Genomic DNA, 57,671 nt, shown 5'->3' with positions numbered 1-57,671 from the left:
CTTGATCTACAACAAAATTAGAGTTAATCGCCACAATATCGCCTTCTTCGTTATTGTATGCTGTCATCAAATAACCCGCATCCACGTCATATTTGAACTTAATGTTTTTTGGATTCTCCACGATATCATCAAACGTCACATCTTGACGCTTCACACCGTCTTTCAATTTAATTACACCATTATCAGCCAAAATTCCTAAAACACGCGGCCAATCAGACTTACTATTGGACATAATTACTTGCGCATTTTTCGGTAAATCGTCTAGTGACTTAATTTTCTTAGAATACAGACCCATTGGCTCGATATGAATGCCACCCATGTTCACGAATTCATAACCTTTTTCCTTCATTTCAAGCTCCATGTATGGAATCGTTTGGAAATAGTTCGCATCCAAGTCGCCTTCATCTAACGCCACATTTGGCATTACGTAGTCCGTGTACTTTTTAATATCAAGATTAATACCTTTCTTTGCCAAGATAGGTTTCGCTTTTTCTAAAATAACAGCATGCGGTGAGTTAGAAGCACCGATAACGAGCGTTGTTCCTTTATCGCCACTCGCGTCATCTTTCGAACCTCCGCCACAAGCCGCTAAAACTAATACCAATGTCAGTGTAAATAATCCTAATAAAACTTTTTTCATCTATTAACTCCCCTTTTCTTATCGTTTGTCGACCCATTTGGTCAAGATGTCTCCAATGAATTGGAAAACAAATACTATAATTAAAATAATAATAGTTGCAACTAATGTGACTGCCGGCTGCGCTCGTTGGAAACCTTCTAAATAAGCCGCGTTCCCAAGCCCTCCTGCACCGATAACGCCGGCCATAGCCGTAAAGCCAACCAGTGAAATCGCCGTCACCGTAATACCTGAAATAATCGCCGGCAAAGCTTCTGGAATCAAAACCTTACCAATGATCGTGAATAAATTGGCTCCCATTGCTTTTGCTGCCTCGATAACGCCCTTATCTACCTCGCGAAACGCAATTTCAACCATGCGCGCATAAAATGGAGCCGCCGAAATAATCAAGGCTGGTAGCGCCGCCTTTGGTCCAATAATCGTACCGACAAGTGTTTTTGTCATCGGAAGTAATAACACAATTAAAATAATAAATGGAATCGAGCGGAACACATTGACCAAAATGGCCGTTATCCAATACGCCGTCCTTGATCCAGCGTCCTTTTTTCGGTTCGTCAAGAATAAAACAAGCCCCAAAGCAAGCCCTAAAATAAAAACTGCTACCAGAGAAACTAGCGTCATATAGAGCGTTTCTTCTGTGGCCGTTTTCATCATGTCCCAATCAACCTTTGCGAAATATCCTGTAGAATCGTTCATCCTTCAATCACTTCCGTTTCTATCTCAAGCTTGCGTAACCGAGTGATTGTGGCGTCTACTTGCGACGCTTCACCTTGAATTTGAATATATAAAGTCCCGTACGCGCCATTTTGCGTTTGCGTCAGGTTCCCATGTAAAATATTGAGTAACACTTTATTATCTTGCGCCACTTGCGAAATAATTGGTTGTGTCGCTGTCCCGCCAACAAAAAGTAACTTCACAAGCTTACCTTCTGAATAGTTTTCTAGCAACAGATGAATCAATTCTTCCGTTTCATCTGACTCCGTTACTTGACGTACAAAACGCTTCGTCACGGACTCTTTCGGATGTTGGAAAACTTCAATTACATCGCCAAGTTCAACCACGCGCCCGGCTTCCATGACCGCTACACGATTGCAAATTTTGCGGATAACGTGCATTTCATGTGTAATCACGATAATCGTTAAATTCAGACGACGATTAATATCTAGCAATAGTTCCAGTACTTCGTCAGTCGTTTGAGGGTCAAGTGCTGATGTTGCCTCATCACAAAGCAAGACTTTCGGGTTATTTGCAAGCGCACGTGCAATCCCAACACGCTGCTTCTGTCCACCACTTAATTCTGACGGATACGCATTTTCTTTTCCTTCCAAGCCGACAAGCCGAATCAGCTCATTCACTCGAGAACGGCGTTGCTCGCCACGAACTCCCGCAATCTCCAAAGGAAAAGCGATATTATCGTATACCGTGCGTGACCAGAGTAAATTAAAATGTTGGAAAATCATTCCAATTTGCTGACGTGCCTTACGCAATTTACTCCCTCTAATTTTGGAAATAAATAAATCATCCACTTCCACTGTGCCTTCTGTTGGCAACTCTAAACCATTAAACATTCGAATTAGTGTACTTTTGCCTGCACCCGAATATCCAACAACTCCGAAAATTTCACCCTTCTCAATATCTAGACTTACATCGTTTACAGCTCTGACATTATTTTTCCGAACCTTATAATCCTTCGCAACATTTTTAAGCCTTATCAAAGTAAACTCCACCCTCAATCTTTTTCTAAAAACAAAAAACCTCTCTTGCTACTTTGAGCGAAGAAAGGTGTAATTACATAATTTACGCTTTTCTCTCATCTCTCAGAACATAACGCTCTGTATGAATTAGCACCTTGCAATGAATGCATTGAACATCCACTTAGGTTGCTGGGTTTCTTTGGGCATATCCCTCCACCACTCTTGATAAGATTATTTTTTAAGGCGTCCACATTTTGCCCGCCTTGTGTTTATTAATATTACATGTTTTTAGTCGGATTTGTCAAGATTCAATTGAGAATTTATTTTGAAAAACCAAAATCTATTAATGTTTGGGCATCACTCATTCGTTCTTTTTCATTTTTACTACCCAATGAAATCGAAATAATTCGTTTGCCATTCTGAACTGCCGTTGCAATAAGGCAATAACCGGCTTGATCTGTATATCCTGTCTTTAAGCCATCCATACCTTGCACAAGACCATCTGCCAGTACTTTATTGGTCGTCTGGATAGAATCTCCTTTTTGCATCACATATTCCGAACGCGATGTCGTTTCCAGCACCTCTGGATAATCTTTTAGTAATCGCTTCGTCAAAATCATTAAATCAGCCGCCGTGGATACGGATATATCTCCTGCCTCATCTAGCCCACTTGCACTACTAAAATGAGTTTTATCTGACATCCCGAACTCGTGCGCCTTTGCATTCATTTTGTCTACAAAGTTCTTCTCATCTACCTGACTTGCGAGCGCTTCTGCAGCATCATTTGCCGACATAATCAACATCGCTGCAAATAAATCCTGTGCCGTGTAGTATTTCACTCCCGTTTTAGCGTAAAGGCTCACCGCCTGGGGATCATCCAAATAACGTAAGGAGAGCATCTCATCCCAAGCGAGCTTTTTTGTGTGTACCGCCTCTAAAACCAAATAAGTCGTCATTAATTTTGTCAAACTAGCAATTGGGACAGCTTTATTCTCGTTTTGTGACAAAAGCGTTTTATCCTCTTTCGCATCGAGAACAAGCGCACTCGTTGCCTCAAATAATGGCTTAGCACGTGTATCCTTCATAAAAAATATAAAAACTAAAATAGCAACTATCGTCAAGCAAGCCAACATTAGAACAAGCGTCTGTTTTTTCATCATTTCCCCTCCTCCTAATACATCTTATCTGAAAATAATAAAATGGAAGGCAAGAAATTAGAAAGAAAAACTAAAGATTCAGCGCCTAAAATAACAGTTTTGTAAGAAAACAAATTATTTTATACGCTGAATCTCAAAAACTAACGCTCACTAATCGGCAATTTCACTGTAAAAGTTGTTTTTCCTTTTCTACTCGTTGCAAAAACATGTCCACCATGGCGCTCAACAATCGACTTTGCAATTGCCAGTCCAAGTCCAGTTCCTACCGTTGTACGATTCTTATCCACCTTATAAAAGCGCTCGAACAATTGCGGCAAGTCACTGGCCGGTATCTCTGTCCCATAATTCGAAACTTCGATAATTGCCATTCCAGCTTCTTTTTTCGCACTAATATCGATTTTCTTCCCAGAAGCACCATATCGAAGCGCATTGGAAAACAAATTCTCGAATAGACGCATAATTTGCATTCCGTCACCCTTGACCTTCAAATTATCCACAGCATACATCTCAACGATGCGCACTTCTTTCTCCACAGCAGAGCGCTCATACTCAGAAACCAATTGGCGCAGTAATTCCACCATATCCAACATATCTTCCTTAATATGAAATTCTGTGCTTTCAAGTCGTGTATAATCAAACAAGTCATCAATCAATTTATGCAACCTTTGCGCCTTGCCATATACGAGTTCCGTATAATGACGTAACTCCACCTCATCCCGATACCTATCCTCGTGAATATAACTTAAATAACCCAAGATCGATGTTAGCGGCGTACGTAAATCATGCGACACATTTGTGATTAAGTCATTTTTAGCTTGTTGCGCCTCTTGCTCTTGCTCAATCAACTTTGCCTGATGTTCTCTCATTTTCTCGACGCTTTCCTCCAACTGTATAATCTCTGGAATCAAACTCTCCTGCTCCATTGGCTGATCTTGAAGAATGGCTATATTAATTTGTCGCAACTGTTTTCTGAGTAAATTCTGCTTAAAAAGCCAATAGAAAAAATTGAAAAAGATGAACGCAACAGCCAGAATGCCAAGATATTTAACCGTGATGAGCCATGGTGAATTAAGCAATCTATCATACCGACCATAACCAAATAAATCAATAAACCGCGTTGTAGTTCCAGTCAACACTATTGAATCACTCGTCACAGAAACCAGCCATAAGCCAATCGTCCGCAATGTAATAACACTAGCCCACCAAGATAAAAATGCTAAAACAACAATTTGCAGTAAGGACATTTGCTGCCAAATTCGCCATATGAACTGCTTAAACTTCAATTTTATAACCTACTCCCCAGATGGTTTTAATCACATTCTCCCCATCCATTGCGTCTCTCAATTTATCGCGCAGATTACTGATATGAACCATCACCGTCTTGCTCGCACCAAGCGCTTTCTCTTGCCAAATTCGCTCAAAAATCAACTCTGAACTAAAAACACGACCAGGCTCATTCGCAAGCAAAAATAAAATATCAAATTCCGAGGTCGTCAAATGTAAGTCCTTCTCATGTACCATCACCGTATGCAATTCCCGATCAATCACAATTGGCCCTAAAACCAGCTGATTAAGCGGTGTACTTCCCAAATGTCCTTGCCTCATCAACTGCACCCGTCGCAAAATCGCCTTCACGCGAACCGACAGCTCTAACGGGTTAAACGGCTTTACCATATAATCATCCGCCCCAGTCAAGAGACCCATAATTTTATCATTATCCTCCGCCTTCGCGCTCAACATCAAAATTGGTGTCGTAATCCCCTCTTGACGCATCAGACGGCAAACTTCTAGACCGTCCATTTTCGGCATCATAATATCTAAAACAACCAAATCCAGCTGCTCTTTCTGTACTACATCCCATACTTGGGCGCCGTCATACGCATCAAAAATCGTATAACCTTCATTTTGAAGATATAATTTCACTAAATCCACAATTTCTTTATCATCATCCGCAATTAAAATTGATGTCATTCTATTGCCACCTCACTTTTTATCTCGCTTACAAGTATTGTAACATAAGGCACCCATCATTTCGTCAAAATTTTTTCCTCTTCCGGCTCCAAATGAATCAACACTTGCGCCTTCGCATAAAAATCGTAAATTTCCTTTTCAATTACATCACACAGCGAATGCGCCTGCTCAATCGTTTGGTTATTCGCGACTACTAAATGAAAATCAATGTATTCCTGCGCACCAGCACGACGCGAACGGAAATCATGAAACTCAATAAAATCAGCCTGATGCGTCATAATAATCCGCTTAATTTCTGCTTCCTCGCTCGGTGACAAACGCTTATCCATTAACGGTGGAAACGACTCCTTCAACAATTTCCAAGCCTCATACATGATATAAAACGCCGTCAAAATCGCAATCAATGGATCAAGCCATAACCATCCCGTCAAATGAACGAGCAGCAAACTAAATGCAATCCCCAGCGATGTGAACACATCCGTATATAAATGTAGCGCATTCGACTTCATCGCTACCGAATTCTCTCGATCCGCTGCCCTTTTAATGATCCGCGAAATGACAATATTCACAGCAGCTCCAAACAACATCACCGCAATACCAAGCGCTGGAAACCTAATCTCATGCGGATTAAAAAAACTTATTCAGCGACTCATAAATAATCCAAATACCAGCTACAAAAATAAGTAATGTCTCAATCGTCCCCGCAATATTCTCCGCCTTACCATGCCCGTAAGGATGATCATCATCCGCCGGCCTGCTCGAAATCCGAATCGAGAAGAATGTAATTACCGACGCAAACAAATCCATTGATGAATGCACAGCCTCTGAAATAACTGCCACTGATCCCGTCAAAAAACCCACAATAAATTTCAAAACAACGATAACAAAGTTACTTATTACCGATAGAATAGTCAAATTAGAATTGCTCATTTCTTACCCCCGTCAACATAAATAACTACCTAAAACATAGTACCATAACCCTTTCATGTGGGTCTATAGCAATCTTGTTTAGGTAGTGCATTTCTATATCAGATACGAAATTTTGTTGGTCTAACTAAAAATATAATCCTTTTATATCCAATTAGACCCAAAAATCGAAATAAAAACAGAGAATCATCTCATCCCTGCGTTCACTCATCCTTTCAAAAAATCATAAACCTCCATCATATTCCCGGTCCGATAGCTCGTTGCAGCCAACTCACCTTGCTTAAAAATAAGCAAAACAGGCACATTCGTAATCGCCCAACGCTCGGCCAATTCCGGAACATAATTCAAATCCATTTTTCCGATTTTAAGTTCAGGCATAGCATCATCTGCCATATCCACCAACTTCATCGCTTGCTGACAGCCCAGACACATTGGCGTATAAAAATAAACTGCAAAATCCTCATTATCCTCAATCCGTGCCATCAACTGCTGCTTATTCCACAAATCTACCAAATCAAGCCCCTCCAAAAGAAGAAAACCCCGTCGCATCCATGCAAGCAGGGTCTTCTATGTATCCTTATTAATCTAATGTTTTTTCGTAATCTTCCGCTGAAAGCAATGCTGCAACTTGAGCCTCGTCCGCATCTTCCACTTTCAATAACCAACCCGCATCATATGGTGCGGAGTTAAGTAATTCTGGGGCATCTTCCAATTCCTCATTCACAGCAACTACTTTACCAGTAATTGGAGCATAAAAATCGGATACCGTCTTAACAGATTCAATACTTCCAATGGAATCACCTTGTGTAATCGTATCGCCAACTTCTGGCAACTCCACGAAAACAATGTCACCCAATTGATCTTGCGCAAAATCTGTAATCCCGATAACAAAATTTCCCGAGTCATCTTTCACCCATTCGTGTTCTTCTGAATAACGTAAATCCTTTGGTAAACTCATCTTAATAAATCCCCCTTCAAGTCAGTATTTACTTCCAGTTTTCTACAAATTCGCTTTCCTTGAAACCAAGAGTCACTTTTTTGCCATCTGTAACGATTGGCCTCTTAATTAGTTTACCATCTGTAGCGAGTAATGTAAACGCTTCATCCTCTGTCATTTGGTCCACTTTATCTTTTAAGCCCATTTCGCGATACAAAATGCCACTTGTATTGAAGAAACGGCGAATTCCTAAATCACTAGCTGCAAACCATTTTTGCAATTCCTCTTTTTTCGGCGGTGTTTCAATCATGTCTACTTGATTATAAGCCACTTTGTTCTCATCTAGCCACTGTTTTGCTTTCTTGCACGTCGAACATTTCGGATACCAGTAAAAAGTTATCATATTGGTTATTCCCCTCCCAAAATTGTAATGCTAACTCTATCATAATGGATTTTGGTGACAATAACAAATAGTTCCCTGAAAAATGCATAAAAAATGACCTTATCCATCATTTTAGATAAGGCCAGTGTGCCGACTAACGCTCCATTTCGTTGTTTAGTGGAAAATCATGCGAAATAGTTTTTCTACAGTCTGAGAGTAAATAACTTATACTTATTCAGCGAGCTTCTCTTCTTTCACTGTAAACATCGATTTCTGGTAATTGTACCTGATTCCAAGCACAAGTCCTATCGCCATCATATTTCCGAGGAGCGCACTGCCTCCGTAACTGATAAATGGCAATGGAATACCTGTAATTGGTAGTAAGCCGATATTCATACCAACATTCTCAAAAACATGGAACATAATCATCATGACAACACCCGTGCAAATATACGAATAAAACGGAATCCCGATATCAAGTGCCACACGAATAATTTGGTAAATCAACAAGAAATAAATCGCAAGCAAAATACTCGCACCGACAAATCCAAAATCACCACCAATAACCGTGAAGATAAAGTCATTGTGATTTTCGGGGATTGCGATGGCATTGTACCCAGCACCATTTCCGCCAATTTGCCCAGAACCAATTGCCGTCATTGCGCGCAACACTTGATAACCACCGCCTTGAGGATCCGATTCAGGATTAATCCACGTATGAATCCGCTCAAATTGGTAGGATTTAAAACCTAATTTTACAAGCCAGCTTTCATGATAGAGTACTAAGTATAGTAATGTTCCCCCAATAGCAACAATTGAGCCATAAATGGGTACAATGAGTTTCCAAGTAATTCCTGATACTAAAATCATACCTGACATAATCGCGATGAAAACAAGTCCAGTCCCTAAGTCGGGCTGTAACATGATTAAACCAATTGGAATAACTGTAATGATTCCCATTTTAACTAGTAGCAGGAAATCAAATTTAACAGTATGCATTTTGTGCTTCCGATTGTGATCCCAAATCACTTTTGCGAGAACAATGATAAGGATAACTTTCACGACCTCAGATGGTTGGAGGCTTCCTAGAAACGGAATAATAATCCAACTTTTCGCACCGTTTACTTCTTTCCCGAAAAATAATACGAAAACCAACATTAATAAACCTAGGCCGTAAAAATAGTAAGCCCATTTGGTCAATCGTTCATAATCTAATTGCATAATAACGAAAATTGCAAAGCCACTGACAACAAACCAAACAGCTTGCTTCATAACAAAATTGGCATTGTATTGCTCATTTGTTAACTGTGCACTGTAAATCGAAACCATACTAATCACACTTAATAACATCAGGGACAACACGAGACCGTAATCAATTCTCGCAGACATTTTGTTTTGCGAATTCATTCTTAGCGCTCCTTACTGGATGGAATAAGTTACTTTTCCAAACCGCTGTTACTCTTTTCCATACAGTTTTTAAAAATTTATAGATCCATTGCTTTTGGGGCATTGTAACGTGCAGATAACACAAGGCCTATCGCCATTAAGCTACCGAGCATCGCGCTGCCACCATAGCTAATAAATAACAGTGGAATACCCGTAATCGGCAACATACCGATCGTCATACCAACATTTTGTAATACATGGAAGAAAATCATCGCCACAACGCCCGTACAAATATAGGAATAAAAAGGAATCCCAATATCCAAGGCTACACGAATAATTTGGTAAACTAATAAGAAGTATAACACAATTAGGACACATGCACCAACAAAGCCGAAGTCCCCACCGATAATTGTGAAGATAAAATCGTTATGATTCTCTGGGATTTCGATAGCCTCATATCCGATGCCACTTCCATGTATTTCTCCAGAACCAATTGCACGAATCGACTTCAACAGTTGCATTCCTGCGCCTAATGGATCTTGTTCTGGTTCTAGCCAAGAGGTGATACGGTTGAATTGATATTTCTCAAAACCAAGTGCCGTTAGTGTGGCCGGACTTTTTATCACGAGTATAATTAGCGTTGTGCCAATTGCTGCGATACCTCCGAAGACTGGTAACAATAAGCGCCACGTAATTCCGGATATGAACATCATCCCCACCATGATAGAAATGAGGACAAGCGAAGTGCCTAAATCCGATTGTAGCATAATAAGTGCAATCGGAACCAAGGTCATGAGACTGATTTTTACAAAAAGATGGAAGTCCGTTTTGATTGTTCGCGTTTGTGTTTTTTTCGTGTGGTCCCAGATGAGTTTGGCAAGCGCGACAATAAGGAAACTTTTCATTAACTCAGAAGGCTGGATGTTAATCGCTTCTGTTCCAACCCAACTTTGTGCACCTTTTCGTTCAATGCCGATAACTGGTGCAAAAACGAGTAGCAATAAAAAAAAGACCGAAACTGTATAAATAATACGCGGTTTGTTGCAGTCTGTCATAATCGAAATATTTTACGATAATTATAATAATAATGGTCCCCACGACAAGCCAAACAAGTTGCCTAATGAGGAAATCGATTGCGTATTGATTATTCGTCAAACTTGCGATATAGATAGCCGCAATCCCGATAAGGCACAGGCACATTACGATTAAAATGATGGAATAATCTAACTTGGTGCTACTTTCTCGACTCTGTTTCATGTGCTTATCCTCCATTTATTTTATACTATGCCAACCCATCTATTATATAAAATTTCAAGCAAGATAGGAAGCTTTCTCATTGAATTCTAATGCATCAAAAATGGTCCTAGAGAACAAAACAGGCTACTCAGCGTGTCGACAAACACTCATTTTCGTCGTTAAAAACTCCGTTCCAGTGCTCACGTACCCAAGTAGGCTCCACGCTGGTACTCGCTTTTGCCTAGAAACTAAGCACTTGTCGACACGCTGTACTGTCTCGTTTCCTAGAACCAGGCTTTCTAAATCTTTAAATTATCTTTACCTTTTGGTTTGAAATGCCGTTGATGCAATTGGGAGTACTCGCAAACCGCGCTCGGTTGGGTGAATCTCTGCTTCAATTTTGAAAATATCGCGTAATAAAGGTTTGGTGAAAATTTCTTCTGGTGAGCCTGCTTTCTTGATGGTTCCTTCTTCACAAACAATGACGTGATCGCTATATCCTGCGGCTTGATTTAAATCGTGTAATACAAGAATAATCGACATGCCAAAATCTTGATTGAATTGTTTTAAAAGATCAAGTAATTCGAGTTGATGCGAAATATCAAGATAGGTTGTTGGTTCGTCAAGTAGCAGGATTGGTGTTTTTTGTGCCAAAGCCATTGCGAGCCAAGCACGTTGTTTTTCTCCGCCTGAGAGCGTGTGTAGTGGACGATACGCTAGCTCTTCTAAGTTACAAACATTCATCGCCCAATCAACAGCTAATTCGTCGTCTTTTTCCATCGTGCCAAGCCATGACTTGTACGGTATCCGGCCATAACTAACAAGGTCACGAACAACGACATCGATTAAGCCGTCTGGTGATTGTGATAGCATCGTCATTTCGCGCGCTAATTTCTTTGCGCTAATGGCGTTTATATCTGTGCCATGAAGCATTATCCTACCTTCGTTTGGTGCGAGTAAACGCATGATGAGACGCAGAATGGTTGATTTTCCAGAGCCATTTGGACCGATAATAGTGGTTATCTTACCTTCTGGAATCTCAAGTTCAAGGTTTTTCATCTCAAAGGAACGCCTGCGCGTGAAAGTGACGTTTTGTAATGTTGTGATGGCTGTCATGATGCAACCCTCCCTCTTTGTAGTAGGAATAGGAAGAATGGTGCGCCGATCATAGCTAGCAGAATACCAACTGGTAACTCAATTGAACCAAACCAACTGCGTGCAGCCGTGTCTGCAAATCCAACAAGCAAGGCACCACCGATTGCCGACATTGGAAGTAGGTATCGGTAGTCATTTCCGATAATAAGTCGGAAAATGTGCGGGACAACGAGGCCGACAAAGCCAATAAGTCCAGCAACGCTCACCGCAACACCACTTAAAAAGGCTGCCAACATGATGATGAAAAAGCGATGTTTCTCAACAGAATATCCGAGGAGTTTTGCTGCATCGTCACCGAGCAGTAAAACGTTTGATGAACGAATCGCGAAAATGCTAAGCACGAATCCAACGAGCATGTATGGCAAAATAAGGTTGAGATGATACCAACTTTTCCCAGAAAGCGTTCCTGTCATCCAGGAAATGATGCTTTGAACGCGGTTACTGTAAAGAACCATAATTCCTGATGTCATCGCGCCAATGAAAGCATTGATAGCAACACCAGATAAAATAACACGTAATGGTGCGACTCCTTTATCCCATGCAACAGCATAAATAAGTAATGCGGTACCAAATGCCCCTAGAAACGCGCCTAGTGGGACGAATTGGCTCAAAGTTGGTAATACAATCGTCAAGACAATCGCCACAAGTCCGCCGCCGGCTGAGACGCCAATCACGCCTGGATCAGCAAGTGGATTTCGCATCACGCCCTGTAATAAACAGCCAGCAATCGCGAGTGCAGATCCGACAAGAAATGCTAAGAACATCCGTGGTAAGCGTAGATTCCAAATAAGCTGAGTAGAAAGGTCATCGCCGTGTCCCATCAACGTTTGCCAAACTTCGGAGTAGCTCACCTTCACTGAGCCTGTCGTCAAGCCATAAAAGAACACAACAACGAGTAGCAAAATCGTGATAATAAATGTAATGATTCTTCTTTTTTTTACGTGGATCATGCATTATTTGCTAACCTGATTCAGTTCGTTTGCCATGTAGTCAAGCGCTTTTGTAATACGGATGCCAGGGTTTGTACCAAAAAGATCTGCAGGAAGCACAACGATATTGTTGTTTTTTACAGCCGTCGTGGAATTCCACGCATCGTTTTGCTTCATTTCTTTTTGGAACGCGATTTCAGTTTCCTTCTCATCGCCACCGTGAATCATTAAGAAAACAACCTCTGGATCTGACTCGACGATTTTTTCGATATTAAGCGATGCATATTGTGGGAAATTCTCGACCCCTTTAAAATCCTTTGCTACATTGATGCCACCTGCTTTTTCGAGGATATCCCCGCTTAGCGAATTCGGCAATGCTGCGTAATTACTACCCGGCGCGCCAAGTATGAGCAACGCGCGAACTGCCTTTCCTGTTTGTTCTTGCTTTATTTCAGCGACTTTTTGGTCAATCTCCTTTTGTAAATCGGTCGCATCTTTGCCTAATAATTGGGCCAAAATTACTTCTTGTTTCTTAATCTCGGCAATGGAATTAGCACCTGTCAAAATGACTTTCGCACCAATGCCTTCTAGTGCTGGCACATCTTTCAAATTCTGCTCGGAACTTGCGACAATAACGTCAGGCGTCAAGGATGCGATTTTTTCCAAGTTTAAGTCATGTGTATTACCGACTTCGGTAGCTTTTAATGCAGCACTTGGCTCCACACCGCTAGCATCCATCGTTTGGCGACCAACAACCGAGCCACCAAGTGCATAAACAATCCCCATGTCAGAATTAGTCAGCGTGATAATTCGTTCTGGTTTTTTTGAAAAATTGATCGTTCTTCCTGCCATATCAGTAATCGTTAAAACAGCAGCCTCCCCAGATATCTTTTGTTTGCTAGTTTTTTCACTAGTGTCTCCAGAAGAATTAACATCTTTAGGACCGCATGCCGCCATTAAAACGAGAAGTAATGAAATGAGACTCATACATAATATTTTTTTCATGCTTTCCTCCTTCTTCACACTTTCTTCTATTGTACTAAAAATCGGGAGTAATGTCTCGCTCTTCTTTTAGTAGTACAAATAATGCGGCATCTGCATCCCTTTGTAATATTTCACGTACTGCTTATGCCTCGTCATACCGATACGTTCTGCGACTTTCTGAGAAGCCAAATTCGTGTCTCGGATCGTGCATGTCACGAGCTCTGCACCGAGCATTTCCTTCGCATATTTCTTACAGCCAAGCGCCGCCTCTGTTGCAAAACCTTGATGCCAAAATTTCCGTTTCAACAAGTAGCCAATTTCAAGCATTTCCTCTTCCTCCACCCATTGCATCGTCAAACCTACTTGCCCGACAAATTCACCGCTATCCTTATTGATGACTGCCCAAAGTCCAAATCCCCAACGATCATAATTATCCAGTTGCTTTGTAAGCCAGCGTTGCACTTCTTCTTCCGTAAAAGCACCCTCGTAAGCTATCATCGTTATATCGTCTTGCAATATCTCACACAAATCCGCAAAATCCAGTTGATCTAATTCGCGAAAAATAAGTCGATCTGTTTCAATCATCAAAATCCCTCCAAAATGAAAAAGAGCCTCCGCATCAATGTGCTTGGAAGCTCCTCTCATTATATTACTTACTCGTGAAAATGACAATTGCATCGCGTAAAAATGCCGCAGAACCAGGTTGCTTTTTATCATAATAAGCCGTGAAACGCTCATCATCCACGTACATCTGTGCAAGCCCCGCATGCGCTTCTTTGCTATACGTATCCCAGTATGCCGATAACCATTCTTTATGCATCGCTGCAACTGCTTGCGCTTCTTCACCTGCCGCGTCACCCGTCTCATATGCCACCTGCAAATTAGCCAAAATATCCTCTGCAAGCTGATTAATTCGCTCCATCTCGGCCTCGCTCATCCCTTTAAGCTTGGCATTTGATTTATTAATCTGCTCCTCGCCATACTTTTCACGAATCTCCTCGCCATATTTCTCTTCATTGTCATCTATCATTTTTTGCTTAAAACCTTCAAATTTTTCTTGATCTGTCATTGTAATTCTCCTTTCCGAATGCGCAATCGATTTCTCAACATTGCAAATCAGTTCGTCTAATTGTTTTCGTTTATCAAGCAGGCTGGCGCGATGTTTTCTAAGTGCTTCTGCCTCGTCAAAATCAGGCTGTTCTAGAATTGCCTTGATTTGCTCTAAACTCACATTCATTTCACGATAAAACAGGATTTGTTGCAACTTATCCACCTCGGTCTGACCGTAAATTCGGTATCCCGATGAATTAATTCGCGCCGGCTTCAAAATTCCAATCTCATCATAATAACGCAGCGTCCGCGTACTAACTCCCGCAAGCAGCCCTAACTTCTGAACTGTGTATTCCATCCGTCTCTCGCCTCCTTGATAACTCTACTTTACACCTTGACGTAACGTGAATGTCAATGACTTTTTTCAAAAAATTTTTACCAATCGAAAAGCCAAGCGTACGTAATCGATAAAATCTCGCGTGGCACACCTTTTACAAGCGCACCGAATTGCGTTTTCGCAGGAAGTCCCGTTGCGTCAATATTTTGCCGGTTGGCAAGCATTAACGCGCGATATAAATGGTAATCACTCGTCACAATCACCGTTTTGCCCAACTCAAACTCCGCCTTGCTATTCGCCAAATTCTCATCAGTGCGCATCGACTTATCCTCGATCTCGATTCGCGATGCCTCAATGCCATGCTCCACTAAATAATCCTTCATTACACTAGCCTCTGACACTGTTTCATCCTCACCTTGCCCGCCAGAAACAATCACTTTTGCCGACTCATGTCCCTCAATAAACAGAATCGACGCATCCAATCTTTCCTGCAAAACAGGCATTGGTCGCGCCGGATCATCGATGACTTTTGATCCCAAAATCACAATTGTATCTGGGTTTGAAGCTGGTATTGCCCGCGCTCCACTGTACATGAAACCTAGTACAACACCAACATAAACAATGCCCACTCCCAACAAAGCCAAAATCACTTTTTTCCACATCTGCATACCTACTCACTCATTCCTGTTCGATCATCTGTTTATGCGAACTTGCAAAAATTCGTATTATCACGTATCCAAACATAATCCCAGACACATTTAAAAAGAGATCTCCTGTATCAAAATACCCTACATGTAACGCATATTGCAATCCTTCCACGATAAAAATCAAGATACCCGCTGAAAACAGTGCCATCAGGGGTGATAATTTCTTCATCAAGAAACCAATTGGTACAAAAGCAAGCACATTTCCAATAGTAATCACTCGCAAATTCCCAGCAAGAAAAGTATCCACAAAACCAAATGTATCCATCGAAAATCCTTGCGCACCAGATGCTTTCCCAAAAAGAAGTCCCATCATAATTGCAAAATAAATCATATATGTCAACACGAGCAACGTCTTATTAATTCTCCAATTAACCAGCTGTACCGCGCTAAAATAAAGCATCAGCGCCGTCACTCCAACTGTTATATAACCCATGTGATCCACTGTCTGCATCACATCTCTTAAATAAAATTGCAACCATCCTTGAAACCAAAGATAATACATCACGACTGCCGCACAAAGGGATAGCACCGGTAGAACTGTCCATATTGTTAACTTTTTCATCCTATCTCCTCCTCATATTTCTATAGTTCCTAGCATACCACCCAACAATCAAGGCTTACTAAAATTTTTTTTAAAGAAATGTTAAGGTTTTGAAATAGAATAAAAAAAAGCTCGGCAACCTATTACGGCGCTCAAGCTCAAAAAATCAATAACAATCCCAGTTATACAAGACATTCGAAAAATCTTTTCGCTTTAAATCCTCCAGATTAATAAAAAAGTTGCCAACTCCCATATCGCCCCACATAATGTTATCATCTGAATCCAACTGAAACAGCAACGTATCGTGATACGCTTTTTCCTCGCCTAATCGCGGATCTTCTTGCGTAAAAAATGGATAGCCACCCAACTGACTACTGCTGCTATCTAATTCATATAAGCTGTCAATTTTACGTTCATCCTCGCCAGTCCAATCATCTAACAACTCATAAAAACTACCACCATAAGCTTTCTCAAAATCATAACTGTCTTTCAAAATTACTTGTTCTGCGAGCACCCCACGTAAGCAAAATTCCCCATCCACAACCGGAACACCAGCTTCATCTACAGACTCAAAAAGCGCATCCTGCTCTTCAACAGAGTAGCTAGGTTCATCTACCGTTTCAAAATACAGAACACGGAAACCGTTTTGCTTCGTCTGGTCGTCAAAGTCAAGCCCAGTTAAATCATCCAAGTAATCATGATAGAACGCCAATAAACCTGTCTTTGGAAAGCATTCCAAATTCGGCATTTCAGAAAAATTAATCTGTGCTAGCAGAGTTAAAGGGGTACCATCTTCATTTTTTGGATACTCCATTTTCTTAGGTAAATAACCGCGCCCACCAGCCTTACTGACGACCAACCCAAGACTATTTGCTGGTTCACAAGACAATAGTACACGTTCCCTTTTCGTTGCTAAGATACTGGTGGCAATTTCAGGTGTTACCAATTCTCCAAGTTTTTCGCTTAACATGTTAGACACCTCTTTTTATAGGATAACTACATCTTAACATATAGCTAAAAACTTTCAATACGGGGTTCAAACCTTCATGTATATGTGCTAAAATAGGCAAAAATACCAAAAAGGAGTGAACGAAAATGGAAAGCTTTACTTACCTATTAGTGGAACATCAACTCATTAAAACCGAACGACTCATTCTACGGCCGATTACACTTGCCGATGCGAAAGATATGTTTGAATATGCCTCAGATGATGACAATACACGCTTTGTTTTTGATACACACCCAACGATTGAAATCACGCGCCAAAAAATAGCTGAATTTTTCGTTGCGACTCCTACTGGAAAATATGGTATCGAAATCGCTACAACTGGTAAATTTATCGGTACAATCGATATTCGAATCGACCCAATGAACCGGAGCGGCTGTCTCGGTTACGCTTTAAATAAAGACTACTGGGGACATGGTTATATGACCGAGGCAGGATTTGCTATTCTTGATTTAGCCTTTCAAACGCTACAACTAGAGCGCGTTTTTGCGATGCATGACGTGCGCAATCCTGCCTCTGGAAAAGTGATGCAACGCCTAGGTATGACTTATGAAGGGACAATTAGAAAAAGTCGCTACGTGAAGGAGGAATTCGTAGATGATGCTTATTACAGTATTTTGAAAGAAGAATATAAAGCTAAATAGACATCTGTTGGGTATGAGAATGATGGTGCAACATACTATAAGCTTAGCTGTTGAGGACACCTCATGGCTAGGCTCATCATGCATACAGTTAGGACATAAAAAAAAGCTTATCCATGGTGTCAACTTTGACAATCCTGAATGCGCTCTTTTAAATCTGTTGAAATTTATCGTGCACTATTGCTTGTCCGTTTTTCTTGCTGATCTCATTCTTAGAGCGTACTTGATGCTTCTTTTAAGAATCCTCTCAATAAGTCATAATCGACTGTATCGCCTTCTTTTATCTTCAACCATTTTCTTTCTTCTGGTCCGCCGAAATTCTTTGGAAACTCCAAATCAGACGTATTCATAATCATAAAGGCAAGCGCATCCTTAGAGGGGGAAATAACCGCTGCATAATGCCCATTTTTTAAAAAATGGGGTTTCTTGTATTGTATTCGTTCCTCGACTTCCGGAATAACTTCATGAACCAACTGACGTAACGTGCCAGCTACCTCTACTTGCCACGATTGACTAAGATTCTCAATAAAAGTGCTTACTTCTGGATTCATTCTTAAACCTCTTTTCTCTTGTATAGTGTAAACCACATAAACAGATTGGGTAATAATTATCTAACCATTTATACGATATTCTCAGTTTACACTACTGTTTAGCTAAAATCTATACGACTACATACCGATATAAATATTTTTCAAGAACGCACACTTTCTCCCGTTGATATTCTATACCTCACCTTCTTTTTCCGATGTTAAACGCGACGAATCCGACAATCAATACTAAAAGTGCTGTTCCCGTAATATATATCCATATCGGGATGCCTGTTTGTTTCAAATTAACGGCTTTTTCATTGAATGCCTTTGCTTCTTTAGAGGTAATGGTGAAGTTTTTTTTGTAGTTCCCAGTTTTTTGTTTGCCCCGTTGCTTCAATCACTACTTTATATTTTCCTGGCTTGAATTTTTGATTGTCCCATTTAATAGCATAGTCAAAATTGGAATTTGGCGCTATTCGTAAATTCTTGGTAGATTGCCGCTTTATTGGGCTCGTTTCGCCCTGTTTGTAGATACTTGCGATGATAGATAGATTGCTCAATATAGCTGCTTTCGGATTTTTTAGATTGGTGAAAACAGTGTTTTGTCCAAGTATTTGACCTTTTTTGACGGCTGGTAGGGTTAAGTCTGGCGCTATTTCGCCTTGATTTTCTCGCAATACAACGCCGATTGTATAAGAATAGCGATTGTCAATTTGGAGGCTATCCTTGTTTTTCGTTGACGTCGCTTTTTCTTGCTCCATGAAATGAAGCCCACCGAGAATAATCCCATTATAGGGCTCTTGTGGCATTTGGATAGTGAATGAAGCGTTTTTCGTGCTGTTTTTGGGGATAGTGATGAGATTTTCGGTTTGGACGATGTTGCCAAAACTCGTTTTTAATGTGTCATCTAGCTTCGGGTTTGTGTCGGTGTATTCAATGATACCATTACTATTCGTAATCGCGGTGTTGGCGTTCACTTCTACTTGAATATCTTCGTTTTTATCATTTTTTATCGCGACTTGGATTGTTTGTTTTTGGTTAGGTTTCATCAGTAAGTCAAAATAGGTATGTAACTTATTGATTTGGTTTTCTGGGAGTAACGCCTGGACGGAAAATCCGAGTTCAGAGGCTTGTGCTCGAATTGGTGTGATTAGAATGATGGTTAGTAGGAACAATATAATGAGGCTTTTTATTTTCAATTAGGACACCTTCTTTCTGTTTGTTCATATTCATGTTGGGGCCGCTAGATACAAGCCCCAACATCTGCATATCAATTGGGTGTGTCTTCTAAATTCCATGTAAGTGTCGTTTTATATGGTACATCAGCAACTTTTGCAGTTCCCATTGGTACTTTTAGACTTACAGCTGTTGCGGCTGTGGTTGCGTCACCACCGAATGCGATAGCCCATGTCCCCATTCCTTTATCAGCCGCGGCCACGGCTATGTCCGATGATGCTGCACCCGTAGGATCAAGTGTTGCGATAGAAGTTGTCGGTGCGTAGGCTGCATCTGTCAGTGATTTTGGTGTACCGGCCACAATACTTAACTCAGCGTTATTTAGCGTTTGTGGCGCGGCATCTTGTGTTTTGAATTGGCCATTTTGCTTCACAGTGAGTTTCCAACCGACATTCGTGCCTCGTTTATCGGTCACTTGTACGAAGTTGGGAACACTGATAATATTGCCAGAACTCGCCACCTTCACTTTATCAAGCTTTGCGTAATATGTTTTGCTAAGCGGGCTAATAACATTGCTTCCAAAATGAAAATTGGAGACATAATCGATGCTTAGTGGACCACTTGTTCCAGGTGCATGTGGATCAATGGGATCTGTTGGGTCAACGGGAGTAACAGGTGTATTCGGATCTGTTGGATCAAGTGGCGTTGTAACCGTTTTATCTTGAGTAAAAGTTGCATCTGTGATTGAGTCCATACTTCCAGCTGTTGCGGCGGTCGCAGAAATACCACCAATGACTAAACTGCTTGCCATAATTGTACTTACATAGGCTATCTTTATTTTCATTCTCTTTCCTACTTTCATCTTTTTATTTAATTAACCAGGTATTTATCCTAGTGTAATTACGAGGGGGTGTCAGTCAATGTCCATACTAGTTCACCGGTATAATGCTGATTAATCTTGATGGCTGGATTCGGCGCTAATTTTAGACGGATTCCGTCTGATGCTTGCCATGCTAATTCGTACACTTGATTATTTTCGGCCTTATGTGTAAAAATAGGCTGGTTTTCTGTATTTAGCAGTGTATCGGTACCATGTTGACTATAGATAATGCTTTGTTGGAGCTGTTGATTGTTGGCATTTGTCAATGGCGTACGTTCGCGGACGAATAGCTGCCATGTTGTTGTTTTGACGCGACCGTCGCGGACTTTGATTGTACCAGCTGTGTTTGTGCGGTTGTATGTTTGTGGCTTACTGGGAACTGGGATGTTAGTGAACGCTATAGTGCTTGGAACTTCGATGAGTTTTAACGTGCCATCTGTAATTGGTATCGATAGGCTATTTGTTTGTTCTGGAATCGGGACAGTGTTATCGGTCTCGCCATTTAGCCACACTTTACTAATTAGGGACGCTGGATAGCCTTCTCGGATAACTTTTGCGCTAAATTGGATGCGAATTTTATCTCCTTGAATGGTTAAAGGATTATTGTTTATTTGACTAAAAAGTGATTTTAAAGACGGACTTGTGTTATCGTCTATCAGTGTTGGAGCTATGAGTGGTGTTTCTACGTTATTGCTTATTTTAGTGAGCGTGATTTCTTTTAAGTCAATAAGCCCCACTGGAATGTTGACTGTAATCTTTTGCTTATTCCAGACGGCGTTACTATTTTGCAGTGTCGCTGTAATTGTATACCTAACTTCTTGGTCAGATGCAGTGTTGGTTGCTATTTCCCATGTGTCGTTGGCGTTTTTACGTTCGAACTGTTGGCTGATTGCAAGATTTGGCATATTGTAGATGACAGTTATTGTGGTCGCAGTACTGGATACGAGCCTTTCACCAGTTCTTGTACTGTAACCATCTATCGTAACGCTTATTTGGTCACCGGATTGCAAAGCCGGTATACCTGTCAGTGCAAAAGTACCATCGGATTGAAGCGGGGTATCGTAGCTTATTTGGTTAATTGTGACATGCGCTTTATACACACCAGCATTGGTCTCGTTTGCTAATCCTGTCACTTTTGTATCACCAACTTTTGGCGATGTGATAATGGCAGGCTGGACAGACCATTGAGCGGTAATGAGTGGACTTGGTTGCGATTCGTAAGCGTCCGTATTTATTTTGGATGTTGCTTTTAAAATAGCAGTCGCTGTGTCTCCGTACTCATACGGTGTCTCTAGCGTTGTCGTAAAACTTCCATTAGCGGCGACTGGCAAATTGGCGTTTTTTTATGATGGTTCCTGCTCGTGTTTTGTAGGTTATATCGGCGGTGTACGTGTAGTTAGCATCAAGAGTTTGGTTGGCGGTACCACTGATAATCGTACCAAGATGCTGCATCGTGTCGTTTAATTTTGGAGATGTGATGTTCAAAACTGGATAATTACCAATGCCAAATGTTGCGCTGGGAATCGTTGCCGTTTTGGTGTTTACAGTTGATATTACAATACCTTCCGTCGCAGCTACAAGTGTCCCTTTTGCAGTGTAGTTAGTGCTATTGTAAGCTTGCGGAACCGTGATACTATTTTTATACAGGACGCCGGCATCGATGGTCATGTCCACTTTCCACATATTCGTGATCGTTAAAAGATTCGTACTCCGGGGATACGTGAAAACAACAGCATGCATAGCTTCATCATACGTTTTTACGACATTACTGCTCGTAGATTGAATATCAAAACTCTGATTGGCCAGCGTGTTAAGCGGATAAGTAACCGTTCCAGTTAGACTTTTCAAAAAAGCGGCTTGTTTCGTCGAATTGCCTGCTAATTGGTCACCAATTTCGCTCGGAATTTGGATGATAACAAGCGGAACCTCATTTAGTGTTAGCGATACCAAGGGCGCATACTGATAAACAAGGCGCATCGTACCTTGCCCGTAACTTCCCGTTGTATATGTTCCAGTTAGCGAACTCGCTCCGAGTGAAATCGCCGCAGTGGGCTTTGGCACCACTTCCTTTTCCCCAAAAGCAGATGGCCCAGAAAGAACCACTATAAAAATAAAAAGAATAAGTACGATGGAAAACCAAGAACGGTTATGCTTTTTGTTCATTTTTTTCACTCCTAGTTTATGTTAAACTAACTTATCATTCTTTCTTTGATGTAATCTGGTTGAAATAATGGCAGTACCACTTACAGAATTCATTTCTATTTCCCCTTCATAAAATTAGCCCCTCTAAATCGATAAGAAAAGGAGAGACCAGACGTTCTATGTATTAAAAATGCTATTATTATGATTTTCTTCTAAATTGACGTAACAAAGACATACTAGCTGACAAACTGTTGATTAACAAATTACCATTCATACCATCATCGCAGGTGTAACAGTTACGATTTTTAATTTTTGTCAATACTTCGTGTCTATCCTTCTTTTGAAATCTAGTTTACGACTTCCTAATTTCTCTCGCCCTCATATTTAATAATAATTATGATTTACCGATTATATTTAGCAAAAAAAACAAATGAACTATTCAAAATGAAATATACCCTTAGAAAAAATTTTTAAACGTGGATTATCTCAGAAACTTTGGCTGTCAATAACTGAATTAATCATCTTAAAATATTCCAATATAAAAAAACTAGATTCCTTAGAAGCATCTAGCTCATTATCCTTTATTTATTCTAGCTCTTCTCACAGCAGAGAAAAACGTACAGCTATTATAAAAATCAATCTATTCATTTCCTTTTTCAGTCACAATTTTACTAGGAGCTAAACCTAGCTTCATCCATGGCGCACATATTGGCAATCCTCTGGCGCCACGAATTGACTACCCCTTTGTAGTTTAAAGAAAACTTCATAAAAAGACTCCTAGAGAATCTAGGAGCTACACTTTGACTTCCTTTTCAATTTTACTATGGTTCTTTTAAAACATATGATCAAAGAAAGTTTCTTCCTAATTGCCCATCTTTCTTCATTGTTTAAAGCTATCGCCAACTTCTTTCACCATCTCCGAAACAGACTCCAATCCGCCACCAGAAAGGTACCAGTACTCTGGATTCAAGTAAACAACGTGTCCATTTTTATAAGCATTCGTCTTCTTCACAAGGTCATTCTCCACCACCGATTTCGCCGATGATTCCCCACCGATTGCGGCACCACGATCAATTACGTATAAATAATCTGGATTCTTCTCCGCGATATACTCAGATGAAATACTTTGCCCGTGTGTTGACGCTTCAATTTTCGGGTCAGCTGGTGTCACGCCAAGCACATCATGAATCAATCCAAAACGCGAGCCAGGACCGTACGCACTCATTTTGCCATCGTTAGCTAGAATTATCAGTCCTGTCTTACCAGTTGGCACGCTTGCTTTCACATCAGCAACTTGCTTATCGATTGCCTCCAACCGTTTCTTCGCTTCGTCCTCTTTCCCAAAAATACTCGCTATCGTGTTCACATTCGCATGGAACGACTTCATGTAATCTGCTGTATCCACACCTTGATAAATCGTTGGTGCAATATCAGAAAATTTATCATAAGAATCGGATTGACGACCAGAAATAATATTCAAATCTGGCGCCGCCTCGTTTATTTTTTCAAAATCAGGTTCTTTCAAACCGCCAAGATCCATATATTTATTCCCCGCAAAAGCATCTAAATACTTCGGTAAAGATTGTTTCGGTAAACCAGCAACATTTTTAGACAGGTCAAGTGCTTTCAACGTGTCTAATGTCCCAAAATCAAAAACAACTACCTTATTAGGATTTTGCTTTACTTTTGTTTCTCCAAGTTCGTGCTTGATTGTCAGTTCCTTCGCTGTCTTCTCCTCATCTGCACTTGTTTTCTCATCCGTTCCACAAGCAACCGCAAACACCGCCAAAAGCATTAACATCGCGACCATTAGTAATTTCTTCATCTACTTTAACCACCCTTATTTATCTATTTTTAAAACTATTATTCCATGTCATACCAACCTTTTTGCCTACTCACCTCCTTCATTTAAAATACACACCAATTCGGTCATTATTAATCAATGAAATCGGTATTAGCATATCAAAGACGCGCACCAGCACATCCTCCTGAATGATATTCTCCGTGCGCCCATTCGCAACAACTGCTCCATTTTTCAGAGCCACAATCGTATCCGAATAACACGATGCAAAATTAATATCATGTAGAACTAGCAACACTGTCTTGCCTAGCTCATCCACCAAGCGCCGCAACAACTGCATCATCTGTACGGAATGTTTCATATCTAAGTTATTGAGCGGCTCATCCAGCAAAATGTAATCCGTATCCTGCGCAATAATCATTGCAATATACGCCCGTTGTTGCTGACCACCACTAAGCTCATCCAAATAGCGCGACGCCAAATCCTGCAACTCCATATAATCAAGCGCCATTTCAATAAATGCCTCATCTGCTTTTTGCAACCGTCCTTTTGAATGCGGAAAACGTCCAAGTGCAACCAAATCTCGTACTGTCAAACGCATCGTCACATGATTACTCTGCTTCAAAATCGACAGCCGTTTTGCCAAATCATCCGACTTCCAATCCCCCAGCGCTACACCGTCTACCAAAACCTCACCACTATCCGCTTTCATTAACCGCGCAATAATCGAAAGCAACGTACTCTTCCCTGCGCCATTCGCTCCGATAAAAGACACTATCTGCTTTTCAGGAACCACCAAATCAACTGCTTGAAGAACCGTTTTCGTTCCATAATTTTTGCCCAAATTCCGCACTTCAATCATAATTTTGCCCCTCTCAAAAGCAAGTACAAGAAATAAACACCACCGCACAGATTGATAATCACACTAATCGGTGTATCAAAATGAAACACCCGCTCCGCCAACAACTGTCCACCGACAAGCGCCACCAAACTAATCAAGCTTGCCCCAACTAGTAGTGTCACATGCCGATGCGTTTTCAAAAATTGATACGCCACATTCGCCACAATCAATCCTAGAAATGTAATCGGCCCAACAAGGGCTGTCGCAACAGACACCAACACTACAATAATAAGTAACAACTGCTTAACAATTTTGTTATAAGGAACGCCCAAATTCACCGCATGATCCTTACCAAGCGCTAACACATCCAAATACTTCACAAACCGTAATAAATAAAGCACCGCAGCCACAAAAATAAGCATGGCAACCAATAAAATCGACGTGTTTACATTATTAAAACTCGCAAACATCTTATCCTGCACAATTTGGAATTCATTCGGATCAATCAACATCTCCATAAACGATGAAAAGCTACCGAAAAAAGTCCCACACACAATCCCAACCAGCAACAAAAAATAAATATTTCGCCCATTCCGCTTAAACATCAACCAATACAGCACAAGCGCAAACCCCATCATCAAAATCACCGACAAGAAGAAATTCCAGCGCCCACTCCCAGCCCTCATCAGAGCTTGAGAACCAAAAATAAACACGAGCGACGTCTGCAATAACATGTATAACGAATCCAACCCCATAATCGATGGCGTTAAAATTTTATTCTGCGTAATCGTCTGAAAAATCACTGTCGAAACCGCAATCGCAATCCCTGTAAAAACAATTGCAACAAGCTTCGTCGACCTTAATTCCAGCGCAAAAGCCGGACTTCCACCCATGAACAAAAATAAATAACCCGCCATCAAACCCACAACAATACCTGCTAAAATCAAATTTTTACGCATACGCTTTTCTCCTCATTAGCAGATAGATAAAAATGGCGCTCCCAATAATACCGACCATCAAACTAATCGACACTTCATATGGATAAATAATCACCCGACCTAGCACATCACAAAACAGCAAAAAAGTCGCGCCAAAAATCGCCGTATCAAATAAAGTCTTCTTTATATTATCTCCACGATAAATCGACACAATGTTCGGTACAATTAATCCGAGAAAAGGAATCATACCGACCGTCAACACAACAGCAGCCGTAATAAAAGCAACAATCACCAATCCAAGCCGCATAATTGCCTTATAAGACAAGCCCAGATTCCGTGAAAACGTCTCGCCCATCCCAGCGACCGTAAACTGATTCGCATACAAATACGCAATGACAAGCAACGGAACTGTAACATAAAGCAATTCATAACGCCCTTTTAGCACCATCGAGAAATCGCCTTGCAACCAAGAAGAAATATTTTGAATCAAATCAAACTTATACGCAAAAAAAAGTCGTAATCGAACTGAGAATCCCGCCAAACATCAGTCCCACTAGTGGAATAAAAATCGTATCCTTAAACGGAATCCGCTCCAAAATTTGCATGAAAATAAATGTCCCTAGAAGCGCAAACAAAAACGCCACACCCATCTTCACTAAAGGACTTGCCGTTGTGAAAACAAGTAAAGAAACCAGTATCCCCAACCTCGCAGCATCCATCGTGCCTGCAGTCGTTGGCGAGACAAACTTATTCTGCGTCAAACTCTGCATAATCATTCCACAAATACTAATACCTGCACCAGCCAAAATAATGCTAACAAGCCGAGGAATCCGACTTATCAAAATAATATCCCATTGTTCTCGCGTCAAACAAAAAATATGTAAAATAGAAATTTTCTGTACACCGACAAAGACCGAAAGTAGCGCCAATAACAGAAAAACAATAATAAGTATCGCTCTCTTCAAGCAATCACCCACCTTTATAATTGAGAATGATTTTCATTATCGTTTATAAAATCTATTCTAATAGATAGATTCATGCTTGTCAAGGTCATATTCCAATAGGGTCAAACAAAAAATGCCTCTATGACTAAGAGACAGACCCAACCCTATTTTCTATTCCAGAATCCGTGTTTTAACTCCCCCTTCTCAGGGTAAGGAACACAAAGGAGGTTTTAAAAAAATGACCAATTCTAAGAAAAGTCAGACCTCGCAAGCGATTCACACGCCAAAAATTAGTGACGCTCTTCCACATGACAAAGAGAAAAAGCCATTCGCCAATAATTTACATGGGAAACCGCATCAACAAGTGCAGGACTCCCATCAACAATTCCATCGAAAAATTCTAAAGTAAAATACTAATCTCCAAAGGTTTAGTGACTAACCTTTGGAGATTTTTTGTCTGTATTTTCTTATTTAGCGCCTCTTTTCTTCTTTCTTGCTTTGTAATAATTAAAGCAATACACCATCAAGATTCCTGCTACAACCGAGCCCAAAATCACGACAATAAGCGGCCACTGGACTGTCCAGAATAGCAATTGAACATCTACTGTACCCATATTTGTTGTTCCGAACACGATAATCAAAATAGCGATAATAATCCCAACTATTACTTGCCATTGTACTTTCATTACACTCACTCCTCTATGAATCACACTTCTTATTTATAAGTATACCCACTTTGGAGCGAAAGTGTCCATTATTATTCGCTAACTTCACTAGAAAAGACATATTCACAAGCTTGAAAAAGCCTAAATCCCGAAAAGCGTTGCACACCAATGCTTACATACATCAATCAAAGTACTCATTTCATGGCTTGATATAACTTTGTCCAACTTCGCTATTTCAAAACTGGACAAATTAGCAATATGTTTGTATTGCTTATATGCAAGCGTAGTCATAGTATAAAGATAGACAATGAATATTAGCAACAAGCGAAATGACCACAAATGCAACTTTCAATCGGGAAATTTTCTGCGAAAGGAAGAAACATAATGTACTTATCCGCACGTTCACGCATCATTTTAGAAAAAATATTAGCGGTTCCTGACAACATATCGATTGCGCAACTCGCGTCAGACTTAGATGTCAGCGAAAGGACCGTGCGTCGCGATTTAAAAGAAGTCGGTGAAACACTACAGGAATTCAAACTAAATTTAGTTAAACATGGAAGTAAACTTACAGTTACCGGCGCATCTATCCATCGTGAACGCATTCAAAAAAACATATTAGATCTCGTCAATAACGAATTTACCCCTTTCGAAAGGCAACAAATTATTTTGCGGGTACTCTTAAATGAGTCTGAGCCTGTAAAATTGATTGCGCTTGCCAACGAGCTTTCTGTCACCGTTGCGACTGTGAGCAGTGATTTAACACGCCTTGAAGAAGATTGGAATGGTAAAATCCATATCAAGCGAAAGCGTGGCATAGGAGTCGAACTTGAATCTTCCATCTTAGAAAAACGTGAACTTCTCGGCGAACTGCTAGTAATGACTGTTCCAAAGATTAAGCTCTACAAAATGTTTTGCGATATCCTAGATGATAACTATGAACACATTGATGAGCGAATCGCGGATTTCATCGATATATCGCTTTTGCAAATGTGCGATTCTATAATCACGAAATGGATGAAAAAGCTATCCTATGAAATTAGTAATGACTCTTACATAAATGTGCTCACCTACCTCATGATTACGATTCAGCAAATTCCAAAAGGGAAAGTTATCGCAAAAAGCGACGGTAATCATGTATTTCTCCAAGAATATCCAGAATACGACATTGCAGAACGAATTTTACGAGATTGTTTGCCTGATTTTGCAAAGATTCCTGATAGTGAAATTGCAGAGCTCACGATGCTAGTTCTGGAATCAGAAATCCGTCGAGGCCAAGATGTTTTTTATCGCAACGAAAAAGTACAAGCTATTCGAATCGCGAAAAAGCTAATCTCCCGTGTTGCTAAAGAAATCGACACACCCTTATCGCAAATCACTGTTTTAAAAGGACTTATTGAACATATCCAGTATTCTATCATTCGATTGAAGAAAAACATGCCGATGAGTAATCCACTACTCGAAATGATTAAAGCCGAGTTTCCAGATCTTTTTAAAATTGTTCATACTGCGGCATGTGACATCTATCCATTTAAACAAATTCCCGAAGAGGAAACCGGATTTATCGTTCTCCATTTCGAAGCAGCAATTATCCATTCTGAAAATATGCGACCGTACAGCGCACTTATCGTGACCTCTCGTAGCAGTGGGGTCAATACTTGGCTCCAAGCACGCTTTAGGAAGCGTTTACCTAAATTAAAGAAAATGAAGTTTATCACGCCGATAGATCTCATGAAAGAAACAAATCTAGAAAAATACGATATGATTCTTTCCACATCTCATCTAGAGGATTTCACACAGGATTATCAATTTATTAGCATTTTTTTCACGGATAATGAAATCAATGCCATCAATAAGAAGCTCGAAAAAATCGCAAACCGCAAGCAAAATGAGGCTTTCCCAATGGATGCTTTGATCACAACCGATTTCGAGATGGCATTATCGAGCTTGACTGCCATGCAAACCTACTACAAGCTAATTATCCCGCTCATCAAAGCTACTCATTTTACAATGAGTAGTGTGATGACACGAAATTTGGAAGATAATCTCCGTGGATTCAGTCAAGAAATAGCTCACAAAACTAATCTCGCAGCTGATCATCTCTATAACGAGCTAAACAAACACGAAAATCAACGTAAAGTCTTAGCTTGTGGGGCAAATACAGCCATGTTTCTTATCAATACTGAGGTAGAAAGCGCTTCGATTCACGTTTTCAACTCAAAGCACAATTTAGAAATGCATATCGCATCAGAAGGCAAAGTCAATATTACAAACATTCTCGTTTTCCTGCTTCCAAGCACATTATCCCGCGAAGAAATCGAGATTTTCACTTACTTAATTACGATGCTGACAGAGGACGAGATCGCAAGCACGATGATTGAATCTGGAAATCCAGAAAAAAATTAAAAAACCTTTTTTTTATCGATACTTCAAGAGTTTTTAGAACAAAAAAATATCAACCGTATCGTAACTGATTGTTAATTTTATTCCGGCATTACCGCGTCGTCCCCTACTATCAAACCCCATCCGATGTTAGGGGCACGTGATAATATATAATAAATTTCTTAGGAGGTATCTCTCACATGACAGTTTTAAAAGACTTTCTAGAACCACAATTACAAGCATTGCGAGATCAGGGACTTTACAACACCATTGACACCGTGGAGGGTCCGAATGGCGCAAAAATCAAAATAAATGGCGCTGAATTAATCAATCTTTCTTCCAATAACTATTTAGGCTTTGCAAATGATGACCGTCTGAAAAAGAAATGTATCGAAGCGACCGAACAGTATGGTGTTGGAGCTGGAGCTGTCCGCACGATTAATGGCACGATGACCGTTCATGATGAATTAGAAAAACGACTCGCTGAATTCAAGCACACTGAAGCCGCTATTGCATTCCAATCCGGTTTCAACTGTAATATGGGGGCAATATCTGCCGTTATGACGAAAAAAGATGCCATCATTTCTGATGAACTAAACCATGCATCAATCATCGATGGTTGTCGCCTCTCTGGTGCCAAAATATTGCGCGCCAAACATCAAGATATGATTGATCTTCGCCGCGTCGCAAAAGAAGCAACAGAAAGCGGTCAATATGAGAAAATTATGTACATCACGGATGGCGTTTTTTCCATGGATGGCGATGTAGCCAAAATCCCTGAAATCGTTGCTATCGCAGAAGAATTTGGCTTGATTACTTATGTAGATGACGCGCACGGATCAGGTGTGATGGGAAAAGGTGCAGGAACTGTGAAACATTTTAGCATGTCTGATAAAATTGATTTCCAAATGGGCACGCTATCCAAAGCAATCGGTGTTGTCGGCGGCTACGTGGCAGGTTCACAACAGCTCATTGATTGGCTTAAAGTTCGTGCTAGACCGTTTCTATTTTCCACATCCTTAACACCTGGAGCCGCTGCCGCTTGTATCGAAGCTATCGATATCATGGAGCATGACCCAGAACGCATGGAAAAACTATGGGAAAATGGCACTTACTTAAAAGCTGGATTAGTAAAATTAGGCTTTGATATTGGGTACTCCGAGACGCCAATTACACCGTGCATCATTGGCGACGAAAATTTGACACAACAATTCTCTCGCCGCTTACTAGAAGAAGGAGTTTATGCAAAATCCATCGTCTTCCCAACAGTTCCAAAAGGTACTGGTCGCGTTCGTAACATGCCAACCGCAGCCCATACGAAAGAAATGCTCGATGAAGTCTTGGCATCATACGAAAAAGTAGGAAAAGAACTGAAAGTGATTTAAAACAGGTTGGGAGAAAGTGATGTCAAACATACTTTCGTTCCCACCTAAAACAAACAATTCACTCAAATTGTGTGATTCGAAAATAAAAAGAGCAACTGAGTGTACATTCGTCCCAATGTGCACCCAGCCGATTACTCTTTCTAACACCAAACTTAATTATACCACTAAAAGAACATATATAAATACGATTTCTAATACAATGGAGGGTTTTTTATGAAAAAAGTACTTATCACTGGTTGTCTAGGTCAAATCGGCTCCGAATTAACAATGCGTTTACGCGCCGAGAATGGTACGGATAGTGTTATTGCAACAGACATCCGCCGTATTGCTGGCAATGAAGTTATTGAAAGCGGTCCCTTTGAAATTCTAGATGTAACTGATAAAGATAAAATGATGGATATCGCCCGTGAATATGAAGTCGATACGATTATTCATTTAGCAGCATTGCTCTCCGCAGTTGCAGAAGAAAAGCCACAACTTGCATGGAATCTCAATATGGGTGGGCTTGTTAACGCTTTGGAAGTAGCTCGTGAACTCAAACTAAAATTCTTCACCCCTAGCTCCATTGGTTCGTTCGGGCCAGGTACACCAGCGGATAATACGCCTCAAGATACGTTACAACGTCCAACAACGATGTACGGTGTAACAAAAGTAAGCGGTGAACTACTTTGCGATTACTATTTCCAAAAATTTGGCGTAGATACGCGTGGCGTCCGCTTCCCAGGGCTTATTTCTTATAAAACACTTCCAGGCGGTGGAACGACTGATTATGCCGTAGATATTTACTACGAAGCTCTGAAAAATAAGTCTTACACCTCATTCATTGATAAAGACACAAAAATGGATATGATGTACATGCCAGATGCTATCGATGCAATTATCACACTTATGAATGCGGATCCAAAACGCTTGGTTCACCGCAATGCATTTAATATTACCGCGATGAGCTTCGAGCCAGAAGAAATTGCTGCATCGATTCGTACGTTTATTCCTGACTTTGAAATGAAATACGATGTCGATCCCATCCGCCAAGCGATTGCCGATTCATGGCCAGACTCACTAGACGCAAGTTGTGCTAGAAACGAATGGGATTTTGACCCGCAATATGACCTAGACCGTATGACAAAAGATATGCTGGAAAAGCTGACAAAAAAGCTAGAAAATGATACAGTAGTGAGGCATTAATAAATTTCTATTTTTAATAAAACAACTGTGGCGTGGGATTAGCATTCAAAGAGAGTGCCAATTCCACGCAACAAGCGAGGGGAAAACATATGGAAAATCAGAAACTAAAAAAAGAGATTGGCTTTTTTACAGCACTAACCATTGTTATGGGAACTGTTATTGGTTCCGGTGTATTCTTCAAACCAGAAGCGGTTTATTCTGCAACAGGAACTGCGAGTCTTGGCTTACTAGCCTGGATTCTGGGCGGCGTCATCACTATTTGTGGAGGGCTAACCGCGGCCGAACTTTCCGCAGCAATCCCCCAAACTGGTGGAATGATGATTTATCTTCAAAAAACATATGGCAAATTAACCGCATATTTACTTGGTTGGGCGCAAACCGTCATCTACTTCCCGGCAAATATTGCAGCACTATCTATCATTTTCGCAACACAAGTCGCTAACCTTTTTGGCACAGGAGACGGCATCATTGTTCCAGTAGCTATCGGGGCTGCCGTGTTCATCATGCTCATGAACTTTATCGGAGCAAAAGTCGCTGGGTCATTCCAAGCAATCACAACAATCTGTAAACTCGTACCACTTGTCTTAATTATTATTTTTGGACTCTTTCATCAGGGAGATGTTGCATTCCGTTTATTCCCAATAAGCGTTGAGGATCATCCATTTTTGACAAGTTTAGGTTCAGGTCTTGTAGCAACCATGTTTGCCTATGATGGCTGGATTCACGTCGGTAACATTGCCGGCGAAATGAAAAACCCGAAAAAAGATTTACCAAAAGCAATCGTATTTGGACTAACCGGCGTTATGTTGGTGTACTTATTGATTAATATTGCCTACCTATTCGTTATGCCTGCTGCCGCACTCGCTGCCACAGCAACACCAGCATCCGATGTTGCAAATATCATTTTTGGCTCTATTGGTGGTAAATTAATCACAATTGGGATTCTAATTTCCGTATTCGGTACTATTAATGGCTATACAATGACTGGAATACGTATTCCATATGCGATGTCTCTAGAAAACCAGCTACCATTTAGTAATTGGTTCAAGAAACTTGGTGCTAAAAGCGGCGTTCCTTACAACGGTGGAATCGTAATTCTACTTATTTCTATCACCATGATTTTCAGTGGTGGGTTCAATCAACTAACCGATATGCTCATTTTCGTTATTTGGATCTTCTATACACTTACATTCATCGCCGTCTTTGTACTACGAAAACGAGAACCAGAGCTAGTTAGGCCGTACAAAGTCCCATTTTATCCTGTGATACCAATCATTGCGATTTTAGGTGGCGCCTTCATTGTTATCAACACCTTGTTCACACAACCGATGAACGCTGGAATTGGACTTGGACTAACTGCAATTGGACTACCTATATACCTCTACAAAAAGAAAAAAGGGCATTTTTCTAATTAATAGTGTTAAAAGCATTGGAAACCGGTATAAACCCGTTTTCGATGCTTTTTTATTAATGAAGCGCTATACATACTGTAAAAATAGATTCTCCTATAAGTTTTGCAATAGATTTTATATTTAACACTATTTTTAGCAGTTGGTGCTATTATGTTTCTACTGCAAGTCTTGCGAGAATTTAGATGGAGAGGTCGTTTTCAACTCATAAAAAAGGCTACAGAAAGAGCATTCCCTGACGCACCATTATCGCATGACGAGACAGCTATTACCTTACGTGCAATCCCATTGGTCAAGTTTTTTATCACCTCTACACTACCGGTCACACAAGAACAGCTTTTGCATAACTTCTTTTTATAGCCCCTCCCTATCATCAATTATCCATACATGGCCATGACTTTGAAATATCATGCGTCATAGTCTGTATATTATGAACATTATTTATACAGCTCAACTTTTTATGCTTTCAAAAAACTAAAAATGTGAACGTATATCATTTACTATACGTAAAAAAAAATCAAAGTGCTTAATTTTAGCTATATTTGTTCACTTATTAACTCTTTATAATAAGATACGAAGGTTTCCTTCACATTCTTAGATATCTATTTATTTAAGAAAAACTAAAAGTATAAGGGGTTTTAACATGTCAAAAAAATTAGCAAAAGTATTAGCATCAACAGCGGTGGCTTCCGTTATTGGAATGAGTTTCTCATCTGGAGACATCGTCCATGCAGCTACTTCCAAAACAGCAACAACTGCACCATCGCAACAACAAATCAATAATATGGTGTATGATCTATTCAGTGTCCATGCAACACAGTACTATATAACTGGTTTAAAAAAAAGGCACCACACAACACGATATTGATTTAGTGAAAAATGTAGTAAATACGCTTCCCGATAGCCTAACTAAAATTTCTCATTTACATTATATTTCCCTAGCAGAAAGATATTTAACTGGAACTGCTACTTATAATGCTTATGAAGCTGTAGAAAACTCACTTGAAGATTTATACACAGACTACACACGTGTAGCTTTTAAACCATCAGTAACTCAAAATGATATTGATGCGATTCGTGAAGCAGTAAGTAAATTAGATTCTAAAGCTTTCCAAGATAAAATGAACACAATGTTAGATGAAGCTGAAGCTGCCTTCATTAAAGCTTCTTCTCCATCACAAGAACAAGTCAGTGCTATGATAAGCAATTTCTTCACTCTTGGCAAGGATTACACTATTAATGGCTTAAAATCAAATATTTCAAAACAAGATATTGATTACGTAAAAAATGTAACTAATAAACTTCCTGATAGCTTAGATAAAATCTCTAGTTTAAATTATATTTCCCTAGCAGAAAGATATTTGACTGGAAAATCTACTTATAATTCCTATGAAACTGTAGTTCGATCAATTAACAATCTGTATACAAACTTCAAGCGTGTAACTTTTAAACCATCAGTAACTCAAAGTGATATTGATGCGATTCGTGAAGCAGTGAGTAAACTAGATTCTAAAGCTTTCCAAGATAGCATGAACACATCGTTAAATAAAATCGAAGCTGATTTTGCAAAAGCTTCTTCAGTAAAAAGTAAATAAGCTATTAACTAGGAATCTGTATAAATTAACTATGCGAAACAACTTTTCTTTCGATTAAGTTTTGAAAGAAAAGTTGTTTTTTTTGTACTTCAAAAAGGTGTCAACAAGATAAATTTTTATTTACACTATTAGTTAACTCAGTAGCGCTGAAATATTGTTGAAGGTATTATTTACAACTATGAGAGTATCGAATAGACTGCGGTAAGGTGTAATTTACCTGCTCAAATAAAAAATATTAAGCCGCTAAGATTAAATCAAATTCGAGTAAACTTCATATTAAAAAATCAAAGCACAAAAAAACGCTTGAAGCACATGATACATCAATGCTTCAAGCGTTTCCCCATGTAATGGAGACGGTGGGAGTCGAACCCACGTCCAGAAATAACGGCACTTAGACATCTACGAGCGTAGTCATCGTATTAGATTTTCGCATATACATCAGCCCGACAACAGGCTTCCATAAAGCTAGTCTGATTGTGCTCTCCTTCCAAACCCCAGACAGAGATTTAGAATCGTATCCCACTTCATTTGAGACCCTTACCGTAGCACATGGGCGATGCACGGAGGATCAGCTATCGACTGTTCTTAGGCAGCGAAAGCTAGGTTATTATTAGTTTTGCCAGTTATTATTGGCTTTGACGTTAGTAACGAGGCCGATCCCCCCGACTCGCAATCCAAGCTCGAACTATCCCTGTCGAATCCGTAACGTCCCCGTGATATTGCCGAATCTACGGCGTACCACGAGAAAAATGCTCCTATAAGCGAAACACCAAACGTGACAGTATCTAAAATTATACACGAACAGCTCATAGTTGGCAAGTTAAAGCCAATTGTACACATCATCTAGAGCAAATCTTGATAACGTGACTTACCTTCCGCCGTTCAATACTAAGCTTTTCCGTATAAATATAGATGTCTCATCCGTATATCTATATCTATCCAATCACCTAATCTTAACGCTGCCTTTCTTTAAATGCCCGCTCCACATCACGTTTCGCCTCTTTACTCTTCAAATCCTGGCGTTTATCGTATTTCTTCTTACCCTTCGCCACACCAATCAACACTTTTGCATAGCCATCCTTGATGTACATTTTTAGCGGAATAATCGAATAACCCGCCTCTTTTGTTTCACCAATCAGCTTACTAATCTGCTTCTTGTGTAACAATAACTTACGTGTCCTCAGCGGATCATGATTATAGCGATTTCCCTGCTCATACGGACTAATATGCATATTATGCAGAAAAATTTCACCACGATCAATCCGCGCGTAAGCATCTTTCAAATTCACACGCGCATTACGTACCGACTTAATCTCCGTTCCCTGAAGCACAATTCCAGCTTCAAAAGTCTCCTCAATCGCATAATCATGACGCGCCTTCTTATTTTGCGCTAATAAACGTCCTTCACCTTTAGGCATAATACATCTTCCTTCCTAACGACGTGACTTCTTCGATTTTGTGCCTTTAGCCACACCTTGGTAAAATGGTTTCTTCTTTTTCTTCTTCGGTTGTCCAACATCCCCACCGCTCTGCTTTCCTTTCTTACGCGATGAATCGTTGTCCTTCCGTTTTTTATCGCCATTAGGACGGTTCTTATTTTTCTTAAATGATTTCGAAACCTCCACCGTCTTCTTGCCTCGTTTAAAGCCAGGCGTTTCCTTACCAAGACTACGAAGTGCAAAATCGATTTCGCGGTGATCTACGTCTACCTTCGTAACCTCGACTTCCACCTCGTCACCAATTCGATACACACGACCAGTACGCTCACCAATCATTGCCAACTGATTTTGATGGAATTGGTAATAATCATCCTTCATTGTACTCACATGCGCAAGACCTTCAATCGTATTTGGCAACTCAATAAACATGCCGAAATTCGTCACCGAACTAATAATGCCTTTAAAAATCTCACCCACATGATCTACCATGTATTCTGTTTTCTTGAGCTCATCCGTTTCACGCTCAGCCTCTACAGCCCGGCGCTCCATTTTCGACGTATGTTCTGCAATTTCTGGGAGGCGCTCCGCCCATTTTGCCATCGTCGCATCATCAATATCTCCATGAATCAAATACTCCCGAATCAAGCGATGTACAATCAAGTCTGGATAGCGACGAATCGGCGATGTGAAATGCGTATAATACTCCGTTGATAGTCCGAAATGCCCCAAGTTTGCCGTATCATACTTCGCTTGTTGCATGGATCGAAGCATGATTGTCGAAACAACCATCTCTTCTGGTTTTCCCTTGACCTCTTCTAAAACTTGCTGCAAAGCCCGCGGATGCACATCATTTGCCGTCCCCTTCACAACTAGGCCAAAGTTCGTAATGAACTCGAAGAAACGCTGTAACTTCTCTTCCCGTGGGTTTTCATGGATACGATAAATAAACGGTACTTGCATCCAGAAGAAATGCTCCGCGATACACTCATTTGCTGCCAGCATGAATTCCTCAATCAGACGCTCACCGGCCGAACGTTCTCGCGTCACAACCCCAGTTGGATGTCCCTGTTCATCCACGACTATACGCGCCTCTTTAAAGTCGAAATCAATCGCACCACGCGCATCCCGCTTCTTATTCAAAATTTTGGACAAAGCGTACATATCTTCAAGCATTGGCACAATCGGCGCATATTTTTCACGCAATCCAGCATCCTCCGCCACTAAAATGTCATTGACATCTGTGTACGTCATCCGCTCCGTTGTATTAATCACACTCTCAAAAATCTCATGCGAAACGACCGTTCCAGACGCATCAATCTCCATCTCACACGACATCGTAAAGCGATCCACATGCGGATTCAGCGAACAAATCCCATTAGACAAACGATGCGGAATCATCGGAATAACCCGATCCACCAAGTATACACTTGTGCCACGCTCTGCTGCCTCACGATCTAGCTCTGATCCCTCCGTCACATACGAACTAACGTCCGCAATATGTACACCTAGTTTATGATTTCCATTTGGAAGTTGCGTCACTGTAACCGCATCATCCAAATCCTTCGCATCCGCACCATCAATCGTAATAATAACCTGATCACGCAAATCACGACGCGCCCCAATATCACTCTCCGAAATCTCAGCCGGAACCTTATTAGCTTCCTCCATCACTTCATCTGGAAACGCAATCGGAATTCCGTGCTTATGAATAATCGACAAAATATCAACGCCTGGATCATTTCGATGTCCAATAATCATTTTAACGATTCCCCGCGCACGATGACGGCCTTCCGGGTACTCCGTCAACTCCACAATCACCTTATGACCATCCACAGGCTTCAAACCATTTGCCAAATCAATTTCCACCTGACCAAACGTCCTTTTATCATCAGGAATCACAATCGGATCACCAATCAAGTCTTCCATATACGTCCCAACCACTTGCGAGGTCTTCCGCTCTACAATCTTATGAATCGTACCCTCTGCTAAATTATCGCCTTTTATCTTCGTGATATTAGCAAAAACAATATCCCCATTCATCGCATCGTTCACCTGCGTCGGCGGAATAAAAATATCATCCATTTCTTGATCCTCAGGAAGTACAAATCCAAAGCCTTTCTCATGCGCTCGGAAAGTTCCCTTCACAAAATCAAGCTCTTCTGGCAATGCATAACGGTTCTTCTTGGTTCGAATCACATCCCCGCGATCTTCCATTGCTACAAGCGACTTCACCATCGCCTTAAAATCGTCCGCATCCCGCAAACCCATCTCCGCCTCTAAATCATCCAGCGAAAACGTCTTTTTCGGCGATTCCTTCATAAAATCTAAAATCTTATCCTCTATTTTCTTCATTGTTTCCCTCCTCTCTCTTCGTAAAACTTAAACATGCCAATCCAGCTTATCTAAAAAGGCTAAAATATCAGCTTGCAACTGAGCCTTTTCCTTATCAATCGTAATAACATGTCCAGAATTCTCGTACCATTTCAGTTCCTTTTGATCTGACTCTACCTTATTATAAATCAATTCTGCACCATTTACATCCACCATCTGATCTTTTTTTCCCTGAACGACCATAATTGGTGTATAAATCATATCAATTTGCGGAATAACATCCTGAATCTCATCTTTCAATTTAGCAATCGTATCCATCGGTGCATCTTTATATGCCAACATCTCCGCATCAATCTGCTCTGGCGACTTGCCCTCATACTTCTTATAATTACGAACATAATCCAGAAAACCTTGAATAATCGGCGATGAACTATCCATCCGCGTTGGCGTACTCATCGCAACGATCCCCTTAAGCGGTCGATTATACCCCAGTTTCAATGAGAAAAGCCCTCCCAGTGAGAGTCCAGCCACCGCAATCTCCTCATAGCCCAGAGATTTCAAATAATCATAAGCCGCAAGAACATCCCGCCACCAATCATCAGGCCCGGTTGTCAATAATACATCCGGTGATACACCATGCCCCTTATACTGCGGTGCATAACACGTGTACTGATTATCTTGCAAGAAACGCCCCAACATTCGAACATCTGCAGAACTTCCCGTAAATCCATGTAGCAACAATACCGCCCGTTTCCCAGTCTCAAATAAAAATGGCTCTGGCGCCTTCATTTTCATATCAAAAAATCCCCTTCATTCTAAAAATATCCTTACACCCAGTGTACCGTCTCCACCCGCAAAATTCAAAAAGAAGGTGTTGAGAATAAGCATCGAGACTTAGCAAGTGATTTTGCGTACTAGAATCTGTATTTGGAGTCCCATCATATTCTGCCGACACTAGTGAACGAATGCTCGCTAACGCTCTCACTCATACTGTTGCTGTAACGGGCATAGCCCGCAACAGCAACAGCACCAAAAACTCCACCCGCAAAATTCAGGTGGAGTTCGTCACTTTTCATAATTACAAGAAAAATCCTAAAGCAATCAATATTGCAAAGAAGATTACTGCTAAAACAATCGTTGTACGATGTAAAATACGTTCGAGTCCTCTTGCTTTTTGTTTACCAAATAGTTCTTCTGCTCCACCAGAGATAGCTCCGGATAACCCGTTACTCTTACCTGGTTGAAGAACAACTACGATTATTAACAATATCGATACAATAACTAATAAAATTGTTAACACTGTATTCATGCTCTTTCCTCCTAAAACCGTCCTCTTTTTGACTACCTTTTATGATAGCATATTTTGTATAGAAGGTAAAGCGTTAAAAAGAGGATTCACCATCAAAAATAGTAAATCCTCTCATAGAGACTATTTATCTGTTTTTGGTTGCAATTGGCTCATAATTCCCAGTCGATTATAAGCATTGATCGTCGCAATCAATAAGTACAACTCGCCAATCTCTTTCTCGCTATACAACCTCTCAAGCTCTGCATAAACCGAGTCAGATACACCATGTTGATGAATAAATGTTACTTCCTCAACAAGCTCCAATACCACGCGTTCCTTATCCGAATAAAAAGGAGCCTCGCGCCAAGCATTCACGCCCATCACACGCTGCACTGTCTCACCATTTTCCAAAGCCTCTTTCGTGTGCATATCAATACAGAACGCGCAGTGGTTTAGACACGAAGCATAAATCTTGATCAATTCCTGTAACTTTTTCGGAATGCTACTCTCCCGACCTAATGTATCCAACTTACCAATCGCTGCGTAAGCTTCCGAATTTTCTTTTGCTAAATTAAAACGTGCACTCATTTCACATCCTCCTCTCTATTCTCCCTTAATAATACGACTTATCAGTAGCCAAAGCAACTAACAAAAAAGGAACACCTCACATTCAGGCATTCCTCACAAATCTTACACAACAATTTCTTCTAACCACATTAAGTCATCCAAGAAGTAAACTAAATCCTCTGCCAAAATTTCTCTCTCACAGTCCGTTGTAATATCGTGACCTGAGCCTGCATAGAAACACAATTGTTTATCATCCGAGTGAATATTTTTGAAAATATAGTTCGCGTCATCAGCTGAAATCTCTTCATCTTGACAGCCTTGCCCAATCATCGTTGGTACTTCGATTCGCTCAATATCCGTCGCCACTGCTTTGTAAAATGCAGAACGCGCATCTGTCATTATTTTTATCTCAGGTGCATAATTGGCGAGCATTACCTCTGCTTCACCATCTGCAATACCCATTTTGCTCATACTCTTTAATAAATATTTCTCCACTGGAATATATCGCATTTTACGATTCACGTTTGCACATAGCGGAGCGATTGCTTTCGGACTGAATGTTTCTGCCATTTTTAGAGCAAAAACACCACCCATTGCGGCACCTACTATTGCTATTTCGTGATATCCTAAGCCTTGTAAATGCTCATAACCCGCTTTTGCATCCTCATACCACATATCTGGTGTGGTTTTTAGGAAAATTGCTGGTTCTTCGCCATGACCGCGATAATTTGGTGCATACACTGTATAACCATTCTCTGCTAGATATTCCCCTAATTCTCTAACATCCTCTGTCGTTCCTGCAAATCCATGCAGTAATAAAACAGCACGACTGCCTGCTTTTAAAAGAAAGCTACGATCCGTACTCATGATTAATTGCACTCCTCCATCTTCCTTAACTTGCCCTCATTGTACGCCATATTCGCGTGAATTACCAGCTTTTGATTCGCAACCTGAAAACCATTGGTATCAAAGGTTTCAGCGCTATTCAAAATTGCCGTTTTTGGGGTCAGTAATTTATACAATAGACATATGATAACGCCAAACAGAGAAACTGTCAATCTAAATTTCATTAAATCTATAGAAAAACATTATTTACCGACTTTATCCCTATATTTGCGTCACATCTTTGTCAAAAAAAGAAGTAATAATTTTATGCAACTCGCGCGGTTTCTGCCGAATCAAAAAATGGGTGCCATTATGAATCACAACCATCTCTCCGCGCTGAACAAGATTCACCATTTTCTGAACATCCGCTTTTGAAATCACATCATATTCACCCATAACTGCTAACATCGGCGCTGAGATCCTAGCTAAATCCTCTTCTTTAATATGCGGATGAAAAATCATTAACCTCATCTGCGCCCTAATACGCCTAAAAAAGAAACTGAAGGGTGTTAAAAGAATCGAGACTAAATAAACAATGAACGTAAAAATATTCGCCCACCATTTAATCTGGCTCGCATCATAATTCGTCCCAATCACAACCATCTGCTTCTGCCGTTTCGGCTGATATATCGCCATCTCTAACGCAATAATACCACCATCACTATATCCAATGACTCGATACTTATTAATTTTCAAAAAGTCCAATAAACATAAAATATCCAGCGCCATAATCTGGAAATCAAGTGGCCGAAAACCCAGCTCTGACTTGCCATGACCACGAGAATCCACCGTAATCACTTGATAATTTTTTCGAAAGAAGTCTATTTGTCGCTTCAAAGAACCATGACTCTGCCCATTTCCATGTAGCAAAACAAGCGGTTCACCACTACCATAAATATGATATGAGAGTTCTATTCCATTTACATATGCTTTCATCATTATCACCAGACCTTTTAGTAAGGTCATTATAGCAAAAAAATTGCATATTAGCTCCAAGAATGCAATAGTATCTTGCTAACTAGAAATAATTTATTTTGTATCCTATCTGTTATTGCACTTTATAAGTTGCTTTTATTTTTAGTACAGGTAAGTTATATAATTCCTTACATAAAAAAAAGACCCCCAGAAAACACTCTGGAGGCCCTAAATTGGATAGCGATTATTTTTTCAAGTTGTAGAAAGTATCGTCGCCGTGATATTGAGCTAAGTTACCTAGGTTATCTTCAATACGTAGCAATTGGTTGTATTTAGCAACACGGTCCGTACGAGTTGGAGCACCTGTTTTGATTTGTCCAGCGTTTGTTGCAACAGCAATGTCAGCGATTGTGCTGTCTTCTGTTTCACCTGAACGATGGGAAATAACTGCTGTGTAACCAGCGCGTTTAGCCATTTCGATAGCGTCTAATGTTTCAGTAAGCGTACCGATTTGGTTAACTTTGATAAGGATTGAGTTAGAAATGCCGTTATCAATTCCTTCTTTTAGTTTCTTCGTATTTGTAACGAACAAGTCATCACCAACTAATTGTACGCGATCACCAAGGCGTTCTGTCAATAGTTTGTGACCTTTCCAGTCGTTTTCGTCTAAACCATCTTCAATAGAGATGATTGGGTATTTATTTACTAACTCTTCATACCAAGCAACCATTTCCTCGGAAGTACGTGTTACGCCTTCACCTTTAAGCTCGTAATTGCCAGTTTCACGGTTATAGAACTCAGAAGAGGCAGCATCCATAGCCAATTTAACTTGCTCACCTGGTGTATAGCCAGCTTTTTTTGATAGCTTCGATGATTGTTTCTAAAGCTTCTTCATTAGATTTAAGGTCAGGGGCGAATCCACCTTCATCACCAACACCAGTGTTAAGGCCTTTACCTTTAAGAACTGCTTTTAAGTGATGCAAGATTTCAGTACCCATACGCAATGCTTCAGAGAAAGTTTTAGCTCCTACAGGCATAACCATGAATTCTTGAATATCTACGTTATTGTCAGCGTGCTCGCCACCATTAACGATATTCATCATTGGAACTGGCAATACTTTCGAGTTAACACCACCAATGTACTCGTATAACTCAAGGCCTAATTCTTCTGCTGCTGCGCGAGCGGCTGCCAAAGAAACACCTAGAATTGCGTTTGCGCCTAATTTACCTTTGTTTTCAGTACCATCAAGCTCAATCATTGCTTGGTCTAAACCAATTTGATCTGTTACGTCAAAACCGATAATTTTGTCTGCAATAATGTCATTTACGTTTTCAACAGCTTTCAAAACACCTTTACCCATGTAACGGTTTGAATCGTTGTCACGTAATTCTACTGCTTCATATTCACCAGTAGATGCGCCACTTGGAACTAATGCGCGACCAAATGCGCCAGTTTCTGTGTAAACTTCTACCTCGATAGTTGGGTTACCACGGGAATCAAGGACTTCACGTGCGTATACTTCAGTAATAATAGACATAATTTATACTCTCCTCTAAAAATGAATTTTTGTAAGGAAGTGACCGAATTACCGGTTGCTTACCTTCTTATTTTAGCCTTGTTTAGTCAAAAACGCAAAGCAAGACTTGTTTATTTTTGAATTAAACTTTCGCCCGTCATTTCTACTGGTTTTTTCACGCCTAAAAGATCAAGCATTGTTGGAGCTACATCGGCTAAACGCCCACCCTCACGCAATGTTACACCAGCTTTTGTAACAATGACTGGTACCGGCACTGTCGTATGAGCTGTATGTGGTTTACCTTCTGGTGTTGTCATCGTTTCGGCATTACCGTGATCAGCGAAAATAATGGCTGAACCACCTTTTTCCAAAATAAGATCAACAACACGTCCAAGATTCTCATCCACTGCTTCAATGGCTTTTTTTGTCGGTTCAACCATACCAGAATGACCTACCATATCAGGATTAGCAAAGTTTAAAATAATGGCATCGTGCTTATCATTTTTGATATCTTCCACTAACGCATCTGTCACTTCATAAGCGCTCATTTCAGGTTTCAAATCGTACGTTTCTACTTTCGGCGAGTCAATTAGAATCCGGCTTTCACCAGGGAATTCTTCGTTGCGCCCACCATTCATGAAAAATGTAACATGAGGATACTTCTCTGTTTCAGCAATACGCAATTGCGATAAACCTTCATTAGATAAAACTTCCCCAATAACATTTGTCATCGGCGTTGGCTCAAAAGCAACTTCTGCCACAATACTTGGATTGTAAAGTGTCATCGTTACGAATTTAATATTTTTTGGATGCGTTTGTCCACGATCGAAATGTTCCCATTCCGTATCTGTAAATGCATTTGAAAGTTGGATGGCACGATCAGGACGGAAATTGAAGAAAATAACAGCGTCATTATCTTTCACAGTAGCGACTGGCTTACCATCTTTCGCTATAACAGCTGGAACGACAAACTCATCATTTTTACCGTCTGCGTAAGAAGCTTCAACCAACTTCACAGGATCCTCAAATTGTGCGCCTTCCCCTTTTACAATTGTATTGTAGGCTTTTTCAACACGTTCCCAGCGTTTATCACGATCCATTGCATAGAAGCGTCCAGAAACAGTTGCAATCTCACCATAGCTCAGCTCAGCAATAGCTTTTTGTAACTCTTCCAGATACCCTACAGCAGATTGTGGTGGTACATCTCGACCATCAAGGAAAGCATGGATATAGACATTTTTCACACCTTCTTTTTTTGCTGTATCAAGTAATGCCACTAGATGGTTTATGTGACTATGCACGCCACCATCAGATAACAAGCCGAATAAGTGAAGGTCGGAATTATTCGTTTTTGTATGTGTAAATGCATTGTTTAAAGCCTCGTTTTTGGCAAATTCGCCTTCTTCGATTGCTTTGTCAATACGCGTTAAACTTTGGTAAACAATACGTCCAGCACCGATATTGGTATGCCCTACTTCCGAGTTACCCATTTGCCCTTCTGGCAGACCAACGTCTAGACCCGATGCTTTTAGCTGTCCATGCGGATAAGTTTCCCAATAGCGATCAAAATTAGGTTTATTAGCTAGCGCAACAGCATTCCCAATTGTTTCGTTACTTAAACCAAAACCATCAAGAATGATAATAGCTACAGGTGATTTTGCCATTTACTTCACTGCCTCCAATAGAGCTAAGAAAGAAGCTGGCTCAAGGCTTGCCCCACCAACTAATGCTCCATCAATGTCGGATTGTGCCATATACTCAGCAATGTTCTCAGGTTTTACACTACCGCCGTATTGAATACGAACAGCGTCTGCTGCTTCTTGGGAAACAACTTCTGCCACAGTTTGACGAACAACAGCACATGTGTCATTAGCGTCTTTACTTGTGGAAGATTTACCAGTTCCGATTGCCCAGATTGGCTCATAAGCGATGACAGATTTAGCAACTTGTTCTGCTGTCAAACCTTCCAGTGCTGCGCGAATTTGTCCACTCACCCATTCGTTTGTTTGACCAGCTTCACGTTGCTCTAAAGTTTCACCACAGCAAATAATTGGAGTCATCCCGTGTTTGAAGATTGCGTGTGCTTTTTTGTTGATATCTTCGTCTGTTTCGTGGAAATACTCACGACGTTCAGAGTGCCCAATAACAACATAAGAAACACCTAAATCAGCAACAGCAAATGGGCTAATTTCACCAGTGAATGCACCTTCGTCTTCAAAATAAGTATTTTGCGCTGCGATTCTAAGATCAGTTCCCTCCGTCAAGCGAACTAATTCTTGTAAAAACAATGCTGGTGCTGCGATTACGGAATCCACAACATCGTTACTTGGAACTTTAGACTTGACGTCCTCAGCAAATTGTCCAGCTTTCGCTGCCGTTTTGTTCATTTTCCAGTTTCCTGCAATGATTGGTTTACGCATATAGTTGACCATCCCTTCTCTTTGCAGCGCGTCGACAAACGCTCATCTTTGCCGTTAAACCTTCCGTTCCGGTAGTCGCGCATACCCGAGTATGCTCTGTTCGGTACCCAGCTTTGCCTAAAACTTAGGCATTTGTCGACACGCTGAGGTTCACGGATACTATTTTAACCCGCGAAACACGAGAGGCTAACAGTTTCAAACATTATTTATCGCTAATAGATTCAACGCCTGGTAGCTTTTTACCTTCTAGGTATTCTAGAGAAGCTCCGCCACCAGTAGAAATGTGTGTAAATTTGTCAGCGTAACCAAGGTCCATCGCTGCTGCTGCACTATCTCCACCACCGATTATTGTTGTTGCGTCATCAAGATTTGCGATGGCTTCACAAACGCCAATTGTTCCTTTAGCAAAGTTGCTCATTTCGAACACTCCCATAGGACCGTTCCAAACAACTGTTTTCGCACCTTGTAACTCTTTTGTAAAAAGTTCTACTGTTGCAGGGCCAATATCCAAACCTTCTTCATCAGCTGGGATGTGGTTCGAGTCAACTGTGTGGAATGGTGCATCATTGCTGAATTCACGAGAAACAACATTGTCGATTGGAAGCACTAATTTGTCGCCTGCTTTTTCAAGTAAGCTCTTCGCAAGATCGATTTTATCTTTTTCTAAAAGTGAAATGCCGACTTCTCTACCTTGTGCTTTGAAGAATGTATATGCCATTCCGCCACCGATAAGTAATTTTGTCTGCTTTTTCGATTAAGTTCTCGATAACGCCGATTTTGTCGGAAACTTTTGCGCCACCAAGAATTGCAACCAGTGGACGTGTTGGGTTATCCACAACGCCACCGATGAACTTGATTTCTTTCTCCATTAGGAAGCCTGCCGCTGAATCTAAGTTAGAAGCAATTCCAACGTTAGAAGCATGTGCACGGTGAGCTGTTCCGAACGCATCGTTAACAAAAACATCACCTAGAGAAGCCCAATACTTGCCTAACTCAGAATCATTTTTACTTTCTTTTTTGCCATCAATATCTTCAAAACGCGTATTTTCGAAAAGAATAACGTCGCCGTCTTTCATCTCGCTAATCGCGCCTTCCAGTTCAGGCCCACGCGTTACAGGTACAAATTTTACTTCCTTACCTAATAATTCGCTCAAACGTTCAGCAACTGGGCGAAGCGATTTGTCCGCTTTATCTTCTTCTGTCTTCACTTTACCTAAATGAGAGAAAAGAATTGCTTTACCGTTTTGCTCAAGGATATATTGAATCGTTGGAAGCGCCGCTACGATACGATTATCATTGGTAATTTTACCGTCTTTCATTGGAACGTTAAAATCAACACGTACTAGAACTTTTTTGTCGTTTAAGTCTAAATCGGTCACAACTTTTTTAGCCATATTACTTTTCCTCCATACTTTTCAAATAAAAAGCGGAAACAAAAGACCTGTTCCCGCTTATTTGTTTATTATTTAGTTCTTAGCAATCTTATTTAGCAATTTTAGCAAAATATTCAAGTGTACGAACTAATTGTGCAGTGTAAGACATTTCGTTGTCATACCAAGCAACAGTTTTAACTAATTGTTTGCCACCAACTGAAAGGACTTTCGTTTGCGTTTCGTCGAATAAAGAACCGAAAGTGATTCCAGCGATATCAGAAGAAACGATTGGATCGTTAGTGTAACCGAAAGTATCTTTATCGCTTGCAGCTTCCATTGCAGCGTTCACTTCTTCAACAGTAACTTCTTTGTTAAGAACTGTTACTAACTCAGTTAAAGAACCAGTTGCAACTGGAACACGTTGAGCAGCACCGTCTAATTTACCAACAAGTGATGGTAACACAAGACCAATTGCTTTAGCAGCACCAGTCGTGTTAGGAACGATGTTTTCTGCAGCAGCGCGCGCACGACGGAAGTCTCCACCTGGGTGAGGACCATCAAGTGTCATTTGGTCACCTGTATAAGCGTGAATTGTAGTCATAAGACCTTGTTCGATACCAAATTTGTCTTCTAATACTTTAGCCATTGGAGCAAGACAGTTAGTAGTACATGAAGCACCAGAAATAACTGTTTCAGTTCCATCTAAAGTATCATGGTTCACGTTGTATACGATTGTTTTCATGTCGCCAGATGCAGGAGCTGAGATAACAACTTTTTTTAGCACCAGCTTTGATGTGTAGTTCTGCTTTTTCTTTCGCAGTGAAGAAACCAGTACACTCAAGAACGATATCTACACCTAGTTCGCCCCATGGTAATTCCTCTGGGTTACGGTTAGCTAAAACTTTAACTTCTTTACCGTTCACGTTGAAATAACCATCATGTACTTCAACATCGCCATCAAAACGACCTTGAGTAGTATCATATTTCAACAGATGAGCTAACATTTTAGCGTCTGTTAAGTCATTGATTGCCACAACTTCAATACCTTCCACATTTTGAATACGACGGAATGCTAGACGTCCGATACGTCCAAAACCATTAATACCAACTTTAACTGTCATAAGTCAATTTCCTCCTTGAAAATAATGAAATTTTTTATTTCAAAAGGGTGTTTTCCCCTTTTAAAAGCATCGTTGCTGCTCCTTCGTCTGTTACTAAAATCGTATGTGCCGGAGCGGTTTTCATATACGACTTGATTGCTTTGGCTTTTGAAGTGCCTCCTGCTAACGCAATAATATTCGGTATGCGAGGTAAGTCTTCAAACTGTAAGCCAAATGTTGGAACTTTATACACGACTTCTCCTTGTTCATTGAAGTAATAACCAAATGCTTCACCCACAGCTTGTCTGTCTGTGATTTTTTGCATTGTTTCGGCATTCGTGTGTCGACGCTGTGCCATCGTCATCGCATCACCGATACCATGCAATATAGCATTCGCTGATTGAACGAGTCGCAATCCTTCTTGAATTGCAGGCTCCTTCATTAATGATTGATACGCCTCTTCACCAAGCTGTTCCGGTACATAAAACATGCGGTGTTTCCCATTCGTCTTCGTTGCCATTCTATCACAAATCGTATTCGCCTGATTATTCAAGTCCTCACCAAGTCCACCACGCCCTGGGACAAAAAGCAACTCGCGCCCATTCGCAAAATCAGGCGTCATCATTTCGGCTAGCGTTGCCATTGTTGATCCACCCATTACAGCAATCGTGTTCTTCTTCTCTGTGAGCGATATATCCAGTTGTTCGAGTGCCACACGTCCCATTTCTTCCAAGACCCACGGCGTTACATCGCTATCTCCCTGAACCACAAAACAAGCTTTGATCTTTAATTTCTCGCGCAGTCTATCTTCCATTGTATGTATTCCCGTCAACTGATTCATAACGGATTCTAATTCGCGAAATACAACCAGACCATCCTTCGTCACTGTCATCCCAGCGGGGGCAATGCCAATTAACCCCTGTGCTTTCAAAAATTCTACCTCACCACGCAGTACCCGCTCACTCATACCAAGCATTTGGGCGAGTGTCCGTCTACCAACCGGTTCCGCAAAATAAATCGAGCGCAAAATTTGATAGCGCTTCTGCATTACTAGAAGCATGTCGGGTAATAATTTCTTTTGAATGTTAATAATATCTGACATTTCAAAGTCTCCTAACCACCTTGGACTCTTCTTGACCCGCTTAGTCATAAGATGTCCCGATAAAACTAAAAAAACAAGAGAACTAAGTCTTTGCTAGTAAACTATTGTGACCATTGCCGATAAATATCGAACCAGTCATCTTTTCGTTTCTAAACTAACCCATCTCTTTCGTAAATCGCCTGCCATAAAGCAAGTAGTTATTTCATTACCCTACAACAACCATTCTACCAGTGATTAGTTCAAAATTCAAGCGTTAAGCTACTATATTAAAGAAAAATTCACGATTTATTAACACTGCATCCCTACTATTAAAAAAGACACATTACTATATTCCACGGAATGACTGTGTTAAAACATAAAACAATCCAACTAAAAAACCTCTTGAATAGATAACAAGAGGTCAAGCAAACCTTTTACGCTTCGATGAGGATAAAATGTTCAACTCACCACGGTATTTAGCAATTGCTCGGCGAGAAACTTGGATACCTTGCTCGTCCAGCATCTCCACAATTTTTTGATCAGAAAGTGGTTTTAATTTATTCTCATTATTCACAAATTGCTGCATCAACTTCTTAATGCTCTGGCTTGAAACATCGCCAGCACCGGATTCCTCGCTCTCTTTTTTCATCAGACTCGATGAGAAGAAATACTTTAACTCGTACACACCGTGAACCGTTTCCATATACTTGCCATTCACTGCCCGACTAACCGTCGATTCATGTACCCCAATTTCCTCCGCAATCTCCTTTAATGTCAATGGTTGCAAATGCTTTTCCTCATGTAAAAAGAACTCCCGTTGATGCTCCACAATCGCAACACCAACACGGCCAATCGTGCTTTCTCGTTGCTCCAAGCCTTTTTTCAACCACTCAAACTCACCAGCCTTCTCCTTCAAAAATGCTGCAACATCCTTTTCCTGCGTCGCCTGCATCATTTGGAAATAACCTTCTTGAAATTTCATTCGCGGCAAAAATTGCTTTGCGACCTTGACCTGCAATTCATCCCCGTTTCGTTGCAAAACAAGATCAGGCACAACATATTGCACTCGTTCTGATTCGAATTCTGCACCAGGTTTCGGGTTAAGTGTAACAATAAAATCCGATATTGCCTGAATATCTATCATTTCAATACTCAATCCATCCGCAATTTTTTTCCAACGCTTGTTTGCAAAGTCATCAAAATAATCATGAATCAGATCATAAGCTTTATCCGGCGCTCTTTCATGACGCTCAATTTGCAGTAAAATACATTCTTTGGCATCACGCGCACCGACACCAGCTGGTTCCAAACTCTGCAAAACCGCTAGCATCTCCAAAACATCGCTCTCAGACATCAGTAACGCCGAAGCCACGACGTCCAACTCTGTCCGCAAATATCCATTATTATCCAAACTTTCAATTAGAAACAACAACACCAATTTCTGCTGACTCGTTATTTCCAAAAACTGCATCTGTTCCTTCAAAGCATCTGAAAGTGTCATCGTCGTATCTGCAATTTGCTCCAACCAATTTACATCATCAGCTCCTGTGAGGTGCTCTTTTTTGCGCATCGTCGTTAATGTATAATCAGAAGCCATGTCTACACCTGGTATTACCTCTATCAAAGGATTTTCAAGTGCCTTATCTTCCAGAAAAGCCGCCAAATCTTCCATATTGAACTGCAACATCGCGATGGATTGCGATAACTGTTGGGTCATCATCAACTTCATTGACTGCGTCTGTTGCTGCTTTTGGACAAAATTGGACTCTAATCTCATGAGATAACTCCTCCTACTTTATACTCGTCCCATCTATTATAACACGTCCACCCAAAGTCGATAAACCCCAAATAAAGAACTACATCTGTGACATAGCGCAAACAAAATAAAATCGTCTTACTCCTTAAGTTTGAAGTAAGACGAAAATTTTGCTTTACAAAACCAAGCCCACCTATCTTATTTTGGCAAATGTGCAATAAAATTATCGTAGCAAAATCCTTTAATCTCTTGCTCCGTAAAATGCTTTCTAAGCTCTGCAATAAATGCCGGATATTTCGAACAATCTTCCAGCCCCTCAATATGATACGGTATTCCATCAAAATCCGAACCAAAGCCAATATTTCGTACACCGCCAAGCTCACAAATATGCTTTATATGTGCAATTAAATCTTCCATATAAACAGTATCAGCCGTCTCCTTCACGAACAATGGATAGAAGACGATGTGAATCATCGCATCTTTTTCAAGTAAAGCTTTAATCTGGTCATCCGACAAATTCCGGGGATGTGCACAAATTGCCTTTGCATTGGAATGGCTCGCAATCGGATAATCTGCAAGCTCCATCACATCCCAGAACGCCTTCTCACTCAAATGTGAAACATCCGTAAATACTTTTCGTTCATTTAGTCTAGCCACTATCGCTTTGCCAAAATCCGTCAAACCTGCACCGCGCGATTCTTCAATCCCATCCGCCGCCAAGTTAGCGTTATTCCAGGTCAAACCAACCGAAAGCACGCCATAATCTAGCATTTGATCTAGTTTTCGTAAATCTGTCCCAATCGGCTCCACACTTTCTAATGTCAAAAATGCTGCAATCTTCTCCTCTGGCACACGATCCACATCAGACCACTGTCGAAGCGGCTTAATCACGCCATTCCGATGCAATACATGCTGTTTATAGATATTCACTTGCTCAATCGCTTTCTTCCATTTCTGTTCGACAGGTGTTGTTGGCTCCAGAAAAATCGCAAAAGCCTGCATTTTGATGCCACCTGCAATCATCTTTTCAAAATTAACATCCAGTTGCTCTGAATCTTGAAACATGACTTTTCCTACACCTGCTTGTAGCTTATAAAGAGCATCACAGTGCATATCCACGATGTTCATCATTACACCCACCCCCGTTTAATATATCCATTATATACTTTTTAGGGCAGGAAACAAGCATCAATGTTCTTTCTTATGACCTTTTCCTGGCCAGAATGCCCATTTTCCAAGCAACATCGTAATCGCCGGAACTAAGAATGGTCGCACAATGAACGTATCAAGTAAAACTCCAATCGCTGTGATTAGACCAAATTGAACGAGCAATTGAATTGGTAAAGTCGTCAAAACAGCGAATGTTCCTGCCAAAATAATTCCTGCCGATGTAATCACACCACCAGTCTGTCCAACACCCTCTGTTATTGCCTCACGCAACGATAGTTCCCTACTTTTTTTCCAGATACTAGAAATCATGAAAATGTTATAATCTTCGCCAAGTGCAACAATAAAGACAAACGCATAAATCGGAATCAAACCAGCAATAGCATCGGCCCCCATGACATAATGAATAATGAGCCAACCGAGTCCTAGTGCACTAAAGAATGAAAGCAAGACTGTTGCAACAAGATAAACCATCGCCGTCACCGAGCGCAAGTAAACGAGTAGTAACAACGCAATCAGGCCGATAACAAGTGGAATAATCAAAGCTTCATCCTGCTTGGTAACTGCGCGCGAATCATATTGTGTCGCTGTCTGCCCAGCAATCCAAACATTATTTTTCGAAATCCCAGCATCGCTAAGCGTTGTTTCAGCCACTTCACGGATATCCGGAATCACATCCATCGCCGCGTTGCTATAAGGATTATCCGCAAGCTCAATCGTATACATCACATAGTCCCGATTTTTTGTGCTTGGAATCCCCACAGAAACATTAGCCACGCCATCCTCTTTCTCCAAATTAGTCCGAAGATCTGTCTTTTCTCCGTTCGTTTTAACAATCAAATTCACTGGCGCCAATTGCCCCGCTCCAAAATGATCACTAATCAACGTAAAACCTTCACGTGACGGCATATCTTTCGGAAACGTCGAGAGCGTATCGTACGTATATTTCACCTGTGTCGCAAAAATCGCACATCCACCTAAAATCAAAATTGTAATCACGAATGTCTTTATCGGGTGTTTCGCTGACATTTCACCGACACGATGCCAAAAACGATTTTCGCGATGAGGTTTCGCCGTTTTTCCCTTTTTAGCAGCGCGCACTCGTGACATCTCCTCTGTACGCGGAACAAATGGCCAAAATGAAATTCGGCCAAAAATACCGAGTAGCGCTGGAACTAATGTCAACGAAGAAATCATCATAATCAAAATGGACAAACTAAACGGAACCGCAAAATTATGAATGGAACCATATTTTGCGACAAGTAAAATTAGCAAAGCCGCCATTACCGTGAACCCACTTAGCGCAATAGCCCCTGCTGTATTGCTAAAAGCCTTTTTAAACGCTGTATATCGGTTCTCATCATGATGCAACTGACTGCGGAATCTCGCAATCAAAAACAAACAATAATCCGTCCCAGCTCCGAAAAGAAGCACGGTCATAATCGACAGTCCTTGTGACCCGTAAGTAATCACGCCTTCTTTGCCAAGTAGCGCAATAATCGGCGTCACTGCCAAATAAGCAAATCCAACTGCAATAAGCGGAATAAATGCCAAGATTGGTGAACGATAAATCACCAGTAAGAAAATTAAAACGAGCAACACAGTACCAATTAATAGCGACACATCGGCATCACTAAACAATTCCGTTGCATCAACACCAATGCCCGCAGGTCCAGTCGTCCGAGCCGTCAATGTATCCTTACTACTCACCTTCTGATCAAACGGCTTATCTGCAAAAATCCCATTCGCCGTTTTCTCCAACTCTTCAAAACTTGTTTTGAGTTCATCGGAAGTAGCTGCTGAATCCATCAAAACCGTCTGAATAAATGTCGTACCATCCTTAGAAACCTGTTGCTTCAAAACAGGAAGTGGCATTTTATCGTACGGAACTACCGTTTTCTGATGATCCAGCGGGCTTTGCTGTAACTCCTTAGCAAACTCTTGAATTTGCGCTAAATCAACATTCGTCAAACCTGTGCTCCGAAACCATGTAATTAAAGCCGGCGTACCTTCTCCCATTGGAAATTGTTCATCCATCACTTTTTGTGCAACGACAGAGGGTTCCGAAGCTGCTAAATCGGGTGCCGCATCATCTTTATAATCCGCCGATTTCGGTAAAAAAACTTGTAAAGCAACCACAATTAAAATCCAGATAGCAAGCGTAATCCACCTGCCGCGCTTCCCACCTACCGCATTTGCAACCTTACTAAAAATACCATGACTCATTTCAAATTCCCCCTTATCCTTTTCACTTATCATACGATAAATATTTTCGTTTATCAATCGATAAATATTTATTTATAAAAAAAAGAGACATTTCATTTATACCTCTTTTTTACAAATCCCAAACATCATAAAATCAATCAGCTCATCTAGACGATCCGATATTGAACCAGTACGAAACGGGCTATCACTAGCAAAGACCGGGCTAATCGTTGACAAACAGTAACGTGCGGCCGTCTCACTTGTCACCCCATCACGCAGCACTCCGTCTTCTGCCATACGCGTAAAAAGCCGCTTAAACGGGTCCAAATAAGTAGACTGCCATAACTGGAACATCAAAAACTGATTTTCCTTTTTCAATTCATTCAAAATATCATGAATCATCATAACAATATTCGTTGGATGATTCTCGATTAGCATCATCAACATGGCCTTTAACTGTACTTTAGGTTCAAAAGCCGCCTGCTCAATTGGAATCATATCCGCGTGAATCTCGATTGTCAACTGCCGAACAACTTCCACATAGAGCGATTCCTTATCTTTAAAATGATGGTAAAGCGCTGGTTGGGTCATCTGGCACTGCGTTGCGATATCCCGCGTTGACACAGTTCGGTAACCCTTCTCCATAAACAAGTCACGAGCCGTTGTCAAAATCTTATTCCGCGTAAAAATTAATTCCTCCGCACGAGTCCGTTTTGCCATCGCATTTTCGCCTCCATCAGTCATTCATCTACATTCTACCATGACTTCATCCATCCGTAAACCTCCATCACAACTCCTCACGTAACTTCAAAACTGATTGTTCCTTGCGCTTAGCCTCAAACATAATATCGGCGTCTCGACCAGCCAATAACCCCATTAACCGCCGGAAATCCTCCAAATGAATAAAATCATGATGTGATCTGTCCTCACTTCCCGTTTTTCCAGAACTAATATGCATTTTTGGCGTCATTTTCCACGTTTTAAAAACATCCGTCACAATTTGCACCGCATCTGCATCCTGCTCGTGATTACAAATATGATGATGAATATCAAAGCAAACAGTTGCGCCCGTAGCTCTGGAAATTTCTAAAACATCATTCGCTGTATATATCTTATCATCATTCTCCAAACGTAAAAGCCGCTTAATATCATCTGATAAGCCGTTGTATTCCTGAATAAAGCGCTCACTTGCTGTTTTCTTATCCCCATAAGCCCCACCAATATGCAAAATCATATCTGTTCCACCAACCAAGTCTAGCAACTGCTGATGATACGTTAACTCCGCAATCGCCTTCTCTACCACATCCACGCGCGGCGAATTAATAATCGTATATTGCCCAGGGTGCATTGATAACCGCATCCCGTGAAGCTCTCGCAACCGACTAATCTCCGCCGTCAACGCCAAAATATCCGCATCTTGTTGCCAATCCCACGTCATAATCGAATGTGACGCAAAAGGAATCAAGTCACTCGACATTCGGAAAAAATAAATCTCGTGCGTCGCATTCCACTCCAAGACACGAATAACCTCCGCTAAATTATGTACCGCGATTTCCTTCACCTTTTCCAGCCCCTGCTCCTCCACAGTCCGCAATCGGCACGTCCGAAATTTAGAAGGCATCGACATATTAATACACGCATAACCTAATTTCACGCTTTTTCCCTCCATTCGCATCCAATCATAACAAAAAAGCAACTATCACACCAAATAAAGTGGTTTTGATAGCTGCTTTCACTAGCCTTCCTAATGTATAAACTCCGCCAAAATACTACTCACCACAACAGATAAGATTGTCACCGTCGAGAACCCAGCAATAATCATTTTCGGTAATATTTCTCCTTCAATCGCCGCGATTTCATCCCTATTTTCACCAGCACTTCTCGCGGCCTCTTGACTCAAAATCATCGTTCCAGGAAAACCGTAAAGCGTTGTGAGCCCAATCGCCATCGACATCGCCAGACTATATCCAAGAATTTTCCCCAAAATGGCCGAAAAAACGACGCTTCCTGTAACTCCAATGGCGAACGCGATACAAAGTGGTCCGATAAGCGCAACTAAATCGTCCACAGAAGACGT

General features: G+C 40.8%; 49 protein-coding genes, 1 other RNA gene, 8 pseudogenes and 1 riboswitch (1 of these 59 running past the window's edge). Of the genes and pseudogenes, 8 read left to right on the top strand and 50 right to left on the bottom strand.

Annotation, left to right across the window (positions count from 1 at the left end):
• From PROCOU_RS02380 to PROCOU_RS02285, 20 genes and pseudogenes are all read right to left on the bottom strand, one after another.
• Positions 1-640 carry the 5' portion of a MetQ/NlpA family ABC transporter substrate-binding protein gene (locus tag PROCOU_RS02380; protein WP_036069432.1) on the bottom strand. Its footprint begins 191 nt before the window's first position, so 640 of the gene's 831 nt are visible here — the first part of the coding sequence; its start codon is at positions 638-640; the stop codon falls past the left edge of the window.
• 18 nt (positions 641-658) lie between these two features.
• On the bottom strand, positions 659-1,333 hold the full coding sequence (locus PROCOU_RS02375) for a methionine ABC transporter permease (RefSeq protein WP_036069431.1): 675 nt from the start codon (positions 1,331-1,333) through the stop codon (positions 659-661).
• Entirely contained in the window at positions 1,330-2,352 is a 1,023-nt protein-coding gene (locus PROCOU_RS02370; protein ID WP_036069430.1) for a methionine ABC transporter ATP-binding protein, read from the bottom strand. The genes PROCOU_RS02375 and PROCOU_RS02370 overlap by 4 nt, the downstream gene beginning before the upstream one ends.
• 92 nt (positions 2,353-2,444) lie before the next feature.
• Positions 2,445-2,563: riboswitch (SAM riboswitch) on the bottom strand.
• A gap of 88 nt (positions 2,564-2,651) precedes the next feature.
• Positions 2,652-3,491: a D-alanyl-D-alanine carboxypeptidase family protein gene (locus PROCOU_RS02365; RefSeq protein ID WP_133620620.1), complete on the bottom strand. Its 840-nt coding sequence runs from the start codon at positions 3,489-3,491 to the stop codon at positions 2,652-2,654.
• Between the two features lie 137 nt (positions 3,492-3,628).
• Entirely contained in the window at positions 3,629-4,777 is a 1,149-nt protein-coding gene (locus PROCOU_RS02360; protein ID WP_376700373.1) for a sensor histidine kinase, read from the bottom strand.
• Positions 4,761-5,459, bottom strand: coding sequence for a response regulator transcription factor (locus tag PROCOU_RS02355; protein ID WP_036069428.1), 699 nt, complete (start codon positions 5,457-5,459; stop codon positions 4,761-4,763). The genes PROCOU_RS02360 and PROCOU_RS02355 overlap by 17 nt, the downstream gene beginning before the upstream one ends.
• Before the next feature lie 56 nt (positions 5,460-5,515).
• Positions 5,516-6,389, bottom strand: a pseudogene (locus tag PROCOU_RS02350) (cation diffusion facilitator family transporter).
• 204 nt (positions 6,390-6,593) lie between these two features.
• Entirely contained in the window at positions 6,594-6,899 is a 306-nt protein-coding gene (locus PROCOU_RS02345; protein ID WP_051994102.1) for a thioredoxin family protein, read from the bottom strand.
• Positions 6,900-6,966: 67 nt separating this feature from the next.
• On the bottom strand, positions 6,967-7,344 hold the full coding sequence (gcvH, locus tag PROCOU_RS02340; protein ID WP_036069427.1) for a glycine cleavage system protein GcvH: 378 nt from the start codon (positions 7,342-7,344) through the stop codon (positions 6,967-6,969).
• A 28-nt stretch (positions 7,345-7,372) separates the two neighbouring features.
• Positions 7,373-7,726 (bottom strand): arsenate reductase family protein, encoded by a 354-nt coding sequence (locus tag PROCOU_RS02335; RefSeq protein ID WP_036069426.1) that lies wholly within the window; start codon positions 7,724-7,726, stop codon positions 7,373-7,375.
• Positions 7,727-7,936: 210 nt separating this feature from the next.
• Complete coding sequence (gene rodA, locus PROCOU_RS02330; protein ID WP_036069424.1) at positions 7,937-9,112, bottom strand: rod shape-determining protein RodA; 1,176 nt, start codon at positions 9,110-9,112, stop codon at positions 7,937-7,939.
• A 77-nt stretch (positions 9,113-9,189) separates the two neighbouring features.
• A pseudogene (locus tag PROCOU_RS02325) lies at positions 9,190-10,348 on the bottom strand (FtsW/RodA/SpoVE family cell cycle protein).
• A gap of 297 nt (positions 10,349-10,645) precedes the next feature.
• Complete coding sequence (locus PROCOU_RS02320) at positions 10,646-11,443, bottom strand: ABC transporter ATP-binding protein (RefSeq protein ID WP_036069422.1); 798 nt, start codon at positions 11,441-11,443, stop codon at positions 10,646-10,648.
• Positions 11,440-12,436: pseudogene (locus PROCOU_RS02315) on the bottom strand (FecCD family ABC transporter permease). The gene PROCOU_RS02320 and the pseudogene PROCOU_RS02315 overlap by 4 nt, the downstream one beginning before the upstream one ends.
• Positions 12,436-13,416, bottom strand: coding sequence for an ABC transporter substrate-binding protein (locus PROCOU_RS02310; RefSeq protein ID WP_036069418.1), 981 nt, complete (start codon positions 13,414-13,416; stop codon positions 12,436-12,438). Before PROCOU_RS02310 ends, PROCOU_RS02315 begins: the two are co-directional and overlap by 1 nt.
• Positions 13,417-13,482: 66 nt before the next feature.
• The gene (locus tag PROCOU_RS02305; protein ID WP_208293624.1) at positions 13,483-13,980 is read right to left on the bottom strand and encodes a GNAT family N-acetyltransferase; all 498 of its coding nucleotides are present in this window, start codon (positions 13,978-13,980) and stop codon (positions 13,483-13,485) included.
• Between the two features lie 64 nt (positions 13,981-14,044).
• Entirely contained in the window at positions 14,045-14,803 is a 759-nt protein-coding gene (locus PROCOU_RS02300; RefSeq protein ID WP_036069416.1) for a MerR family transcriptional regulator, read from the bottom strand.
• Between the two features lie 77 nt (positions 14,804-14,880).
• On the bottom strand, positions 14,881-15,450 hold the full coding sequence (locus tag PROCOU_RS02295; protein WP_036069414.1) for a YdcF family protein: 570 nt from the start codon (positions 15,448-15,450) through the stop codon (positions 14,881-14,883).
• A gap of 10 nt (positions 15,451-15,460) precedes the next feature.
• Entirely contained in the window at positions 15,461-16,051 is a 591-nt protein-coding gene (locus PROCOU_RS02290) for a VanZ family protein (RefSeq protein WP_036069413.1), read from the bottom strand.
• 145 nt (positions 16,052-16,196) lie between these two features.
• The gene (locus PROCOU_RS02285) at positions 16,197-17,000 is read right to left on the bottom strand and encodes a YwqG family protein (RefSeq protein ID WP_036069411.1); all 804 of its coding nucleotides are present in this window, start codon (positions 16,998-17,000) and stop codon (positions 16,197-16,199) included.
• Between the two features lie 125 nt (positions 17,001-17,125).
• Here PROCOU_RS02285 and PROCOU_RS02280 point away from each other — a divergent pair, with 125 nt between their 5' ends.
• The gene (locus tag PROCOU_RS02280) at positions 17,126-17,680 is read left to right on the top strand and encodes a GNAT family N-acetyltransferase (protein WP_036069409.1); all 555 of its coding nucleotides are present in this window, start codon (positions 17,126-17,128) and stop codon (positions 17,678-17,680) included.
• 209 nt (positions 17,681-17,889) lie between these two features.
• Here PROCOU_RS02280 and PROCOU_RS02275 read toward each other — a convergent pair whose 3' ends face one another.
• The 9 genes and pseudogenes from PROCOU_RS02275 to PROCOU_RS02235 form a co-directional block, all read right to left on the bottom strand.
• Complete coding sequence (locus PROCOU_RS02275) at positions 17,890-18,228, bottom strand: DUF1801 domain-containing protein (RefSeq protein WP_036069408.1); 339 nt, start codon at positions 18,226-18,228, stop codon at positions 17,890-17,892.
• A 314-nt stretch (positions 18,229-18,542) separates the two neighbouring features.
• Positions 18,543-19,406, bottom strand: coding sequence for a WxLIP family cell surface protein (locus PROCOU_RS02270; protein WP_051994100.1), 864 nt, complete (start codon positions 19,404-19,406; stop codon positions 18,543-18,545).
• Between the two features lie 71 nt (positions 19,407-19,477).
• On the bottom strand, positions 19,478-20,227 hold the full coding sequence (locus tag PROCOU_RS02265; RefSeq protein WP_185460331.1) for a WxL domain-containing protein: 750 nt from the start codon (positions 20,225-20,227) through the stop codon (positions 19,478-19,480).
• Between the two features lie 56 nt (positions 20,228-20,283).
• Positions 20,284-21,594 (bottom strand): WxL domain-containing protein, encoded by a 1,311-nt coding sequence (locus PROCOU_RS02260; protein WP_036069405.1) that lies wholly within the window; start codon positions 21,592-21,594, stop codon positions 20,284-20,286.
• On the bottom strand, positions 21,578-22,426 hold the full coding sequence (locus PROCOU_RS02255) for a hypothetical protein (protein ID WP_036069404.1): 849 nt from the start codon (positions 22,424-22,426) through the stop codon (positions 21,578-21,580). Before PROCOU_RS02255 ends, PROCOU_RS02260 begins: the two co-directional genes overlap by 17 nt.
• A gap of 859 nt (positions 22,427-23,285) precedes the next feature.
• The gene (locus PROCOU_RS02250; RefSeq protein WP_036069403.1) at positions 23,286-24,230 is read right to left on the bottom strand and encodes a siderophore ABC transporter substrate-binding protein; all 945 of its coding nucleotides are present in this window, start codon (positions 24,228-24,230) and stop codon (positions 23,286-23,288) included.
• A gap of 79 nt (positions 24,231-24,309) precedes the next feature.
• Positions 24,310-25,068 carry an iron ABC transporter ATP-binding protein gene (locus PROCOU_RS02245; protein WP_036069402.1) on the bottom strand — a complete coding sequence of 253 codons (759 nt, stop codon included), beginning with the start codon at positions 25,066-25,068 and terminating at the stop codon, positions 24,310-24,312.
• The gene (locus PROCOU_RS02240; protein ID WP_036069401.1) at positions 25,065-26,006 is read right to left on the bottom strand and encodes an iron chelate uptake ABC transporter family permease subunit; all 942 of its coding nucleotides are present in this window, start codon (positions 26,004-26,006) and stop codon (positions 25,065-25,067) included. Before PROCOU_RS02240 ends, PROCOU_RS02245 begins: the two co-directional genes overlap by 4 nt.
• Positions 25,999-26,950 (bottom strand): annotated as a pseudogene (locus PROCOU_RS02235) (ABC transporter permease). Before PROCOU_RS02235 ends, PROCOU_RS02240 begins: the two are co-directional and overlap by 8 nt.
• A gap of 217 nt (positions 26,951-27,167) precedes the next feature.
• On the opposite strand from PROCOU_RS02235, the gene PROCOU_RS17670 reads away from it, so the two are divergent.
• Positions 27,168-27,338: a hypothetical protein gene (locus tag PROCOU_RS17670; protein WP_159101173.1), complete on the top strand. Its 171-nt coding sequence runs from the start codon at positions 27,168-27,170 to the stop codon at positions 27,336-27,338.
• A gap of 58 nt (positions 27,339-27,396) precedes the next feature.
• Here PROCOU_RS17670 and PROCOU_RS02230 read toward each other — a convergent pair whose 3' ends face one another.
• On the bottom strand, positions 27,397-27,615 hold the full coding sequence (locus tag PROCOU_RS02230) for a lipopolysaccharide assembly protein LapA domain-containing protein (RefSeq protein WP_036069632.1): 219 nt from the start codon (positions 27,613-27,615) through the stop codon (positions 27,397-27,399).
• Positions 27,616-27,978: 363 nt separating this feature from the next.
• Between PROCOU_RS02230 and PROCOU_RS02225 the strand changes: the two genes are divergently transcribed.
• The 6 genes from PROCOU_RS02225 to PROCOU_RS02200 all read left to right on the top strand — a co-directional run bounded on the left by PROCOU_RS02225 (position 27,979) and on the right by PROCOU_RS02200 (position 35,550).
• Entirely contained in the window at positions 27,979-30,000 is a 2,022-nt protein-coding gene (locus PROCOU_RS02225; protein ID WP_077913291.1) for a BglG family transcription antiterminator, read from the top strand.
• A 176-nt stretch (positions 30,001-30,176) separates the two neighbouring features.
• Positions 30,177-31,361, top strand: coding sequence for a glycine C-acetyltransferase (locus PROCOU_RS02220; RefSeq protein ID WP_036069400.1), 1,185 nt, complete (start codon positions 30,177-30,179; stop codon positions 31,359-31,361).
• Positions 31,362-31,574: 213 nt separating this feature from the next.
• Positions 31,575-32,546 (top strand): L-threonine 3-dehydrogenase, encoded by a 972-nt coding sequence (locus PROCOU_RS02215; RefSeq protein WP_036069398.1) that lies wholly within the window; start codon positions 31,575-31,577, stop codon positions 32,544-32,546.
• Between the two features lie 89 nt (positions 32,547-32,635).
• Positions 32,636-33,961, top strand: a complete 1,326-nt coding sequence (locus PROCOU_RS02210) for an APC family permease (protein ID WP_036069396.1) — start codon at positions 32,636-32,638, stop codon at positions 33,959-33,961.
• A gap of 637 nt (positions 33,962-34,598) precedes the next feature.
• Positions 34,599-34,823, top strand: coding sequence for a hypothetical protein (locus tag PROCOU_RS02205; RefSeq protein ID WP_036069394.1), 225 nt, complete (start codon positions 34,599-34,601; stop codon positions 34,821-34,823).
• Between the two features lie 4 nt (positions 34,824-34,827).
• Positions 34,828-35,550, top strand: a complete 723-nt coding sequence (locus tag PROCOU_RS02200) for a hypothetical protein (RefSeq protein WP_036069393.1) — start codon at positions 34,828-34,830, stop codon at positions 35,548-35,550.
• 345 nt (positions 35,551-35,895) lie between these two features.
• Here the strand turns inward: PROCOU_RS02200 and ssrA are convergent.
• The 20 genes and pseudogenes from ssrA to PROCOU_RS02100 form a co-directional block, all read right to left on the bottom strand.
• Positions 35,896-36,263: a transfer-messenger RNA gene (gene ssrA, locus PROCOU_RS16990) on the bottom strand.
• A 240-nt stretch (positions 36,264-36,503) separates the two neighbouring features.
• Positions 36,504-36,968 (bottom strand): SsrA-binding protein SmpB, encoded by a 465-nt coding sequence (gene smpB, locus PROCOU_RS02195; RefSeq protein WP_036069391.1) that lies wholly within the window; start codon positions 36,966-36,968, stop codon positions 36,504-36,506.
• A 15-nt stretch (positions 36,969-36,983) separates the two neighbouring features.
• Positions 36,984-39,341 (bottom strand): ribonuclease R, encoded by a 2,358-nt coding sequence (gene rnr, locus PROCOU_RS02190; protein WP_036069390.1) that lies wholly within the window; start codon positions 39,339-39,341, stop codon positions 36,984-36,986.
• Between the two features lie 27 nt (positions 39,342-39,368).
• Positions 39,369-40,115 carry an alpha/beta hydrolase gene (locus PROCOU_RS02185; protein WP_036069388.1) on the bottom strand — a complete coding sequence of 249 codons (747 nt, stop codon included), beginning with the start codon at positions 40,113-40,115 and terminating at the stop codon, positions 39,369-39,371.
• A gap of 283 nt (positions 40,116-40,398) precedes the next feature.
• On the bottom strand, positions 40,399-40,629 hold the full coding sequence (gene secG / locus PROCOU_RS02180; protein ID WP_036069386.1) for a preprotein translocase subunit SecG: 231 nt from the start codon (positions 40,627-40,629) through the stop codon (positions 40,399-40,401).
• 120 nt (positions 40,630-40,749) lie between these two features.
• Entirely contained in the window at positions 40,750-41,196 is a 447-nt protein-coding gene (locus PROCOU_RS02175; RefSeq protein WP_036069385.1) for a carboxymuconolactone decarboxylase family protein, read from the bottom strand.
• Between the two features lie 102 nt (positions 41,197-41,298).
• A complete protein-coding gene (locus PROCOU_RS02170; RefSeq protein ID WP_036069384.1) occupies positions 41,299-42,042 on the bottom strand; it encodes an alpha/beta hydrolase in 744 nt (247 codons plus the stop codon).
• A 240-nt stretch (positions 42,043-42,282) separates the two neighbouring features.
• Positions 42,283-42,996 carry an alpha/beta fold hydrolase gene (locus PROCOU_RS02160; RefSeq protein ID WP_036069630.1) on the bottom strand — a complete coding sequence of 238 codons (714 nt, stop codon included), beginning with the start codon at positions 42,994-42,996 and terminating at the stop codon, positions 42,283-42,285.
• A gap of 223 nt (positions 42,997-43,219) precedes the next feature.
• A pseudogene (eno, locus tag PROCOU_RS02155) lies at positions 43,220-44,513 on the bottom strand (phosphopyruvate hydratase).
• 110 nt (positions 44,514-44,623) lie between these two features.
• The gene (gpmI, locus tag PROCOU_RS02150; RefSeq protein WP_036069382.1) at positions 44,624-46,156 is read right to left on the bottom strand and encodes a 2,3-bisphosphoglycerate-independent phosphoglycerate mutase; all 1,533 of its coding nucleotides are present in this window, start codon (positions 46,154-46,156) and stop codon (positions 44,624-44,626) included.
• The gene (gene tpiA, locus PROCOU_RS02145; protein WP_036069381.1) at positions 46,157-46,912 is read right to left on the bottom strand and encodes a triose-phosphate isomerase; all 756 of its coding nucleotides are present in this window, start codon (positions 46,910-46,912) and stop codon (positions 46,157-46,159) included.
• A gap of 202 nt (positions 46,913-47,114) precedes the next feature.
• A pseudogene (locus PROCOU_RS02140) lies at positions 47,115-48,306 on the bottom strand (phosphoglycerate kinase).
• An 88-nt stretch (positions 48,307-48,394) separates the two neighbouring features.
• Positions 48,395-49,406: pseudogene (gene gap, locus PROCOU_RS02135) on the bottom strand (type I glyceraldehyde-3-phosphate dehydrogenase).
• Between the two features lie 34 nt (positions 49,407-49,440).
• Positions 49,441-50,487 (bottom strand): sugar-binding transcriptional regulator, encoded by a 1,047-nt coding sequence (locus PROCOU_RS02130; protein ID WP_036069379.1) that lies wholly within the window; start codon positions 50,485-50,487, stop codon positions 49,441-49,443.
• A gap of 400 nt (positions 50,488-50,887) precedes the next feature.
• Entirely contained in the window at positions 50,888-52,243 is a 1,356-nt protein-coding gene (gene rpoN / locus PROCOU_RS02125; protein ID WP_036069377.1) for an RNA polymerase factor sigma-54, read from the bottom strand.
• 177 nt (positions 52,244-52,420) lie between these two features.
• On the bottom strand, positions 52,421-53,350 hold the full coding sequence (locus PROCOU_RS02120) for a dipeptidase (RefSeq protein WP_036069375.1): 930 nt from the start codon (positions 53,348-53,350) through the stop codon (positions 52,421-52,423).
• Between the two features lie 60 nt (positions 53,351-53,410).
• Complete coding sequence (locus tag PROCOU_RS02115) at positions 53,411-55,615, bottom strand: MMPL family transporter (RefSeq protein ID WP_036069374.1); 2,205 nt, start codon at positions 55,613-55,615, stop codon at positions 53,411-53,413.
• A 96-nt stretch (positions 55,616-55,711) separates the two neighbouring features.
• Complete coding sequence (locus tag PROCOU_RS02110) at positions 55,712-56,314, bottom strand: TetR/AcrR family transcriptional regulator (RefSeq protein WP_036069372.1); 603 nt, start codon at positions 56,312-56,314, stop codon at positions 55,712-55,714.
• A gap of 67 nt (positions 56,315-56,381) precedes the next feature.
• On the bottom strand, positions 56,382-57,248 hold the full coding sequence (uvsE, locus tag PROCOU_RS02105; RefSeq protein WP_036069371.1) for a UV DNA damage repair endonuclease UvsE: 867 nt from the start codon (positions 57,246-57,248) through the stop codon (positions 56,382-56,384).
• A gap of 90 nt (positions 57,249-57,338) precedes the next feature.
• Positions 57,339-57,671 (bottom strand): annotated as a pseudogene (locus PROCOU_RS02100) (hypothetical protein); the annotation flags it as partial.

Origin of the sequence: Listeria rocourtiae FSL F6-920, from assembly GCF_000525975.1 — a bacterium.
Taxonomy (GTDB): domain Bacteria; phylum Bacillota; class Bacilli; order Lactobacillales; family Listeriaceae; genus Listeria_A; species Listeria_A rocourtiae.
Note: the sequence above shows the minus strand (reverse complement) of the source record. Positions and strands in the feature narration are given on the sequence as shown.

Bases quoted from the DNA above. Each gene is read 5' to 3' on its own strand.
- PROCOU_RS02280 (WP_036069409.1), top strand. From the start codon at position 17,126: ATGGAAAGCTTTACTTACCTATTAGTGGAACATCAACTCATTAAAACC.
- PROCOU_RS02355 (WP_036069428.1), bottom strand. From the start codon at position 5,459: ATGACATCAATTTTAATTGCGGATGATGATAAAGAAATTGTGGATTTA.
- PROCOU_RS02285 (WP_036069411.1), bottom strand. From the start codon at position 17,000: ATGTTAAGCGAAAAACTTGGAGAATTGGTAACACCTGAAATTGCCACC.
- PROCOU_RS02245 (WP_036069402.1), bottom strand. From the start codon at position 25,068: ATGATTGAAGTGCGGAATTTGGGCAAAAATTATGGAACGAAAACGGTT.
- PROCOU_RS02265 (WP_185460331.1), bottom strand. From the start codon at position 20,227: ATGAAAATAAAGATAGCCTATGTAAGTACAATTATGGCAAGCAGTTTA.
- PROCOU_RS02210 (WP_036069396.1), top strand. From the start codon at position 32,636: ATGGAAAATCAGAAACTAAAAAAAGAGATTGGCTTTTTTACAGCACTA.
- PROCOU_RS02310 (WP_036069418.1), bottom strand. From the start codon at position 13,416: ATGAAAAAAATATTATGTATGAGTCTCATTTCATTACTTCTCGTTTTA.
- PROCOU_RS02295 (WP_036069414.1), bottom strand. From the start codon at position 15,450: ATGCAGATGTGGAAAAAAGTGATTTTGGCTTTGTTGGGAGTGGGCATT.
- PROCOU_RS02240 (WP_036069401.1), bottom strand. From the start codon at position 26,006: ATGCGTAAAAATTTGATTTTAGCAGGTATTGTTGTGGGTTTGATGGCG.
- rpoN (WP_036069377.1), bottom strand. From the start codon at position 52,243: ATGAGATTAGAGTCCAATTTTGTCCAAAAGCAGCAACAGACGCAGTCA.
- smpB (WP_036069391.1), bottom strand. From the start codon at position 36,968: ATGCCTAAAGGTGAAGGACGTTTATTAGCGCAAAATAAGAAGGCGCGT.
- PROCOU_RS02335 (WP_036069426.1), bottom strand. From the start codon at position 7,726: ATGATAACTTTTTACTGGTATCCGAAATGTTCGACGTGCAAGAAAGCA.
- PROCOU_RS02160 (WP_036069630.1), bottom strand. From the start codon at position 42,996: ATGAAAGCATATGTAAATGGAATAGAACTCTCATATCATATTTATGGT.
- PROCOU_RS02275 (WP_036069408.1), bottom strand. From the start codon at position 18,228: ATGAATCCAGAAGTAAGCACTTTTATTGAGAATCTTAGTCAATCGTGG.
- PROCOU_RS17670 (WP_159101173.1), top strand. From the start codon at position 27,168: ATGACCAATTCTAAGAAAAGTCAGACCTCGCAAGCGATTCACACGCCA.
- PROCOU_RS02215 (WP_036069398.1), top strand. From the start codon at position 31,575: ATGAAAAAAGTACTTATCACTGGTTGTCTAGGTCAAATCGGCTCCGAA.
- PROCOU_RS02110 (WP_036069372.1), bottom strand. From the start codon at position 56,314: ATGGCAAAACGGACTCGTGCGGAGGAATTAATTTTTACGCGGAATAAG.
- rodA (WP_036069424.1), bottom strand. From the start codon at position 9,112: ATGAATTCGCAAAACAAAATGTCTGCGAGAATTGATTACGGTCTCGTG.
- gpmI (WP_036069382.1), bottom strand. From the start codon at position 46,156: ATGGCAAAATCACCTGTAGCTATTATCATTCTTGATGGTTTTGGTTTA.
- PROCOU_RS02230 (WP_036069632.1), bottom strand. From the start codon at position 27,615: ATGAAAGTACAATGGCAAGTAATAGTTGGGATTATTATCGCTATTTTG.
- PROCOU_RS02205 (WP_036069394.1), top strand. From the start codon at position 34,599: ATGTCAAAAAAATTAGCAAAAGTATTAGCATCAACAGCGGTGGCTTCC.
- PROCOU_RS02250 (WP_036069403.1), bottom strand. From the start codon at position 24,230: ATGAAGAAATTACTAATGGTCGCGATGTTAATGCTTTTGGCGGTGTTT.
- PROCOU_RS02320 (WP_036069422.1), bottom strand. From the start codon at position 11,443: ATGACAGCCATCACAACATTACAAAACGTCACTTTCACGCGCAGGCGT.
- PROCOU_RS02290 (WP_036069413.1), bottom strand. From the start codon at position 16,051: ATGAAAAAGTTAACAATATGGACAGTTCTACCGGTGCTATCCCTTTGT.
- PROCOU_RS02225 (WP_077913291.1), top strand. From the start codon at position 27,979: ATGTACTTATCCGCACGTTCACGCATCATTTTAGAAAAAATATTAGCG.
- secG (WP_036069386.1), bottom strand. From the start codon at position 40,629: ATGAATACAGTGTTAACAATTTTATTAGTTATTGTATCGATATTGTTA.
- PROCOU_RS02120 (WP_036069375.1), bottom strand. From the start codon at position 53,350: ATGAACATCGTGGATATGCACTGTGATGCTCTTTATAAGCTACAAGCA.
- PROCOU_RS02115 (WP_036069374.1), bottom strand. From the start codon at position 55,615: ATGAGTCATGGTATTTTTAGTAAGGTTGCAAATGCGGTAGGTGGGAAG.
- gcvH (WP_036069427.1), bottom strand. From the start codon at position 7,344: ATGAGTTTACCAAAGGATTTACGTTATTCAGAAGAACACGAATGGGTG.
- PROCOU_RS02175 (WP_036069385.1), bottom strand. From the start codon at position 41,196: ATGAGTGCACGTTTTAATTTAGCAAAAGAAAATTCGGAAGCTTACGCA.
- PROCOU_RS02300 (WP_036069416.1), bottom strand. From the start codon at position 14,803: ATGGAATACACAGTTCAGAAGTTAGGGCTGCTTGCGGGAGTTAGTACG.
- PROCOU_RS02130 (WP_036069379.1), bottom strand. From the start codon at position 50,487: ATGTCAGATATTATTAACATTCAAAAGAAATTATTACCCGACATGCTT.
- rnr (WP_036069390.1), bottom strand. From the start codon at position 39,341: ATGAAGAAAATAGAGGATAAGATTTTAGATTTTATGAAGGAATCGCCG.
- tpiA (WP_036069381.1), bottom strand. From the start codon at position 46,912: ATGCGTAAACCAATCATTGCAGGAAACTGGAAAATGAACAAAACGGCA.
- PROCOU_RS02170 (WP_036069384.1), bottom strand. From the start codon at position 42,042: ATGAGTACGGATCGTAGCTTTCTTTTAAAAGCAGGCAGTCGTGCTGTT.
- PROCOU_RS02255 (WP_036069404.1), bottom strand. From the start codon at position 22,426: ATGAACAAAAAGCATAACCGTTCTTGGTTTTCCATCGTACTTATTCTT.
- PROCOU_RS02375 (WP_036069431.1), bottom strand. From the start codon at position 1,333: ATGAACGATTCTACAGGATATTTCGCAAAGGTTGATTGGGACATGATG.
- PROCOU_RS02220 (WP_036069400.1), top strand. From the start codon at position 30,177: ATGACAGTTTTAAAAGACTTTCTAGAACCACAATTACAAGCATTGCGA.
- PROCOU_RS02365 (WP_133620620.1), bottom strand. From the start codon at position 3,491: ATGATGAAAAAACAGACGCTTGTTCTAATGTTGGCTTGCTTGACGATA.
- PROCOU_RS02305 (WP_208293624.1), bottom strand. From the start codon at position 13,980: ATGATTGAAACAGATCGACTTATTTTTCGCGAATTAGATCAACTGGAT.
- PROCOU_RS02185 (WP_036069388.1), bottom strand. From the start codon at position 40,115: ATGAAAATGAAGGCGCCAGAGCCATTTTTATTTGAGACTGGGAAACGG.